This window comes from Candidatus Kerfeldbacteria bacterium (assembly GCA_016214565.1).
Lineage (GTDB): Bacteria > Patescibacteriota > Patescibacteriia > UBA10025 > JAHIVO01 > JAXDBW01.
The window spans coordinates 576,220-633,890 of the sequence record JACROE010000002.1 but is presented as its reverse complement, the minus strand read 5'-3'; the positions used below and the strand labels follow the sequence as shown (position 1 = coordinate 633,890).

60 protein-coding genes and 2 tRNA genes (2 of these 62 only partly in view) are annotated in these 57,671 nt (G+C 50.7%); 28 read left to right on the top strand and 34 right to left on the bottom strand.

All coding sequences use genetic code 11. The features are described from left to right. The 16 genes from rpoD to HZC01_03050 form a co-directional block, all read right to left on the bottom strand. Positions 1 to 394 carry the 5' portion of an RNA polymerase sigma factor RpoD gene (gene rpoD / locus HZC01_03125; protein MBI5037668.1) on the bottom strand. 854 nt of this gene lie to the left of the window's left edge, so 394 of the gene's 1,248 nt are visible here — the first part of the coding sequence; it begins with the start codon at positions 392 to 394; the stop codon falls past the left edge of the window. A 17-nt stretch (positions 395 to 411) separates the two neighbouring features. Continuing rightward, on the bottom strand, positions 412 to 2,205 hold the full coding sequence (locus HZC01_03120; GenBank protein ID MBI5037667.1) for a DNA primase: 1,794 nt from the start codon (positions 2,203 to 2,205) through the stop codon (positions 412 to 414). After that, positions 2,192 to 2,554 carry an AraC family ligand binding domain-containing protein gene (locus tag HZC01_03115; protein ID MBI5037666.1) on the bottom strand — a complete coding sequence of 121 codons (363 nt, stop codon included), beginning with the start codon at positions 2,552 to 2,554 and terminating at the stop codon, positions 2,192 to 2,194. Before HZC01_03115 ends, HZC01_03120 begins: the two co-directional genes overlap by 14 nt. Positions 2,555 to 2,585: 31 nt before the next feature. After that, positions 2,586 to 3,323 (bottom strand): trypsin-like peptidase domain-containing protein, encoded by a 738-nt coding sequence (locus tag HZC01_03110; protein MBI5037665.1) that lies wholly within the window; start codon positions 3,321 to 3,323, stop codon positions 2,586 to 2,588. A gap of 226 nt (positions 3,324 to 3,549) precedes the next feature. Beyond that, positions 3,550 to 3,636: transfer RNA gene (locus HZC01_03105), tRNA-Ser, on the bottom strand. 782 nt (positions 3,637 to 4,418) lie between these two features. Beyond that, entirely contained in the window at positions 4,419 to 6,824 is a 2,406-nt protein-coding gene (gene ppsA / locus HZC01_03100; GenBank protein ID MBI5037664.1) for a phosphoenolpyruvate synthase, read from the bottom strand. A 97-nt stretch (positions 6,825 to 6,921) separates the two neighbouring features. After that, entirely contained in the window at positions 6,922 to 7,224 is a 303-nt protein-coding gene (locus tag HZC01_03095) for a DUF4870 domain-containing protein (protein MBI5037663.1), read from the bottom strand. Then, on the bottom strand, positions 7,217 to 7,711 hold the full coding sequence (locus HZC01_03090; protein ID MBI5037662.1) for a hypothetical protein: 495 nt from the start codon (positions 7,709 to 7,711) through the stop codon (positions 7,217 to 7,219). The genes HZC01_03095 and HZC01_03090 overlap by 8 nt, the downstream gene beginning before the upstream one ends. Before the next feature lie 197 nt (positions 7,712 to 7,908). Next, positions 7,909 to 8,445 (bottom strand): hypothetical protein, encoded by a 537-nt coding sequence (locus HZC01_03085; protein MBI5037661.1) that lies wholly within the window; start codon positions 8,443 to 8,445, stop codon positions 7,909 to 7,911. A 200-nt stretch (positions 8,446 to 8,645) separates the two neighbouring features. After that, positions 8,646 to 10,280, bottom strand: a complete 1,635-nt coding sequence (groL, locus tag HZC01_03080) for a chaperonin GroEL (protein ID MBI5037660.1) — start codon at positions 10,278 to 10,280, stop codon at positions 8,646 to 8,648. A 35-nt stretch (positions 10,281 to 10,315) separates the two neighbouring features. Further along, positions 10,316 to 10,591 (bottom strand): co-chaperone GroES, encoded by a 276-nt coding sequence (locus HZC01_03075; protein ID MBI5037659.1) that lies wholly within the window; start codon positions 10,589 to 10,591, stop codon positions 10,316 to 10,318. Between the two features lie 113 nt (positions 10,592 to 10,704). Continuing rightward, positions 10,705 to 12,027, bottom strand: coding sequence for an O-antigen ligase family protein (locus HZC01_03070; protein ID MBI5037658.1), 1,323 nt, complete (start codon positions 12,025 to 12,027; stop codon positions 10,705 to 10,707). After that, positions 12,024 to 12,944 (bottom strand): hypothetical protein, encoded by a 921-nt coding sequence (locus HZC01_03065; GenBank protein MBI5037657.1) that lies wholly within the window; start codon positions 12,942 to 12,944, stop codon positions 12,024 to 12,026. The genes HZC01_03070 and HZC01_03065 overlap by 4 nt, the downstream gene beginning before the upstream one ends. Before the next feature lie 272 nt (positions 12,945 to 13,216). Further along, positions 13,217 to 13,642, bottom strand: coding sequence for a hypothetical protein (locus HZC01_03060; protein MBI5037656.1), 426 nt, complete (start codon positions 13,640 to 13,642; stop codon positions 13,217 to 13,219). A 132-nt stretch (positions 13,643 to 13,774) separates the two neighbouring features. Further along, positions 13,775 to 14,053, bottom strand: a complete 279-nt coding sequence (locus HZC01_03055; protein MBI5037655.1) for a hypothetical protein — start codon at positions 14,051 to 14,053, stop codon at positions 13,775 to 13,777. Positions 14,054 to 14,148: 95 nt separating this feature from the next. Next, the gene (locus HZC01_03050; GenBank protein ID MBI5037654.1) at positions 14,149 to 14,391 is read right to left on the bottom strand and encodes a Rieske 2Fe-2S domain-containing protein; all 243 of its coding nucleotides are present in this window, start codon (positions 14,389 to 14,391) and stop codon (positions 14,149 to 14,151) included. A 72-nt stretch (positions 14,392 to 14,463) separates the two neighbouring features. On the opposite strand from HZC01_03050, the gene HZC01_03045 reads away from it, so the two are divergent. Continuing rightward, a complete protein-coding gene (locus HZC01_03045) occupies positions 14,464 to 15,174 on the top strand; it encodes an alpha/beta fold hydrolase (GenBank protein ID MBI5037653.1) in 711 nt (236 codons plus the stop codon). 88 nt (positions 15,175 to 15,262) lie between these two features. Here HZC01_03045 and uvrA read toward each other — a convergent pair whose 3' ends face one another. Further along, positions 15,263 to 18,139, bottom strand: a complete 2,877-nt coding sequence (gene uvrA / locus HZC01_03040) for an excinuclease ABC subunit UvrA (protein ID MBI5037652.1) — start codon at positions 18,137 to 18,139, stop codon at positions 15,263 to 15,265. A 93-nt stretch (positions 18,140 to 18,232) separates the two neighbouring features. Between uvrA and uvrC the strand changes: the two genes are divergently transcribed. The 7 genes from uvrC (at position 18,233) to HZC01_03005 (ending at position 25,981) form a co-directional block, all read left to right on the top strand. Beyond that, the gene (gene uvrC / locus HZC01_03035) at positions 18,233 to 20,026 is read left to right on the top strand and encodes an excinuclease ABC subunit UvrC (protein MBI5037651.1); all 1,794 of its coding nucleotides are present in this window, start codon (positions 18,233 to 18,235) and stop codon (positions 20,024 to 20,026) included. Continuing rightward, entirely contained in the window at positions 20,023 to 20,178 is a 156-nt protein-coding gene (locus HZC01_03030; GenBank protein MBI5037650.1) for a hypothetical protein, read from the top strand. The genes uvrC and HZC01_03030 overlap by 4 nt, the downstream gene beginning before the upstream one ends. 59 nt (positions 20,179 to 20,237) lie before the next feature. After that, positions 20,238 to 20,459, top strand: a complete 222-nt coding sequence (gene secG, locus HZC01_03025) for a preprotein translocase subunit SecG (protein MBI5037649.1) — start codon at positions 20,238 to 20,240, stop codon at positions 20,457 to 20,459. A gap of 39 nt (positions 20,460 to 20,498) precedes the next feature. Then, entirely contained in the window at positions 20,499 to 22,316 is a 1,818-nt protein-coding gene (locus HZC01_03020) for a hypothetical protein (GenBank protein ID MBI5037648.1), read from the top strand. Positions 22,317 to 22,388: 72 nt separating this feature from the next. Continuing rightward, positions 22,389 to 22,475: transfer RNA gene (locus tag HZC01_03015), tRNA-Leu, on the top strand. An 86-nt stretch (positions 22,476 to 22,561) separates the two neighbouring features. Then, positions 22,562 to 24,130, top strand: a complete 1,569-nt coding sequence (locus HZC01_03010; GenBank protein MBI5037647.1) for a hypothetical protein — start codon at positions 22,562 to 22,564, stop codon at positions 24,128 to 24,130. Between the two features lie 84 nt (positions 24,131 to 24,214). After that, the gene (locus HZC01_03005) at positions 24,215 to 25,981 is read left to right on the top strand and encodes a ribonuclease J (GenBank protein MBI5037646.1); all 1,767 of its coding nucleotides are present in this window, start codon (positions 24,215 to 24,217) and stop codon (positions 25,979 to 25,981) included. Between the two features lie 80 nt (positions 25,982 to 26,061). Here the strand turns inward: HZC01_03005 and HZC01_03000 are convergent, their stop codons facing one another. After that, positions 26,062 to 26,364: a hypothetical protein gene (locus HZC01_03000; protein MBI5037645.1), complete on the bottom strand. Its 303-nt coding sequence runs from the start codon at positions 26,362 to 26,364 to the stop codon at positions 26,062 to 26,064. A gap of 139 nt (positions 26,365 to 26,503) precedes the next feature. Here HZC01_03000 and HZC01_02995 point away from each other — a divergent pair, with 139 nt between their 5' ends. The 8 genes from HZC01_02995 to HZC01_02960 all read left to right on the top strand — a co-directional run bounded on the left by HZC01_02995 (position 26,504) and on the right by HZC01_02960 (position 32,307). Then, entirely contained in the window at positions 26,504 to 27,793 is a 1,290-nt protein-coding gene (locus HZC01_02995) for a hypothetical protein (GenBank protein ID MBI5037644.1), read from the top strand. A gap of 4 nt (positions 27,794 to 27,797) precedes the next feature. Continuing rightward, positions 27,798 to 28,316 carry a hypothetical protein gene (locus HZC01_02990; protein ID MBI5037643.1) on the top strand — a complete coding sequence of 173 codons (519 nt, stop codon included), beginning with the start codon at positions 27,798 to 27,800 and terminating at the stop codon, positions 28,314 to 28,316. A gap of 10 nt (positions 28,317 to 28,326) precedes the next feature. Beyond that, positions 28,327 to 29,076, top strand: coding sequence for a peptidoglycan DD-metalloendopeptidase family protein (locus HZC01_02985; GenBank protein ID MBI5037642.1), 750 nt, complete (start codon positions 28,327 to 28,329; stop codon positions 29,074 to 29,076). A gap of 35 nt (positions 29,077 to 29,111) precedes the next feature. After that, positions 29,112 to 29,504: a hypothetical protein gene (locus HZC01_02980; protein MBI5037641.1), complete on the top strand. Its 393-nt coding sequence runs from the start codon at positions 29,112 to 29,114 to the stop codon at positions 29,502 to 29,504. A 137-nt stretch (positions 29,505 to 29,641) separates the two neighbouring features. Then, a complete protein-coding gene (locus HZC01_02975; protein ID MBI5037640.1) occupies positions 29,642 to 30,091 on the top strand; it encodes a hypothetical protein in 450 nt (149 codons plus the stop codon). Positions 30,092 to 30,112: 21 nt separating this feature from the next. Next, entirely contained in the window at positions 30,113 to 31,066 is a 954-nt protein-coding gene (locus tag HZC01_02970; GenBank protein ID MBI5037639.1) for an exo-alpha-sialidase, read from the top strand. Between the two features lie 27 nt (positions 31,067 to 31,093). Continuing rightward, the gene (locus HZC01_02965; GenBank protein ID MBI5037638.1) at positions 31,094 to 31,564 is read left to right on the top strand and encodes a hypothetical protein; all 471 of its coding nucleotides are present in this window, start codon (positions 31,094 to 31,096) and stop codon (positions 31,562 to 31,564) included. A 14-nt stretch (positions 31,565 to 31,578) separates the two neighbouring features. Next, positions 31,579 to 32,307 (top strand): hypothetical protein, encoded by a 729-nt coding sequence (locus HZC01_02960; protein ID MBI5037637.1) that lies wholly within the window; start codon positions 31,579 to 31,581, stop codon positions 32,305 to 32,307. A 195-nt stretch (positions 32,308 to 32,502) separates the two neighbouring features. Here the strand turns inward: HZC01_02960 and HZC01_02955 are convergent, their stop codons facing one another. Continuing rightward, the gene (locus HZC01_02955) at positions 32,503 to 33,453 is read right to left on the bottom strand and encodes a hypothetical protein (GenBank protein ID MBI5037636.1); all 951 of its coding nucleotides are present in this window, start codon (positions 33,451 to 33,453) and stop codon (positions 32,503 to 32,505) included. 145 nt (positions 33,454 to 33,598) lie between these two features. Between HZC01_02955 and HZC01_02950 the strand changes: the two genes are divergently transcribed. From HZC01_02950 to HZC01_02940, 3 genes are read left to right on the top strand one after another with little or no spacing between them, the layout of a single operon-like run. Further along, positions 33,599 to 33,790 carry a YwbE family protein gene (locus tag HZC01_02950; protein MBI5037635.1) on the top strand — a complete coding sequence of 64 codons (192 nt, stop codon included), beginning with the start codon at positions 33,599 to 33,601 and terminating at the stop codon, positions 33,788 to 33,790. Between the two features lie 33 nt (positions 33,791 to 33,823). Further along, positions 33,824 to 34,006, top strand: a complete 183-nt coding sequence (locus HZC01_02945) for a hypothetical protein (protein MBI5037634.1) — start codon at positions 33,824 to 33,826, stop codon at positions 34,004 to 34,006. A 1-nt stretch (position 34,007) separates the two neighbouring features. Further along, the gene (locus HZC01_02940; protein ID MBI5037633.1) at positions 34,008 to 34,499 is read left to right on the top strand and encodes a DoxX family membrane protein; all 492 of its coding nucleotides are present in this window, start codon (positions 34,008 to 34,010) and stop codon (positions 34,497 to 34,499) included. A 37-nt stretch (positions 34,500 to 34,536) separates the two neighbouring features. On the opposite strand, the gene HZC01_02935 is transcribed toward HZC01_02940, so the two are convergent. Then, positions 34,537 to 34,872, bottom strand: a complete 336-nt coding sequence (locus tag HZC01_02935; GenBank protein MBI5037632.1) for a hypothetical protein — start codon at positions 34,870 to 34,872, stop codon at positions 34,537 to 34,539. Between the two features lie 143 nt (positions 34,873 to 35,015). Here HZC01_02935 and trpS point away from each other — a divergent pair, with 143 nt between their 5' ends. Beyond that, positions 35,016 to 36,140, top strand: a complete 1,125-nt coding sequence (trpS, locus tag HZC01_02930) for a tryptophan--tRNA ligase (protein ID MBI5037631.1) — start codon at positions 35,016 to 35,018, stop codon at positions 36,138 to 36,140. A 10-nt stretch (positions 36,141 to 36,150) separates the two neighbouring features. Further along, the gene (locus HZC01_02925; GenBank protein MBI5037630.1) at positions 36,151 to 36,549 is read left to right on the top strand and encodes a hypothetical protein; all 399 of its coding nucleotides are present in this window, start codon (positions 36,151 to 36,153) and stop codon (positions 36,547 to 36,549) included. Between the two features lie 62 nt (positions 36,550 to 36,611). On the opposite strand, the gene efp is transcribed toward HZC01_02925, so the two are convergent. Genes efp through rpsF form a run of 4 tightly spaced genes read right to left on the bottom strand, consistent with a single transcriptional unit; the run spans position 36,612 to position 38,382 of the window. Continuing rightward, entirely contained in the window at positions 36,612 to 37,172 is a 561-nt protein-coding gene (gene efp / locus HZC01_02920; GenBank protein ID MBI5037629.1) for an elongation factor P, read from the bottom strand. A 1-nt stretch (position 37,173) separates the two neighbouring features. Continuing rightward, entirely contained in the window at positions 37,174 to 37,407 is a 234-nt protein-coding gene (locus HZC01_02915) for a 30S ribosomal protein S18 (GenBank protein ID MBI5037628.1), read from the bottom strand. 3 nt (positions 37,408 to 37,410) lie between these two features. Next, entirely contained in the window at positions 37,411 to 37,851 is a 441-nt protein-coding gene (locus HZC01_02910; protein MBI5037627.1) for a single-stranded DNA-binding protein, read from the bottom strand. Between the two features lie 18 nt (positions 37,852 to 37,869). Continuing rightward, positions 37,870 to 38,382: a 30S ribosomal protein S6 gene (gene rpsF / locus HZC01_02905; protein MBI5037626.1), complete on the bottom strand. Its 513-nt coding sequence runs from the start codon at positions 38,380 to 38,382 to the stop codon at positions 37,870 to 37,872. A gap of 150 nt (positions 38,383 to 38,532) precedes the next feature. On the opposite strand from rpsF, the gene HZC01_02900 reads away from it, so the two are divergent. Continuing rightward, positions 38,533 to 39,783: a hypothetical protein gene (locus HZC01_02900; protein ID MBI5037625.1), complete on the top strand. Its 1,251-nt coding sequence runs from the start codon at positions 38,533 to 38,535 to the stop codon at positions 39,781 to 39,783. A 472-nt stretch (positions 39,784 to 40,255) separates the two neighbouring features. Here the strand turns inward: HZC01_02900 and ychF are convergent, their stop codons facing one another. After that, the gene (gene ychF / locus HZC01_02895) at positions 40,256 to 41,302 is read right to left on the bottom strand and encodes a redox-regulated ATPase YchF (GenBank protein MBI5037624.1); all 1,047 of its coding nucleotides are present in this window, start codon (positions 41,300 to 41,302) and stop codon (positions 40,256 to 40,258) included. Positions 41,303 to 41,456: 154 nt separating this feature from the next. Between ychF and HZC01_02890 the strand changes: the two genes are divergently transcribed. Continuing rightward, a complete protein-coding gene (locus HZC01_02890) occupies positions 41,457 to 42,170 on the top strand; it encodes a 16S rRNA (uracil(1498)-N(3))-methyltransferase (GenBank protein MBI5037623.1) in 714 nt (237 codons plus the stop codon). A gap of 665 nt (positions 42,171 to 42,835) precedes the next feature. Beyond that, positions 42,836 to 43,006, top strand: coding sequence for a calcium-binding protein (locus tag HZC01_02885; protein MBI5037622.1), 171 nt, complete (start codon positions 42,836 to 42,838; stop codon positions 43,004 to 43,006). A 42-nt stretch (positions 43,007 to 43,048) separates the two neighbouring features. Here the strand turns inward: HZC01_02885 and HZC01_02880 are convergent, their stop codons facing one another. The 6 genes from HZC01_02880 to HZC01_02855 form a co-directional block, all read right to left on the bottom strand. Next, positions 43,049 to 43,564 carry an NUDIX hydrolase gene (locus HZC01_02880; protein MBI5037621.1) on the bottom strand — a complete coding sequence of 172 codons (516 nt, stop codon included), beginning with the start codon at positions 43,562 to 43,564 and terminating at the stop codon, positions 43,049 to 43,051. 10 nt (positions 43,565 to 43,574) lie between these two features. Further along, the gene (locus HZC01_02875) at positions 43,575 to 44,009 is read right to left on the bottom strand and encodes a hypothetical protein (protein MBI5037620.1); all 435 of its coding nucleotides are present in this window, start codon (positions 44,007 to 44,009) and stop codon (positions 43,575 to 43,577) included. 22 nt (positions 44,010 to 44,031) lie between these two features. Continuing rightward, positions 44,032 to 44,871, bottom strand: coding sequence for a bifunctional 5,10-methylenetetrahydrofolate dehydrogenase/5,10-methenyltetrahydrofolate cyclohydrolase (locus HZC01_02870; GenBank protein ID MBI5037619.1), 840 nt, complete (start codon positions 44,869 to 44,871; stop codon positions 44,032 to 44,034). An 84-nt stretch (positions 44,872 to 44,955) separates the two neighbouring features. Beyond that, complete coding sequence (locus tag HZC01_02865) at positions 44,956 to 46,239, bottom strand: serine hydroxymethyltransferase (protein MBI5037618.1); 1,284 nt, start codon at positions 46,237 to 46,239, stop codon at positions 44,956 to 44,958. A 131-nt stretch (positions 46,240 to 46,370) separates the two neighbouring features. Further along, complete coding sequence (locus tag HZC01_02860; protein ID MBI5037617.1) at positions 46,371 to 46,748, bottom strand: NUDIX hydrolase; 378 nt, start codon at positions 46,746 to 46,748, stop codon at positions 46,371 to 46,373. A 129-nt stretch (positions 46,749 to 46,877) separates the two neighbouring features. Then, positions 46,878 to 47,318: a hypothetical protein gene (locus tag HZC01_02855; GenBank protein ID MBI5037616.1), complete on the bottom strand. Its 441-nt coding sequence runs from the start codon at positions 47,316 to 47,318 to the stop codon at positions 46,878 to 46,880. A gap of 316 nt (positions 47,319 to 47,634) precedes the next feature. Between HZC01_02855 and HZC01_02850 the strand changes: the two genes are divergently transcribed. Further along, on the top strand, positions 47,635 to 48,531 hold the full coding sequence (locus HZC01_02850; protein ID MBI5037615.1) for a succinylglutamate desuccinylase/aspartoacylase family protein: 897 nt from the start codon (positions 47,635 to 47,637) through the stop codon (positions 48,529 to 48,531). A 71-nt stretch (positions 48,532 to 48,602) separates the two neighbouring features. Continuing rightward, positions 48,603 to 49,988 carry a hypothetical protein gene (locus tag HZC01_02845; GenBank protein ID MBI5037614.1) on the top strand — a complete coding sequence of 462 codons (1,386 nt, stop codon included), beginning with the start codon at positions 48,603 to 48,605 and terminating at the stop codon, positions 49,986 to 49,988. Between the two features lie 437 nt (positions 49,989 to 50,425). Here the strand turns inward: HZC01_02845 and HZC01_02840 are convergent, their stop codons facing one another. The 3 genes from HZC01_02840 to HZC01_02830 form a co-directional block, all read right to left on the bottom strand. Then, positions 50,426 to 52,195: an Ig-like domain-containing protein gene (locus HZC01_02840; GenBank protein ID MBI5037613.1), complete on the bottom strand. Its 1,770-nt coding sequence runs from the start codon at positions 52,193 to 52,195 to the stop codon at positions 50,426 to 50,428. 184 nt (positions 52,196 to 52,379) lie between these two features. Then, the gene (locus HZC01_02835) at positions 52,380 to 53,624 is read right to left on the bottom strand and encodes a hypothetical protein (GenBank protein ID MBI5037612.1); all 1,245 of its coding nucleotides are present in this window, start codon (positions 53,622 to 53,624) and stop codon (positions 52,380 to 52,382) included. A 568-nt stretch (positions 53,625 to 54,192) separates the two neighbouring features. Further along, positions 54,193 to 55,797 carry a tRNA uridine(34) 5-carboxymethylaminomethyl modification radical SAM/GNAT enzyme Elp3 gene (locus HZC01_02830; protein MBI5037611.1) on the bottom strand — a complete coding sequence of 535 codons (1,605 nt, stop codon included), beginning with the start codon at positions 55,795 to 55,797 and terminating at the stop codon, positions 54,193 to 54,195. 4 nt (positions 55,798 to 55,801) lie between these two features. On the opposite strand from HZC01_02830, the gene HZC01_02825 reads away from it, so the two are divergent. Together HZC01_02825 and HZC01_02820 are read left to right on the top strand one after the other, a co-directional pair. Beyond that, on the top strand, positions 55,802 to 56,521 hold the full coding sequence (locus HZC01_02825; GenBank protein ID MBI5037610.1) for a class I SAM-dependent methyltransferase: 720 nt from the start codon (positions 55,802 to 55,804) through the stop codon (positions 56,519 to 56,521). Between the two features lie 65 nt (positions 56,522 to 56,586). Continuing rightward, on the top strand, positions 56,587 to 57,671 hold the 5' portion of the coding sequence (locus tag HZC01_02820; protein ID MBI5037609.1) for a polymer-forming cytoskeletal protein. 67 nt of this gene lie beyond the right edge of the window; 1,085 of the gene's 1,152 nt are visible here — the first part of the coding sequence; its start codon is at positions 56,587 to 56,589; the stop codon falls past the right edge of the window.

Below are 57,671 nucleotides of genomic sequence, written 5' to 3'. Positions count from 1 at the left end.
CAACTTTGCTACCCTCCTCTTCATCATCATCGTCATCACTATCATCACCAGCTTCATTGCCAGCCGTGCCGAGAATACTGCCGGTGTCCTCAACGACCTGTATGCCCGAATCCTCCAAACGTTCCAGGAATAATTCGTAAACCGGCAAATAGTCCTCTAATTCTTTGAAGGTATACAAAAGCTCGGTTTCAGTCACGAAACCGCGAGCATGCGCTTTATCAAACAAACGATTCAAAACCGACTCCTCCAGGGTCGCCTTTACCTTCTGCGCCGGACGAGTGGCGGTTTTCTTGGCGGTGGTTTTGCGGACGGATTGTTTTTTGCGCGGATGACCGGTCTTAGCTGTTTTTTTCTTGGCAGGTGAAACCTTCTTCGTCTTCGTTTTGCTGGACATGTATCCGATAAAAAAAATTAAGAGGCCTGGTGCAACTCGGCGGCGAGATCTGCAAATTGGAGACTCAACCGTTCGAGTGATTCTCGATCGTTGCGGGATTCAGCGGCTCGCATCTGCTGTTCCAGCGATTTGAGCTGTTGCTGAATATAGTGTCGCTTCAGCGACTGGGCCCCATTCGTGACTTCGTGCTCCACTTCGGTTTCATTGAGGTCCTCGAGTGCTGCGACAGCCTGCATCGTCAAAAGATCGGCATACGTCGCGAGGGAGGAGTCCTCCTGGCGGAGCAACTGGATAAAGCCTTGATAAGTGAAATTTTGATTTTTAGTATACTGAACATTCAATAATTTGTAAAGCTGGTGGAGCTTTTCATGCGAAATGTAGGCAGACAACAAGTGTTCAAATAATGTGGGCAACAATTCCGGCCGTTCCAGACCGATGCCGACCAACCGCTCGGCGATCCGGACACTGCGATCCAGCACGGGCGCCGTTGCCACCGGACCGGCGGCGCGCTTCGGATTGGTATCGCCTGCCTCGATCTGCCGTACCTTATCTCGCAGAGTCTGCTCCTCCACCTGGAGGATGCCTGCCAATTTCTGAAGGTAATGCGTCTGTTCAATGGTGTCGGCCAACATGGCGATAATCGGTAGTACGACTTTGGCTATTTTTTTCTTTCCCTCAACCGTTGAGGCGTCATACTGCTTCACCGTGGACGTCATATAGTACTCCATGATGGACTGTGCATCAGCAATCGCCTGGTTCCAGAGTGCGGGGTCTTTCTGGATCAATTCATCGGGATCCTTGCCCTCGGGAACCGTAATAATCTTGGTGGCCATGTCCTCCTGCCAGGCCACGGTGATGCCGCGTTTGGCGGCGGTATCACCCGCTAAATCCTGGTCAAAAGCAAAGCGCACTTCAGTCGTAAATCGTTTCAATAATTTAACCTGCTCGCTGGTGAGCGCGGTGCCCGAAGCAGCCACCACGTTGGTCACGCCAGCTTGATGTGAAGCGAGGCAATCCATGTACCCCTCGACGACCACAGCAAATTTCTGTTTCTTGATTTCCGCTTTTGCTTTATCGATGCCGTAGAGCACTTGGCTTTTGTTGTAGATCAGGGTCTGGGGGGTGTTCACATATTTAGCCATGTCTTTCTCGGTGCCCAGCCACCGTCCGCCAAAACCAATCACCGTGCCATGGTTGTCCCAGATGGGAAACATCAGCCGTTTGTGGAAGCGATCATTATATCCAGCGCCGCGATCTTTCTTTACCGTCATGCCCGCCTGGAAAATATCCTCTTCTTTAAATGATTTCTTTTGCACTAAATAATTGTTCAGCGTATCCCAACCCTCAGGTGCGTAGCCCAGCTGCCAGGTCTTAATGCTTTCCTGGCTCACCCCGCGCTTGGCGAGGTAATCGCGGACGAATTGCGCTTTGGGATGGTCAACGAGAATAGCGTGATAGAATTCTGCGGCATTCCGACAAATGTCGTGGTACAGTGTTTTCTTATTTGAAATCGTCGGATCCTGATATTGCAGCTGCACGCCCGCTTTCTGCGCCAGGTGCCGCAGCGCCTCGGGGAATTCCATGCCTTCCATGCGCATGACGAAGCCGAAGATATCGCCGCCCTCGCCGCAGCCAAAGCAGTGCCAGATCTGTTTGTCTTTGGAAATCATAAAGGACGGCGTCTTCTCCCCATGAAAGGGACACAGCGCTTTGAAATTATTACTCCCGGCTGGCTTCATCTGAATATACTCGCTGAGGACCTCAACGACATCCAGTTTTGATTTGATTGCTTCGATGTTATCTTGAGGCATGTTTCTTTGGCTGCTTTATAAATCGTACATGGACTTCATTTTTAGCGTGCCATGCCGGAATCGTCGTTAATATCATCTTCATTTTCCCCATGTAATAAATTTTTGTCATCGGCGGAATAGTGATAAGATCGGTTGCTTTTACGGCGACTCTTTTGCCGTTCAAGTAAAAGCCACCCCTACCTTCGATGATGTAGTAAATAAAAGTGCTTTTTGTATCATAAAATTCCTGGAGATGACCCTGAGCGACTTCTACATATGCGACACCGGCTTCTTTGCGCTTAATGGGATAAACCCACAACTTGATGCCATGCTTCTTTTTGACCTGTGCGGTCCGGCGAGTAAGTTTCATATGTGATGACTTTTCTGACTCAAGGGAATACTTATGAATTGGCAAGTTTGGCCAACGCTTCCACATGTTGCCAAGAAATAGCCATAAAAATATTTCCTTGTGTCCCCGGGGCGCTTGGGCCACTGGCTAAAACGCCGATTAATTTGACACTCTCATCTTTTAATACAACTGGAGCGCCACTATATCCCCCAGCAACAGCTCCTGTAATTTGGATTTCTTTCCTACTGGGGTTTTCCCGGAGCTGAACCGCAACAACTCCCTCCGCGTATGTCGGCGAATGAATTGAGTTGAGTAATTGCGAACCCATTGGAAAGCCAGCATACCCCACAGCTTTCCCGACACTAGGATATTCGTTAACCATTTCCAAACCTTGAGCAGCCTCAGAATTAATAAATATTTCATTTTTATCAACAATTTTAAGAACGGCTAGATCATGTGCTAAATCTACAGAAGCAATTACCGCACGAGCATAATTTCCTAGATTCCCAACGACCAGAAGTCCTGTTTGCTCTAAAGGGCCAGCAAGCAATCCCTGAATCACATGCGCACATGTTACCAAAACTTTATAATCCTTTAGCCAGAAGGCAGTGCCTATCACTTGCAAGCTATTCCCGAAGTTTTTATTTCCTGGTAAATATGTTGGCTTGACCACCCCCACTGCCCTTACAGCCTTATAAACCCGTGGTTGATCTGCCCCTGAGATAGAAGTATTAATCGTCTCCTGAGGATCTTGTTTTGGGATTGCTGGATTAATTGATGATTGATCCATATGATTTATATATTTATTACGTGCTTATGAGCTGCACACGATACTTAATTCTCTTGGCGGAGGCGAGAGTTTCGGTCACCCGTCAATTGCCTGACGGCAATTGCGGTCGACCCCGCCTCGCGGCGCTCGCCTTCCCTTCGGGAAACTCGCGCATCGCTGCGGCTTTCTCATCCTCACGTCCTGCACGCAGGTGCAGGACTTCGCTCCTTCACTCACTTTGTTCATTCGGAGGCGAGAGGATTCGAACCTCTGAAACCCGTGAAGGTTTACGTCCTTTCCAGGGACGCCCATTCAACCGCTCTGGCACGCCTCCATTTTTCTGGTTTTCTCACCCTTGCTAGTGATAAAAAAGCGCTATGCTTAGCACTTATTCTCCAGGGTTATCCGTAAAGCTCAGTATAGCACAGCAGTTTGCGAACGCAAACGTTTTTATTGGGGATTTGACATTTTTCATCACAGGAGTAATCTGATTTCTATACATAGCCGGAGGGTTGTTATGTTTGTACATTTCATGTCAGACGCAATGACGACGGTTGCCCTCCCGGTACCACACTCAGCAGCACAGCTGCAACCACCATTCACAGTATGTGAACGACCATTTCAGCCGATCTTCAGTGATCTTTTGGTGAGATGGACCTCACGGTGGAATTGCACAAGCGGCTGCTGCTCATGCAAACTACATCTCCACAATGTGTGGCCAACCGGATTTGCTTGACGACAGTCAAGCGCGGCAATCTAACTAATGGACGACTTTGACCTCACGTGAAGTCGTCCATATTTATTTTCCGCGAAAACTTTCCTTCTACTCATATCCATTAAATCCGCCAATCAAAAAGAAATGTTACACAAAAAGAGTGAGGAGGAGCGTGCCTGAAAAGGCGCCGATGCCCACTCAAGGCGGAGCCGGTTGTGGGTCGGCAGCGACGACGAGCCTTTTTGTGTTAATTTCTTTGCCTTGGCGGCGTCTCTTTTCTGCCGCTTTTCTGGACGAGCAGAAAAGCGGCGAACAAAGAAAGGGATCAACCTAAATTAACTTAAAGAGTCGCCTGGCCGTTGGCCAGGAGACTCTTCGTTTCACTCAGAGTGACAATCGATTTACTTCCGTTTTTCTGCTTTAGCAATTGCCACCATGGTGCTCAGAATCGTGTCAGGATTCAGGGAAATGCTATTGATCCCCTGCTTGACCAGGAACTGGGCAAAGTCCGGGAAGTCAGACGGCGCTTGGCCGCAGATGCCGATATCCCGCTTGTACTGCTTTGCGGTTTTAATAACCTGGGTAACTAACCGCTTGACTGCCTCGTTCTTTTCATTGCCCACATGGGCGATGATGCCAGAGTCACGATCCAGACCGAGGGTTAATTGAGTCAAGTCATTGGACCCAATCGAGAACCCGTCAAAAATCTTTGAGAACTGGTCAGCCAAGATAACATTGGACGGAATCTCGCACATGACGTACACCTCGAGGCCGTTCACATGCTGTTTCAATCCGTTCTCCGCCATGGCTTGGATGACTTTCTTACCTTCATCAACAGTGCGGCAGAATGGCACCATTACCTTCACATTCGTCATGCCCATTTCTTCGCGCACCCGTTTCAATGCCTGGCACTCCAGGTCAAACGCTGGACGATATTTCGGATCGTAGTAGCGGGAAGCACCGCGCCAGCCAATCATCGGATTGCGCTCCTCGGGCTCAAATTGCTTGCCACCGATTAATTCAGCATATTCATTTGAACGGAAGTCGGCCAGTCGGACAATCACCTCGCGCGGATAAAATGCCGCGGCAATGGTGGCAATTCCATAGGCCAATTTATCAATGTAATATTTCTTTTTATCCGTATAGCCGATGGTTAAGGCGTCGATTTGGCGTTTGGCGGCCCGATCTTTCAGCTGGGCATAATTGACCAAAGCCATCGGATGAATCTTGATATACGAATTGATAATGAATTCCTCGCGGGCCAAACCCACACCGTCATTCGGAATCTGCGAGGTGGCGAATGCCAATTCAGGAGTGCCAAAAATCATTTTTACCTTGGTGCGTTTTGGCCGGGGTAATTTCTTAATATCAGTCCGTCGGACGGAGAAGGGCAATTTACCGGCATACACATTCCCCACATCTCCCTCGGCACAGCTCACGGTAATCGTGGAATTGTGCGGAATCTTTTTGGTCGCGCCGTCAGCACCCACGATGGCCGGAATGCCCAATTCGCGGGAAACAATGGCGGCATGGGAGGTGCGACCACCCTCGTTGGTCACGATAGCCGAAGCGATTTTCATAATCGGCTCCCAGTCGGGATCCGTCATATGAGTTACCAGCACATCACCTTTTCTGAAATCATGAATACTGCGTACGTCTTTGACCACGTTAGCTCTACCAGAACCAATTTTGGCCCCAACGGGCGATCCGCTGACAAGAAGCTTGCTCTTCTTCTTCAGCGTATAGGCCTCGAGTACATTCACGTCGCGCTGAGACACTACCGTCTCAGGGCGCGCCTGGACGATAAATAATTTACCGGTAACGCCGTCCTTGGCCCACTCCATGTCCATGGGTTTGAAATGCCCAGCTTCCTTCGAATAGTGATCTTCAATAATAGATGCCCACTTCGCCAATTTCAGAACTTCCGCATCAGTAATACAATACCGCATCCGATCAGCCGTCGGCACTGGAATATTTTTGGTGGGTGTGGCGCCGGTGGAGTAAATCATCTTGATCTTCTTGGTGCCCAGCATTTTCGAAACAATCGGTTTGAAGCCTTTTTTCAAGGTTGGCTTGTGCACATAAAACTCATCGGGACTGACCGCGCCTTGCACCACGTTTTCACCCAATCCATAGGCGGCGTTAATCAGCACCATGTCTTTGTGGCCCGACTCGGTATCAATAGAGAACATAACGCCTGAGGCGCCTTTATCCGAGCGCACCATTTTCTGCACGGCGATGGAGAGGCCGATGGAAAAATGATCAAAATGCTTGTCTTCACGATAGGAAATTGCGCGGTCGGTGAATAACGAGGCAAAACATTTTTTACATGCCTCAAGCAGCGCGTCAGCACCCCGAATATTCAAATACGTTTCTTGCTGGCCGGCAAATGACGCGTCCGGCAAATCCTCTGCCGTGGCTGACGAGCGGACGGCTACGTCTACATTTTTCCCATACTGCGCCTCGAGCTTGCGATAGTTGGCAACGATAATTTCTTTGAGATCTTTGGGAAAAGTAGTATTGAGAATCAGCTGGCGGACTTTCTTGCCATGCGCCTGGAGATTGCGGAGATTGTGAGTGTCCAAATCCTTCAGCACCCGTTTGATGTCATCCCGGATGCCCTGCTCCTCGAGTAAATAAAAATACGCCGCGGCAGTGATGGCGTATCCATTGGGGATTGAAACTTTTTGCTTCGTCAGCTTGCGGTACATTTCGCCCAAGGATGCATTCTTCCCACCGACCAAGGGGACGTCCTTGATTCCTAATTCATTAAACCAGAGTACGAGTGCCTTTGATCGTGCTGACATAAAAAATTTTTTCCGTTTAATGATAGATTGTATACACAGTATAACACAAAAAGCCCGGAAAATCAATCCCGGGCTTTCGAAATTTCAGTTTTGGCAATTACATCTTGATCTTCTCTGCTAGATCTCCTACGACCGGCACCTTATACCGCTCGCCGGACAAGGCTTTGATGAAACCAATGATGTCGAGTATCACGACCGCCAGCCAAACAAACCAGCCAATGACCGGAATAACGCCGACGAAGGAGAGAATAAATAAAATCAATCCTTGTTTCGCGTGGTATTTCACAAACTCGTCATCTTTCTTGATGATCAGCATGACAATGCTCAAAATCCACACGTAGGACAGCGCGGCCATCAGATTGCTGTCTGAATTGCCGGAAACCGGTTTCTGTTCATTCATATTTTTTTGTTCGTCCATAGATGCCACCCCCTTTCGTTTGGGATTGTTCCCTTCTGACCAAAAGACTGCGGAAGAGAAAGTACCCGATGAAACTGACGCCGATTCCCAATGCTCCGATGAGTATGGGTAATCGTACGAGATTCAATGCATACCACCACTGATGATACCAAATTATGTCAATTATGGCGAATGTAATGCCGGTCAATATGCCAAAGAGACCGCCGGCAACCAGCATGCTATTCATCGAAACAGTGCCGCGGTGAGAACTCCACCAAGCAAGCAATAACACCACCACACCGAGAATAACCCATCGTCCATACGAAAGAATGCCTAGCCAGGCGTTGATGATATCGAGGAGTACCGCCAGAACAACAAAAAGACGAGTCATACGCCAGTAATACCCGAGCGGTTTGCCCGCGATGAGCGCATTGTCTGATGGGGTAGCCGGAACAGCCGGCGCTGTTGCTTGGACAGGATTTTCATTCATAGAAATCGATGTCACATCTGTCTATAGTATAGCGCGAATTGGATAAAACCAAAACCCATCTCAATTCCCTCATCCTGAATTAATTTCAGGATCTCTTGAGATGCCGAAACCAGTTCGGCATGAGGGCAGTTAATAACCAAAAACCCCCGTCTGTTTCCATCCGGCGGGTCTTATACTATAAACTTGTCACCCCGTGATCATCCCTCCGCGGCCTCCAATGGCGACTTGGGCAGTCGAGAAGCAATGGTCTCGATTACATCACTTTCGATGGTTGTATTTGTCTGCAGCACAAAAGCGTGACTTGTTCCGATAACATCCAATGACTTTTCAGACCGCACGACTATGAGCTTGCCAAGTTTCTCTGACTTATCCACCACTCCGATCATTAACAATTCATTATCTTCCGGAGCATCCCTCAGATGGTAATCTTTACAGTCTTGCCATGCGAATATTTTTTCACGAGCCCCCTCACGAACCATTATACCCTTTTCGTCAATCCGATATCGACGCATCGGTAGCCAAGTAGGATGACGCCACATTCGGCCAAGTAATAAAAAAATAAAGACGATTAGTATTGTCCCAAAACCCCACGTATCTGGTAAAAAAATGATGAGCGCAAAAAAAACTACTGCAACTAACAATGCAATTACCGATGGCCTACTTCTCGCCCAGCCAATCCAGCTCGCAAGAGTTCCGGCGGGTATCTCCCATTCAATAGGATAGATGACAGTCATACCATCAGATTATACCAAAGGAATAATAAACCAAAAACCCCCGTCTGTTTCCATCCGGGGGTTTTCCTATTATCTCTGGAGCATGCCGAGCTTAGCATAGAATGAAGTTTCGCGAGGTCACGGGTCTTGTGGGTCCCAGACCGAGCGAATCAACCTTTTGCGAAAGGTGTCGGAAAACACTTTTCGAAAGGGTTGTCCGATTACATTCCCATCCCCATACCGCCCATACCACTCATGTCAGGCGCGCCGCCTTTGCCTTCTTTTTCCGGCAAATCGGTCACGACTGCTTCGGTGGTCAGGAGCATAGCTGCGGCTGAAGCGGCATTTTGCAATGCGCTGCGAGTCACTTTGGTGGGGTCAACGATTCCGGCAGCCACCAAATCTTCATAGACATCAGTTGCAGCATTATAGCCTTCGTTGCCTTTGCGCTGTTTCACCTGGTCAGCCACGACTGAGCCTTCTTTGCCGGCGTTGATGGCGATCTGGCGCACCGGTTCCTCGAGCGAGCGGCGCAGAATGGAGATACCGACTTTCTCATCACCATCGACGGCGACGGTGTCCAGCACCTGCATGGCGCGAATCAAAGCCACACCACCGCCCGGGACAATACCCTCTTCCACAGCGGCGCGAGTCGCGTGCAAAGCATCTTCAATCCGGTGCTTCTTTTCTTTGAGTTCGGTTTCAGTTGCTGCGCCAACTTTGATCACGGCCACGCCACCAGTTAATTTACCCAAGCGTTCGTGGAGTTTTTCTTTGTCAAAATCAGAGGTGGATTCTTTCACTTCGCTCTTGAGGCGCGCCACGCGATCTTTGATTTCCTTTTCATCGCCTTTGCCATCCACGATGGTGGTGGTGTCTTTGGTGGCGATGACACGGCGAGCCTGGCCAAGTGATTCCAATCCAGCGTTCTCAAGCTTGAGCCCAACATCTTCGCTGATCACTTTACCGCCGGTTAAGACGGCGATGTCCTCAAGCATCTCTTTGCGGCGATCGCCAAACCCTGGCGCTTTCACGCCCAGAACATTAAAGGTGCCACGAATTTTGTTCACGATAAAGGTGGTCAATGCTTCGCCTTCGATTTCATCAGCAATCACGACCAATTCTTTCTTGCCTGACTGAGCGACTTTCTCTAAGAGCGGCAAGATTTCCTGGAGTGAGGCAACTTTCTTGTCCGTGATGAGGATATGGGCGTCTTTGTATTCTGCTTCCATCCGTTCAGCATTGGTAATCATGTAGGGCGAGACATAGCCTTTGTCGAACTGCATGCCTTCCACCACTTCTTTGGACAAGCCAAACGTCTGACCTTCTTCGACGGTCACCACACCTTCGTTGCCCACTTTCTGCATGACTTCGGCGATCAAAGCGCCGACTTCCGGATCCTGGGCGGAAATGGTTCCGACCTGGGCGATTTCTTCATTGGACTTAACTTCTTTGGATAATTTCTTGAGTTCGGCCACGATGGCTTTGACACCTTTTTCAATGCCTTTCTTAATCATCATCGGGTTCGCACCAGCGGCCACGTTCTTAAATCCTTCGGCCACCATGCTCTGTGCCATGAGGGTCGCAGTAGTGGTGCCATCTCCAGCCACGTCATTGGTCTTCTTGGCTACCTCTTTGACGGCTTGGGCGCCAACATTTTCAAACTTGTCTTCGAGATCAATTTCTTCAGCAATGGTCACGCCATCATTGGTGATGGTTGGTCCGCCAAAACCTTTATCCAGGGCGACGTTGCGTCCTTTTGGCCCGAGGGTTACTTTCACCGCGTTGGCCAGTTTGTCCACGCCGGCTTTCAATAAGCTGCGCGCTTCTTCATCAAATAATATTTGCTTTGCCATAAATTCGTTGAATGGTTAATAATTCAATACTGACGTTACTCGACAACGGCGAGCACGTCTTCATCTTTTAATACTTTATACTCGACATTCTCCAGCGTCACTTCTTCGCCGGCGTATTTGCCGAAGAGCACGCGGTCGCCGACTTTCAGCCCGAGCTTGGTGATCTTTTCACCGTCGCCGATGGCCACGACCTCACCCTCTTCTTTTTTTTCTTTTTCAGCGGTCTCAGGTAACACGATGCCTGACTTGGTTACCTCTTCTTCGGTTACCGGTTTGACGGCAATCCGATCACCCAATGGTTTGAGTTTCATATGCTTTTTTGCCTTTATTTATTAATAATTGTTAATTAATTTAGCACTCTAGACTATTGAGTGCTAATACATTATAGCAATGGTTTTTACCCTGTCAAACGCCCCCTACTCCGCTATTTATCCACAACGCCAAAAGTCTCTATTTTCAGCCACATGCCGAAGAGTAGCCAGAAAAGTAACCCACCAAAAGCGAGCGACCAGATGAAGTGCTCGAAGAGCCCAATGACGAGCACACATGCCACGGCCACGGCAAAAGCGATATACCCATCAGATACAGGCGGTCGCCGAGTAAGCTGATGCATGAAGGAAGTGATAAATAATCCAAGAAGCCACAAAAACAGCATGCCGCCTAAGATGCCGAGTTCAACAAAAACTAAGAGATATATATCGTGCACCGGTTCAGCAAATCCGTCCTGGGTGGTTGGCCGCTCCTGAAAATTCGCGTAGGTGCTGGCGCCGATACCGGTGCCCGCCACCCACGTCTGACCCAGCTGTTCGAAACTATCTCGGATACCCATCATCCGCTCATCTGAGGATCGCTGCTCCAGTCGGCCGCCATCAATTAAATGCGTTTGAAACGGCTCAGGTATCAATATCCAACAGACGGCAATAACCGCAATCCCCCAGACTGCCGCGCGACACAATAGCCTCATGCGCAGTCGATCGCGCTGCCAAAGCGAGGCCACGAACATGCCGACGAATGCGACACCGGCGCCCAACCAGGCCGAGCGGGAAAAAGTGAATAAAAGTCCAGTAAGGATAATGACAAATGATGCGGGCACGCCAATGGCGCCATACCAGCCATATTTCCAATCGCGATAGACTGAGGCTAACAGTGGAATCAATAACACCAAACAGACTGCCAGGAACCCGCCGAGAATATTCGGATGGGGCAGCGTGCCATAGGCGCGCAAAAATCTGCCGGCGGTGGTCTCGATCACTGAGTCACCCAGGATGGCCGGTGCGTGGGAGGCCATGCCCAACCAGGTACTGGCCATCACTTCCTGAAAGAAAAACTGCCAGATGCCAAAACCCGCCTGCACGACGCCAGCGCCGATCAAAGCGATGGATATGCCGCGCCAAGAAAACCGCAATCGATAGATTATCCAAATCAATGAAATACCCTGAAGCAAACGCAGCCAGGCATACCATGACGTATCAGCATGAACGCTCGCCAGGACAGAACCAAATGCGATAATGACGAGCGCGCCGAGAGCCAGCCACCACTGCCGCATCCGTACTGATGTATGGGGAAAACACCAGGCGCACAGAAGTAATGCCACCCACAAAAAATCAGTAAGATAGAGACTGCCTCGGCCATACTCCCACACCCAGCCACCTAAACTCGCCTCGCGCCAAATCCACCGCGCCTGCCCGGGCAGTAAAAAAACATAGCCGTAGAGTAACCAGGTGGACATGCGATAAAACCATTTCATACGAGTGTGGCGACGCGCTCACGCCAGGCGTCATGATACTGCTGCCGGCGATCGGTATCGTGGAATTTCAGCATGGTGTCATCGACGACCACCCGCGTATCCTGGTTTGCTAATGACCGCAAGCGCTCCGGCATAACTTTGAGCTGATAATTCTTAAAAACGCGTTCAGGAATACACCAAGCAATTGCTTCAATCAATCGGTGGAGCACCCAAAAAGCCCGTACCCGACGCCGGGGCGTCAGAACTTTCGATTGAAGATTGGGCAGGTAGAGGCGCACCCAGCGATTCTGCTCCATAAAATGCGTATAGACGCCCTCGTCATATATCGGCGTTACCTGCGCAATCCAATACGCCAAATAAATATCCTCAGGCAAGGCCAACGATTCGAGATTAAGATGTTGGCGGTCTGTATAGAATGATGCGCACAACGTGTCAGTCGTATGCACCTGCGACGGGCGCAAACGGAAAAATTTTAGAAATCCAGCCAGCCAAAACCGAGCCTGCCAGATGCGACCAGGACTGGTAATCACAAAGAGGTCAATGTCTGCTTCACGACGGCTATTACTATACGCAAGCGTATTGCAAACCCCTATCATGCGCACGAACGGAACAAACCGCAACAAGCGTACCAATCGCTGCACTCGAAAATACTTTCGCTCAGCCAACCGATAGCGATCCATGCGCGTCTCAACAATCTCGGCGCGGCCAGGCAGCGCATAGAAACCCCACTGCTCAGCGATCCGCCCATTGGTTTTCAATGCCTCCAACTGCTTGACTATCTCACCAAGTGATACGGTGCCGGGTGCAGCGGTATCTGACCGATACAGCCACTGCCACACTTCAAACGGCGCCAACGGGTAATCAAACACATCAAAATACGCAATGGTCTCCAGAATAGATTTTTCCAGTGGCTGCATAGTATAGATAGTATACCCTGCTATCAGCTTCTGTTCAAAAAGTACAATGCAACTCAAAAAGTTTTAGGAACTCCAAAATTTCAGAAACAGGGTCCGGGATTTCTCTTGAGCCCTTCCAATATTGAATAGGCAAATCAGCACCCCGCGAATAGAAATCCCGGCGCTTCTTTTCTGCCACTTTTCTTGGCGCCAAGAAAAGTGGCAAATAATAAAAAGACCGGCAACACATGTAAATATGTTCCCGGTCATGATTGGCGTCGAAACGTCAATCATCAAATGGTGCCGAGCGGCATTGTCACTGCTTCCAGTGAATCATGCGCCCGTATCCACGATTCGCCTCGTTCGGGATCCATTTGGAACACCGAGAAAGCGAGATATGCCCGCGCATCTGAGTCTGCTTCGCGCAAGTCGAAATTGATATTGATGATACACGGATCATCCAGCAATTGAGCTAAGGTGTAGCTCGAGTCGACCACGGGATACCCGAGGTAGGCATTGTAGCTGATGACAGCCACGATACCGTGCGGATACTGCGCCGTGATCGTCTGCTCCCTGGGAGCAAAGTAGTTGATCGCGAAGACAAACGCGACAATGGCCAGAAGAATCAGGCCAATAACCAGAGCGGTTCGGCCAATGGAGCTCTTCTGTTGGAAGACGGGCGTACGCGCCTGATTGAATAATTGACTCTGCTTTGACATGAAAAGAACCTCCTGTTCAATACTACTGTTTGTTTCTGTTTCACAATAACCAACCATACTACAGCAAAACCCCCATTTTGTCAAGCCCCTCCGCGTGATCTTAAAAATAATCAGGCCGTAGAAGTGGTGCTTCTACGGCCGGGCGGACTGCTGGCGACGCTGTTTTTGCTCAGTGTACGCGATCATGTACGGACTGGTATCTTCGAAGAAATGCTTCACGGCTGCATTTTGGTTGCCAATATGCGACCAGCCTTTCCGGGGATACTCTCCCTTGAAATACCATCGCCGCAAATCCTCGGCGGGAATTGATCGGACCATCGCCGCGGTCACCTGCCCATACCCTGGCAGACGATGCGCCCACTCGAGATACTTGGCCACCAACTGCCGTTTGGTAGGAAATGCACGAGACATGCCTCACCTCCACGCAGAATTGTGATGATAGTTACGAACGAACAATATATCAAAACAGCCCGAACCTACCACGGCGAGGCTCGGGTGTCAAGATACTATTCGTGATCGCGTAGGGTACGCAATGGCTCGGTGGCCGGGCCTTTTATGACGGCGCCGGTCGGGGCATACCGCGCGCCATGGCAGGGGCAGTGCCAATTGTTTTCATTGCCATCCCATTCCACATCACAGAACTCATGGGTGCAATAACTACTCAATCGGTGGACAGTGCCATCGGCAGCGGTGTAGATGGCGATGTGCTTGTCTGAATCGACGTGGCCGGATAATTTTGTATCGGTCATACCAACCCACATTACCATAAAATAATATTAATTAATACATGATTAATAATAAAATTATGCTACACTACCACTATGCCCAAACCCGCCGTACTGCTTATCCACGGTTTCACCTCGCACCGCTCCAGCCTGGAAGCGGTGATTCCTGAATTGGACAAGCGCGGCATCGAATGGCACTACCCCATCCTGGCCGGCCACGGCACCACGCCGGGTGATTTGGTAAATGCTCGCTGGGAAGACTGGCAGTACGATGTGGAGCAAGCCCTGCAGTATCTCCAGCCCAAAACTCGGCCAATACTCATCATTGCCCTCTCCATGGGAGCGCTCCTGGCACTGGAACTAGCTGCAAAATACCCGAAACAAATTTTAGGGCTGGTACTCTTGTCCTCCTGCCTCCACTTCTACTCTCGTCTGGCGCGCTACACCCGCGTGGTCAGCCGCGTCATTCCGCGCGTGCCCAATCCCAGCATCGCTAAATTCAGCTCCTTCGCCTATGCCAAAAATGACCAGGGCTATGCCTGGTTCCCTTCGACTGCATTTCGACACTTCTGGCTCCGCACTCAACACTTCGACAGTGTCCTGGAAAAAGTCACCCAGCCCGTGCGCATCATCCATTCACATAACGATAAAGTCGCCGCACCATCAGGGGCTCGGCATATCTATGACACTATTCCGAGTGCCGACAAAGAACTCGTTTGGCTGGAGCGCTCTGGACATGAGATTCTCCTTGATTGCGAAACGGATCGGGTGCTGGAGGAGATATTTAAGTTTCCACTGCTACAATAGTCCTCATCCTGAATTCATTTCAGGATCTCCGAGATTCCGAAACAAGTTCGGAATGAGGAACGGATGTTTCACTATCGGAAAAGAGGTCCTATTTCAGTAGTGGTTTGAGAAATTTGCCGGTGTAACTGCGCACCACTTTCACGACTTCACGCGGCGTACCTTGAGCCACAATTTCTCCACCCTTGCTGCCACCCTCAGGACCGAGGTCGATCAACCAATCGGCTGATTTGATAATGTCCAAATTGTGTTCAATGACGAGCACGGTGTTTCCCTTATCAACCAACTGATTCAAAACACTCAAGAGCCGCTTCACGTCATCGAAGTGCAAACCGGTGGTTGGCTCATCCAGGATGTAGAGTGTCTTGCCCGTGGCTCGACGTGATAATTCGGTAGCCAGCTTCACCCGCTGGGCTTCACCGCCCGAGAGCGTGGTGGCTGATTGCCCCAGGTGCACATAGCCCAGACCCACTTCATACAATGTCTTCATTTTGCTATGGATGGCTGGCTGATTCTGGAAGAAATACATCGCCTCTTCCACCGTCATATTAAGCACGTCGGAAATATTCTTGCTGCGGTAATGAATCTCCAAGGCTTGGGCATTGTACCGATGGCCTTTGCACTCCTCACATTCCACGTAGACGTCGGGTAAAAATTGCATTTCAATCTTCACCAGGCCATCGCCCTGGCAGGCTTCACAGCGACCACCCACGACATTGAAACTAAACCGCCCGGGTGAGTATCCACGGATGCGCGCTTCCGGCACTTGGGAAAAGAGATCACGGATGTAGGTAAAGACGCCCGTATAGGTGGCGGGGTTGGAGCGCGGAGTACGGCCAATCGGCGACTGGTCAATCACGATGACCTTATCGAGATGCTCGGTGCCTTCCAGACCAACATGTTTACCAGGCACTTCTTTGGCACGGTAGAATTTTTGTGCTAATGCCTTGGCCAATATGTCGGTCATCAGCGTTGATTTGCCCGAACCAGACACGCCAGTGATACAGATGAATTTCCCGAGAGGGAATTTCGCATCAACATTTTTGAGGTTGAATTCAGACGCACCTTTGATCGTGAGATATTTACCATTGCCCTTGCGGTATTCTTTGGGTGCCGGGATGGATAATCGGCCAGAGATATATTGACCGGTCAATGAATTCTTATCCTTCATGATTTCCTGCGGCGTACCAGCGGCTACTACATGCCCGCCATGTTCTCCCGCACCGGGACCAATATCTACCACATAATCTGAAGCAAGAATGGTGCCTTCATCATGCTCAACGACAATCACGGTGTTACCAAGCTCTTTCAGGGTAATCAGCGTTTCTATCAATTTTTCATTATCGCGCTGATGGAGGCCAATCGATGGCTCATCTAATATGTAGACGACTCCCACCAGTGAAGAACCGATCTGAGTAGCGAGTCTGATCCGCTGCGCTTCACCACCAGCCAGGGTGGAGGCACCGCGATCCAGCGTCAAATAGTCGAGACCCACATTATTCAGGAATTGCAATCGCGCGGAAATCTCTTTGAGGATCTGCCGGGCAATCGTCTTGTGCTGTTCACTGGCAAAGGCCAATGTGGCGAAGAAATCGCGGGCATGCTCGACGGTCATAGCGCTGATGTCGGCAATTGATTTCTTATCAATTAATACCGCGAGCGCTTCTGGCTTCAGTCGTTTACCCAGACAAGTGGGACAGGGCAACACACGCATGAATTTTTCAATCTCCAAGCGGATATAATCAGATTGAGTTTCTTTGTACCGGCGCATCAGATTGGGAATCACCCCTTCGAAATTCTTAGTAAACTCACCTTCAAACCGATCACTGGAATAATCCATGGTGTACTCCTGCGTTCCCGTTCCGTAGAGAATCATGTCCAGCTGTTTTTTCGTCAATGTATTCACGGGTACATCCAGAGAAAAACCATTCGCCAGCGCCACCTTCTCCAGGAACCGGAGATACCAGGCCTGATTGGCTGTGGTGCGTGCCCAGGGGCGGATAGCACCTTCGGCGATGGTCAGGCGGTCATTGGGGATGACCATTTCCGGATCAATCTCAAGTCGAGTACCCAAGCCCGTACAGTCAGGGCAGGCGCCGTGTGGATTATTAAAAGAAAAATTACGCGGTTCAATGGGCGGGAGATTAATATGACAATGCGGACAAGCAAAATGCTGTGAATACAAGTGATCAACTTTTTTGTCCGCGTCATGAATGATAACCAAGCCGTCACCCAAATCGAGCGCGGCTTCGAGTGACTCACGCAAGCGCTGCTGCTCAAGAGATTTGTCATTGGTGAGCCGGTCTACCACCACTTCCAGATCGTGCTTCTTCTGCTTGTCTAATGTCATGTCTTCCGCTTCCTCAATCGGATACAGATCCCCGTCAATCCGAATACGAACATAACCGGCTTTGCGTACTTCGCTCACCACTTTCTTGTGTTCCCCTTTTTGACTGCGAATAACCGGCGCCATAATCATGAATTGGGTGCCCTGCGACAGGGACAACACCTGATCAGTGATCTGCTCAATGGTTTGTTTGGAAACAATCCGGCCACACTGCGGACAGTGTGGAGTACCGACGCGGGCAAAAAGCAAACGAAGGTAATCATAAATCTCAGTCACCGTGCCAACGGTCGAGCGAGGATTATGCGAAGTCGATTTCTGATCAATAGAAATGGCGGGTGATAAACCGTCGATCTGATCCACATCAGGTTTGTCCATCAGACCGAGGAATTGGCGCGCGTAGGCGGACAATGATTCGACGTAGCGGCGCTGTCCTTCGGCGTAAATGGTATCAAAAGCCAGCGATGATTTTCCTGAACCGGAAATACCGGTAATCACCACTAATTTGTCCCGGGGAATGTCCAGAGAGATGTTCTTGAGATTGTGTACCCGCGCGCCGCGAATCGAGATAACCGGTTGAGTCGAGGGGGTCTTGGCAATGGCTTTCTTGGTACGAGCAGGCATACGCTGGTAACACAAAAATTGATAAACAATTCGGAAGCCAGTATACACCCGCTGTCAAGACTGGTCAAGAGCTAGCCATGCTATACTGGCTCTATGCCTGCCCCGAAACACATTAATCTCTCAAAAATCCCTCTCAAACCCGGCGTCTACCAGTTCAAAGATGCGACCGGCGCCCTGCTGTATATCGGCAAAGCCAAGCAGCTCCGGCACCGCGTCTCCTCCTATTTCCATTCCGCGGCAAAGCACTCGCCCACCAAGCAGATCATGGTGGGGAAGATTGCCAAGCTGGAGTACATCATCACCTCGTCGGAAACCGAAGCACTGCTCCTGGAGTCCAGCCTGATCAAGCGCCACCAGCCACCGTACAACATTGACCTGAAGGACGACAAAAATTTTCTCTATATCAAAATCAGTCTGGCCGAGGAATACCCGCGGGTCTTCACCGTCCGCCGCATCCTCCAGGATAAGGCAAAATATTTCGGCCCCTATACTTCTGCCTTTGCGGTTCGGGAAACCCTTCACACCCTACGTAAATTATTCCCCCACCGTAACTTCCCCACCCAGCCATCGAAGCACCAATTGGAGTACTACGTCCGACGCTATCCAGAACTGATGGGTCCGGCTGACCCTACCGACTACCGCCGCACCATTAACCGGATTATCCGCTTCTTGAATGGCGACTACCAGGACATCGTGACCGAGTTGCAACAAGAAATGAAGAAGCGCGCGGCTGATCATCAGTTTGAACGAGCGGCGTTGCTTCGCGATAAAATCCAGGCCATCGAGCGCATGATGGAAAAGCAGAAAGTTGTTTCGCCGCGCCAAGAGCACTACGACATTATCAGCGTGGCGCGCGAAGGCGCCCGCGCCGCGGTCAATCTCTTCGCCGTCCGGCAGGGAAAACTGATTGCTAAGCAGGACTTCCTACTGACCAATACCGCTGAGCAATCGGATGCTGAGGTGCTGCAAGCGTTCATCGAACGGTTCTACGCCCAGCATACCAATACCCCGCCCGCCATCCTTGTTCCAACAACACTACCCAATGCAGCCCTCATCAATAAAACGTTTAAGACTACCGTAATCATACCGCGGCGCGGAGCGAAGCGCCAATACCTGACCCTCGGTCGAGAAAATGCGCTCAACTATCTTGAACAACAAAAGGCGTCATGGGAAAAAGACACGCGCAAGATCCAGCAAGCCCTCGGAGCGTTCAAAGAATTACTAAAATTACCCAAACCACCTCGCCGAATCGAAACCTATGACATCTCAAACATTCAAGGAACGAACGCCGTCGGCTCCATGGTGGTCTTTACCGATGGCCAGCCAGATAAGCAATGGTATCGCAAATTCAAAATCAAAACCGTGGTCGGCGCAAACGACTTTGCCATGCTGACTGAGATGCTCCAACGCCGTTTCCAGCACCAAAAACCCACCCCCTCTCCCACTTCGGGGGAGAGGGCTGGGGAGAGGGGGGGCTGGCCGCAACCGGACCTGGTCATCCTGGACGGCGGCAAAGGTCAACTGAATACCGTGCGTGAGGGCGTAACGATCCCATGCCCAGTCATTGCTTTAGCAAAAAAAGAAGAGGCCATCTTTGTGCCGGGTCGAAAAACACCGCTGCATTTCCCAGCTGACTCCGAGGCGCTCTATCTCATCCAACGAATGCGCGACGAAGCGCACCGCTTCGCCATCACCTTCTACCGTTCTCGCCATGGCCGGGCGACTACCCATTCCCGCCTTGATGATGTGCCAGGCGTTGGCGCTCACACCAAGAAGAAACTACTTAAGGAGTTTGGATCGGTGCGACACGTTCGCAACCAATCAATGGAGGCACTGACCCGTCTGGTTGGCGCCACGCTTGCCAAACGAATAAAAGAATCATTATGACCGAATCCACCCCCGAAGCCATCGAGGCCGCGCTGGAACGCCGCGCCACCCGCCGCCAGCGCCGCAAACATCCGGCCATGGCCGTATCTGGCCGCCGGGTTAAAGAGCTGCAACGCCTGATCATCCGGCGCAAACGCCCGCTTGACAGGTAGGCCTTGCTTTGGTATGGTTCCTGATACTCATGAACACTTGAGTTACGTATTTTCATTATATGGGAAACATATTCAATATTGCACAAATCGTCCTTGCCGGATTCTTAATTACTGCAATTCTGCTTCAAAATAAAGGTACCGGCCTGGGATCTGCCTTTGGTGGTGGCGAAAACGTCTTCCGCACCAAGCGGGGATTTGAAAAAACCTTATTTTTTGCAACCATTGTCTTAAGTCTCCTTTTCTTCGGCGTATCGCTGACAAACGTCCTAGTCCAACGCTAGCCAGGCACCGTCTGCCAGTCATCGCCCGCATAAGCTCCTGTGAAACAATTTTTCTCGAAACTTCGATTTCGTACCAAACAGAATAGCACTCCTCAAGCGGAACCCATCCGGCCACCGCTTCCTGATGAGCGCGCCCAATGGGATCGGCAGCTTGTTTTTTCATTAGCCAAGAAGCGGTTCCCCACCTGGGAACAATTGCAGTACGTGCCGGAGTACCTCTCGAAACGAGAACGTCTCATCATCCGCCTGTGTACTGGAATCATTATCCTGGGGGTTGCCTTTCTCTTTTTCAGTTTTTACCAGCGCCACGTCGTCTATCTGCCTGAATCAGGCGGTGAATACAGCGAGGCCCTGATCGGCCAGCCCACGTATGTGAATCCGATACTGGCTCAGAGCGACGTTGATCGCGACTTATCGAAACTGCTCTACTCGGGGCTCTTCCGTTTTGATGAACAATTAGAACTCCAGCCCGACCTCGCAGAATCCTACACGCTCTCAGAAGATAAGAAAGTATACACGGTGGTGCTGCGCGAAGGATTGACCTGGCACAATGGCAATGCGCTCCTGGCTGATGATGTAGTTTTTACTTTCCAACTGATCACTGACCCTGACTTCTCGAGCCCGCTCTACTCTACCTTCCGTGGGGTTACCGTCGATCGCATAGATGACCGCACGGTTACCTTTACCCTACCCGAACCGTTTGCCCCTTTCCTCTCAAATCTTACCGTCGGCATTCTGCCCATGCATGTCTGGGGCGATGTCCAGCCTGCCAATTTCCGTTTAGCTGAATTTAATACTCGACCGATTGGTTCTGGGCCGTATAAATTCTCCGAATTGACCAAAGAACAATCCGGCACCATCCGTACCTATTTACTCATCCGTAACGACAGCTACTACACGGCCGCTCCTTTTATTGATCAATTACTGTTCAAATTCTACCCGGATTTCGAAACCGCGCTGACGGCTCTAAAAAACGGCAATACCGATGGCATCAGCTACATTCCCAAGGATTACCGTGACAGTTTTGCGGAGAGTAAACATGTTGAAATCCACCATTTGCAGCTGCCGCAGTACACCGCCGTTTTTTTCAACCAAAAAAATGATATCTTCAAAAATGAAAACGTAACCAAGGCGCTCTCCCTGGCTACGGACAAAAACCGTATTCTGACAGAAGCTTTAAATAACCAGGGCACTATTGTTTCCGCCCCTATCCTCGAGGGATTCCTCGGCTATAATCCCACTATTGAACGATTTGATTACAATGCGGAGCGAGCCGCGGCTGTGCTCGAGGAACAAGGATGGAAAGTACCAGAAGGAGGCGGGCTGCGACAGAAGAATGGCGCGGAGCTCAAATTCTCCCTAACGACCGTCGACCAACCTGAGTATTTAAAAACTGCCGACATCCTTCGTGAAAATTGGGAGGCAGTCGGTGTGGGTGTCGAACTCAAAATAATGAATCCGAATCGCGTGGATAAAGAAGTCATCAAACCGCGCAACTACGAGGCATTTCTCTACGGTGAAATCCTTGGCACCGATCCCGATCCCTATCCTTTCTGGCACTCCAGTCAGAGCCTGAATGGCGGCCTCAATCTGGCAAATTATTTCAATAAAGAGGCTGATAAATTGCTGGAAGAAGCGCGCAAAACCGACAACCCTGATGAGCGCGCGCAAAAATATATTGAATTCCAAAATATCTTGATTGCAGACATGCCGGCGGTATTTCTCTTCAGCCCATCCTATGACTATCCGGTGAACCGATCTATTCACGGTATCGGCGCCGCCCGCATCACGGTCCCCTCGGATCGATTGAATGGCATCACGAACTGGTATATCAAGACCCGACTCGGTTGGGAATAATCCTGGGGGCGAATGGTCCCGCCAAACGGCGGGATAAACTCCACGGATTTGATTGTCCATAATTACATATTTGCCGCGGTGGTGAAATTGGCAGACACGCATGGTTCAGGGCCATGTGCCCGCAAGGGCATGGGAGTTCAAGTCTCCCCCGCGGCACCACACCTTGACTCATGTCCTCCCTGCCCCGTACATTCCGAGCATCGAGGAATCGTCGGGGTTTCGCCCACCAAAAACATTTAGACTGTATGCAATTTTCTTTTCGTACTGACCCGACGATTGTCCTGCACGGATATTCACCTGAAGCGCCAGCTGATATTCTGAAGCGTGTTTCCACCGGAACCAAACCATCATCACTCAAAGGAGACTTCATCCTGGTAGCAGACGGCATCGACCGCGATTCTGGCAAACCGCTGACGATTTTTATCTCTACCGTCGTTTCCGCCATCCCGTACTTCTATTATCAAACGCCAACGGCATGCGTTCATGCCGCAAACGTATTTGACTGCTGCCGAGCTGCCCAGCTGCCATGGGAATGGGATTACCAAGCCCTGGCGCAGGTAGCACTCTTTGACCACGTCCTCGCTAACCGGTCGCTCCACGCCAAGATACAACGTGTCCCGGCTGCCAGCATCATGATCAGCACCGGCGGCAAACTGCAGATTGAAACAGAACCCTTTTGGCAGGAGGCCTACCAATCCAATCGATACGACTCGCGCATTCAGGACGCCGGCAGTCTACTCGTCGAACTGCTCTCAGAATTGCCTGAACACAATAATTTCTCACTCTCCTTAAGCGCTGGCTATGACAGCCGAGCGCTCCTGGCCGGCCTCTCCCATCTGAAGCGCAATGTGCAAACCGGCTGCATGGGCAATGCCGAGGCAACCGACCCCTGCATCGCAGCACAACTGGCACAGGCAACTGGCTACCCTTTCTCCCGCGTGGACCTCACTGCCGAAGACTACCCTGCCGCCGCCGAAAACATATTGAAAGTAACCAGCGGAGAAAAAGTTTTCCTGCACTGGCACACCGGCATTTACGCCCAGAAAGTTCCGTTTAACCCAGCGGCCATCCATCTCGCCGGATCCAACGGCGAATTTGCCCGCAGCAGCCTCTTTGATAAAGGATTCATCGCCAGCGCACTGGACATGCTGCATGTCTCTGGCTGGGATAAATGGATTGAGCGACAACACCAGGTAAACCGCTGCATTGCCGCGGAAATAAGTACCACGCTCTCACCCAACTCCGCTTTTGTCCAAGCCCTTAATCCCCGCCGCATGGCGCAGTCAGTCTATCAACCCGGCTATCGGTTCGGTGATGGACTGGATCTTTTCTACGCCACGCAGCGGGTACGCAATTTCATCGGCCTAGGGATCGCCCTATACCGCACGCGCTTCACTACTACCTCGCCATTCTTAGACGCCCGTTTCATCCGCTATGCCATCGGCCTCCGCCGCGCTGACAAACTTGCCAACCGGTTCCCCCGCACCGTCATCAGTCAACTCCAGCCGAAACTGCTCGACTTTCCTACCGATGAATCGGGCATTCCTATGAAAACGAAACCCTCCCTGCTGTACTTCCGTAGCGCCAAAGGCGGCATCAAGCCGTACCAACGGACCACAGAAGCACAATCATTGCCCGCGGTAGCCGCCTGGGCCCAGGCTGGCTATCAGGCACTGGGGGGCGACCTGGCACAATTATCAACTAATGAATTACTTCGGCACCGCGTCGGTCAATGGAATTTCGCCATTACTGTCGGCGCCACCCTCGAGCTGATTACCAAGCTCGAAATCACTCACTCATCATCTACTCACTAACTACTAATTACTATTAAAACTAATACTGTTCCTGTACCTCTCCGGCACTCGTTGGACAGATACCCGGGCAGAACTAATAATCACATGAAAAAAAATTTCAGACCTCGTCATCAATCTCATCAACCCCCGCGCTCACCCCAGTCATCAACGCACTCATCGGGTAAGCCGTCCGGCCAAGCCCTTCGCATCATCCCCCTCGGGGGCCAGGAGGAAGTCGGTCGCAACATGACCATCTTCGAATACGGCAATGACATCGTCATTGTTGATATGGGCGTCCAATTCCCTGAAGAGGACATGCCGGGCATCGACTACATCGTGCCCAATGTCGCCTATCTCCAGGGAAAAGAAAAAAACATCCGCGCCGTCATCTTCTCCCACGGCCACCTCGACCACATCGGTGCGGCACCTATTTTGCTGGAAAAACTAAAAAACCCCACGATCATTGGCCGGCCACTCACCTTGGCCTTGGTAAAAAACCGCGTGGAGGACTTTCGCAAAGGCGGCGCCAAGCATCTGCGCACCATCACGATCAGTCGCGTCACTGACCAGCATCGCCTGGGCGCTTTTACTGCCACCTATTTCCCCGTCGACCACTCGATCATGGATGCGGTCGGCGTCATTCTGAAAACCCCGGCGGGTACGGTCATCCATCCGGGCGACTGGACCTATGAAAAAAATCCCATTGGTCGCGCCATGGTGCACTATGATCAGCTCGCCAAGCTTCCCAAACCGACCGTGCTGATGCTGGAAAGTCTCGGGTCAACCAATACCAAGGAGCGAGTGCCCGAGCGCGTCATGCACGACAATCTGAATCGCCTCATCCAGGACGCCCCTGGCCGTGTCATCATCGCCACCTTCTCCTCCCAGATCGAACGCATCAAACATGTCCTCGAATTCGCTGGCAGTTTGGGCAAGAAAGTCGCCCTGGATGGCTACAGCATGAAACTGAACATTGATGTAGCGCAAAAACTTGGCTATATCAAACCGGGTCGAAATACTCTCGTTCCGATTGACCAAATTAGTAAATTCCCCGAGCGGCGTATCGTCGTCCTCTGCACCGGCGCCCAGGGCGAACCCAATGCCGTCCTCTCTCGCATCGTCAATGGCAGCCACCGCTTCGTCAAAGTGAAAAAAACGGACACGATTATATTCTCCTCCTCGGTCATTCCGGGCAACGAGCGGACAATCCAGCGGTTGAAGGACAATATGTATCGCATGAGCGACAATGTGGTGCACAGCGACATCATGGATATTCACTCGAGCGGACACAGCACTGCCGCCGACCTGATCGAAGTGGTGAAGCAAATCAAACCGACCTATTTCCTGCCGGTCTACGCCAATCATTACTTCCTCAAGGAAGCTGAAAAGCTGGTTACCCGCCGCGGCTATCCCAAGGATCACGTCTTTATTCTCGATAACGGCCAAGTGCTGGAAGTCACCCCCCAGGGAGCCAAGTCATTGGAGAAAAAAGTCCCTTCAGACTATGTCTTCGTTGACGGCCTCGGCGTCGGAGATATCTCCCACGTCGTGCTCAGGGATCGCCAGATGCTGGCTGAGGATGGCATGTTTGTCATCATCGTCACCATCGATAAGAAAACCGGCGCGCTCGTCAAAAACGGCGGCATGGAAAATCCCTACATCATCTCTCGCGGCTTCATCTACATGAAGCATAGCCAGCAATTGCTTGGTGCGGTGCGGACAAAGGTAATCAAGATCCTCAAGGATCAAGAATCTCGCGCCCAGGCAGATGAGGCGTTCATCAAGAATAAAATCCGTGATCAGATTGGTCAGTTCCTCTTTACCAAGACGGAACGCCGACCAATGGTTTTGCCGGTAGTAATTGAAGTGTAATGGCTCATCATTGCCAAAAAGAAAACGGCTGCTGGTAAGGCGGCCGTTTTGATTTGTGGAGAGATGATTGATGGTTAATCCTACTTGGTGTAGAACTGACCAATCGTGTGTCCAGTCGGACACGTATCATCTGCTTCAGGAAACATCTGATGGCATATGGAGCAATTATTACCATCAGCGTAGCACTCGACAGACGCAGTGGATCTGTCTGCAGGCTGCTGAACTGGCAACTCAGTGGTAGGGCTGGGAAAATCGATAGGATATTCCTGACCGATTTCGTGTCCGCCACCACAGACCGTGTCACCATCACCAAACTGCTGATGACAGTTAGGGATACTACAAATGTTAGTCCCCTCAACTCGACAGACGACCATTGTGGTCATTTGATACCTCCATGGTTATATACGAATGAACATCCTCAATTAACACAGCAGGATACCACCTCCGCCGCACTTTGTCAAGACCGCCTGACGCAAACCAACTATTTGCCAGTTCATACAAAAAGAGGGATGATACTATGGTATGGACATGCCTCCTGCCAAGCAAAAAAAGTCATTCCTCAAACGCTTCTGGTGGATACTACTGATCCCCGTGGTAGTGCTTATTATTGTCATGAACATCCCACAAAAAAATGCGGATAATACCAATACTTCAGTAAACACCTTTGTTGATTCGCCGACAGATCAAACGGCGCAAACAAATACCAATACAACAAATGAATTAACCCAACCGCAAGACTCGCTCCCTTCGTGCAATACTACCAAGGAGCTCTTCACTGTGTTTCCCCTCAAAGACGGAGATTTCTACCAAATTACGGCACTGGGTAATCTGAATCCGACCGGCCACACCCTGCCCACGGATCACCTGTATGTGGCAACCACCGACGCGCAATATTTCACCCCAGGATTGAAATCAAATGCGAAACCACTGATCGCACCAGCGGATATGTGGATCGTCGGCGTCCAGTCGAGTGAGGAAAGTGGCGGAATCACTGATTACTCCATCGAATTCTCACCGTGCAAAGAGGTGAAAGGAAAATTCGGACACATCGGATCAATTGCGCAGAACATTCAGGCGGAAATGGACGCGCTGGAAAAGAATTGTAATGAATATGAAACAGGCGGCAAGACCTATCGCAGCTGTAGCTATATGGGGATGAACATCGAAGTTAATGCCGGTGAGGAAATCGGCACCGTCGGCGATGGACGTTCAGCCATGCTCGACATCTGGTTAAGTGACTACCGCGAACCACAAGTAAATCGCGCCAACCCAGATCGATGGTCCACAGATCGAAATTTCGTTTCGTGCTTTTTGGACTACTACCCGACTGAACAAAAAGATCAGTACTACGACTTAATAATCGGGCCGGATAATGGCAAGCGGACGAAAGAGCCGCGCTGTGGCACGGTGGATGTGGACATAGTCGGAACCGCCCAGGGCGTGTGGTTCTATGATCTACAGGGTCAGCTCCAGGGTGAAGACCCGCATCTCGCACTCGCCTATGATAATATCCAAACCGACAAACAAGTTTTCTCAGTCGGAACATCGGCAAGCAGCGCAGGCATCGAAAGCGGTTTTTATAGCTTTGTCCCGGCCTCCAGTGGGACAATCAATCGGGATTTCAGCCAGGTCACCGCTGACGGCACGATCTACTGCTATGACACGACAAGCTATCGTGGAGGTGGCGCCCGCATGAGTATTCTGGCAACCATGCCTACCGCGGAAACATTGCGCATCAAGAAAAATTCAAGCAGCCGTTGCGGTACCGGCCCCTGGGACCTAGGCGAAAATTTTGTTGAGTACGAAAGATAAATATATGGACGTTCAGCCACATACTTCTTTTTTCAAACGCTACTGGTTGGTCCTTATCATCATCTTCGCCATAGCTGGTACTTCCCTCTTCATCAGCCCATTTGGCATCGCCTGGCGCGAACGTATGCAATGCGAAACTGAGCCTGGCCGTTCATACGACCAGCCGTCCCGCCAGTGCCTCCAGAAAACCACTGATGGGGGCTCAATCTGCCGCGAGAATAGCGTCTGTGAATCAGATGATTGCTACCTACCCGACTTTGCCTTCCCCATAGGTCGTGCTTGGGATAATCTGCACCACGATAGCGAAGGATATGTTACGGGCCTCTGCAGCCACTATATTACAATTTTCGATAAGAAACCACGTGACACAGCCAGTCATTTAGTCCCACCGACTACATGTAATATAACTAAAGCTGGAAAGCAAATTGACGGTAAAGATTACGCAAAAGTTACTTGTATCGATGGCCAAGGTAAGGAAATAAACTATAATGAAGACGATCCCTTTATTAATTTTGTCCCATAATAAATAAAATTTGGACACCCCACTAAAAAAACCATTCCTCAAACGCTTCTGGTGGATAGCCATCGTCATTTTCCTCATCGGCGTGGGCGGTGTGTTTGTCTGGAAAATGGATAAAGGCACATCCGGTCCGCCCGAGCTCACCGCTAATTTCATCGATACCAGTAAAGTGGAAAAAATTTCAAAATTCCGCAGTTGCCAGGGACACGTGGTGGTGCCGCAGGACGAGAGCGAGCGGCTACGCAACATGAAGCATTATCTCATGCTGAAACCTGAATACAAGGGCAAGCAGGTGGAAGTGTACGCACCCTTTGACGGTGAAATAATGAGCATCTTCAGCAATCCATCCCAGGGCCTGGAGGGCGAAATGTGGCTCGGGCAAAAAGGGAGCGACTGGAATGCTAGCTTCGAACACCTCGTGCCGCTTGATACGCTCTCAGAGGGCGACAAAGTAAAAGCAGGTGAACTGATCGGCCACGTCGCCACTAATGGCATCGATCTCGTCTATGCTACCGCTGGTGCTGGCACAAAAATTATCGACGGCTACGAATCACCCTTCGGCGCGCTAGACTCAATCTTCAACCACATGTCTGATGAAGCATTTAATCAGTACATTTCCGACAATATTAAAACGCGAAGCGACCTAAGCTATACCAAAGAGTACCGCGACGCGAACCCCTGTAAGCTAGAAACTGCCAACGGCGCGCAAGCTGCCCAGCTCAATGACCATGACCATCCCGAGGATTGGATAATTATCAATTAGTCCTATCAATCATTTTCATTAATAAACAAACGCGTATGGATTCGCCAACCACCCCCCAGCCAAAACAAAACAAACGATGGATCATCGTGCTGCTCTTTGGCCTGGTGCTCTTTGTCGTTACTAATATCCTCTTTTTCATTCTCTCAATCGTGGCTGGCACGGAGCAACCCTTTGACTACTGGTGGGTCGGCATCATCGTCGCCCTGGTTATGGCTGCCTGCACCTGGTGGCTGACGCAGTGGCTGAAGCCCGCCTCAATGCAGCAAGCATTCACCAACGGCATTGTCTGGGCTATTGAAATTGCCGTGCTCCTGCTGATGATTACCATCCCCAATCAAACGACCAGCGCCGTCTTCGGCCAGTGGAGCACCTACCTGATATTCGTCGGCCTGGCAGTAGGGCCCCTGATATATAATAAAAAGCCATAACTCAAAATCATCTACCAGCCTCAATGGCTCGGACTCTCGCGAAATGACGGATAGATATGCAAAATATGCACGATAAGCGTTGACTTGTATTAGAGTTTGGGTTGGAATAGAATTGATGTGTCACTAACACTCAAAACATGCGAACAATAAATTACCGGCGGGTTATTGGAGCCGGTCTTGCCATTAATTTCTTGAGTTTCATTATCGGCGGCGGCAGCTATCTGCTGTTCGGCGACATCTTCAGGCTGGCGCCGACTGACGTCTGGAAATGGACGCCAGCGATGGGCCTGGATATCCCCGTCAGCTGGCCCATCCTCCTCCTCATGAATATCACCCTGGCGCTGGTCTTCGCCTGGGTTTTTGCCATACTGTATTCGGGCATCCCCGGCCAGGGCGTACGCAAAGGCTTGGTCTTCGGATTATTCGCTTGGCTCATTGGCGTTATCCCACCCATGACCACGCTCTACCTCATGACAAACATTGCCACCGGCGCCCTGCTTTACTTCACCGTGCAGGGCCTGGTAGAATGGCTGGCCTACGGCGCGACCATCGCAGCGATTTATAGGGAACAACAGAAAATTGATTAAAAAATCACCAACCCTCCACCTATGACTAAAAAAATCCTCCTCTTGGGAATCATCGTGTGCCTCGCCTTTATCGTGTCTGCCTGCACTAAAACTACAAACAACAACAATAACACCGCGACCACCAATACCAAAACCAGCAACCAGCAAGCGGCTGACCCAAACCAATACAACTGGTCAGGCATGAATCAAGGGCCGTACCGCGACAAAATATCCTTTGCCACCGGCTCCACTCTGACCAGCTGGACCCCCTCGGGGAAAATACTGGCCGAGCACGCCTCGGTGCCGGGCGCGGTCATCAAGGATGGCACGATCTATGTCTACTTCGTGGACGTGACCACTGACGGCGTCAAAGAGCAGCTGGGCATGGTGAAATCAACCGACAATGGCCAGACCTGGAGCGAACGGCAGCTGCTGACCATCACCGGCCTAGGTGATAAAGCTACCGCCGATCCAGCTCCCGTACTCCTGGCTGATGGGCGGATTCGCCTGTTCTATTTTGATATCAATGAATCCCGCATCAATCGGCCAGCCAACGGCATCGAGCCAACCAACAAGATTTACTCAGCCATTTCTTATGATGGCGTGAATTTCACCCAAGAGGATGGCATCCGGTTTGAGCGACGAGGCATATTCGACCCTGACGTGGAAAAAGTCGGCGACACCTGGTATCTCTACGGCGGCGATGTCGAGGGAAATAAAGTCATCGTGGCAACGTCAACCGACGGACTAACCTTCACCGAGCGCGGTGTCGCCTTCACCGGCGGCGCAGTACCTGACGTCTGGCACGAAAATGACCAATGGTATCTCTACACCGCCGGTATCAGCATCGCCACTTCCACCGACGGACTGACCTTCACCCCAGCCGGTATCCGCTTCGAGGATCGCGACCTCGGCAATATCACCGCCGACCCGTCCGTCATCAAACTATCCGAAGGCTCCTATCTCATGCTGTTCAAATCATCGCCGGGGAGGTAAGGATTAAAAAAACAATTAAATAAACCCATGAATATACTCATTTGGCTTTGGCAAAATTTACTCTGGGAAGTAATCGTTCTGGTAGTCATAGTACTACTGCCAAGTATCTTTAAAGCGCTAATAATTTCCAAATGGCTATTAAAAGATAATCGTAATACTAGAGATAATGGCTGGGGCACTTATTACGCTGATAGATTTGTTAATATTTGGAATGCATCAAAAGAATTACCATTACGCTATGGCAAGGAAGGTGAGCATTATGCCCTAACTTTTGGAGGCCAAGCAAGGCATTGGCTTAATGTCATGGATAATAAATTAAAAGAATTAAGTTTGATTTCACCTGAACAAACTGATAAAGGGTGGATCGCCGCTCGACCAATCAGGACTTTTCGCAACAAATTAATTTATTTGATTATTAAAGATCATTTGATACGAGTTATTGGTGACAATCCCCAATATTACAGGGATCAAGAGACTCAAAGAGGAAGAAAATCGTAATAATTAGTACGCAAATGAACTATACATTACAACAACATGGCGACTGGTATGAACAAAAATATTATGCATTATTTATTGCTCAAGAATTTCTCGAGTACGAAAAATTTTGGCAAACATTTGTTACCCCAGTTACCAATAGATCCTCTAATCCTACTGATATACACTTTCAATCCAATGAAGAATTATCTTCAATACAAAAGACGCCAAATGATTTGTGTATTTCACAGCTTCATTATACAATTCTTCTTCATCTAATAAGGGTTTATGACATAAGACAAATTAAACCATTTTTACCTGAAAATGGGCGTGATTTATTTACGGAAGCATTTGCTCGATTTGTTGGGGCGATTGATTGTGCAGATGAGCTACTTGAAAGATTCATTGATCCAACTAAATATCCACCCTGGACTGAAACTGAAGGTTTACGTGCGAGAACGAAATGGAGAAAAAATCATGGCGACCCTTTAAAAACTATTCGAAATTATCGAAATAAATTGTTACATGGCCGAGTGCCGCCTACTATAATAATTTCAGGAAGTTATGATCGAATGCGATTTCCTAAAGTAGGCAAACAGAATCAGTATATTGATTGGCGTATTGTTACCTCCGGATCAATCGGATCGAATGGGACTATCAGAAAAGATTTTGATTCACCAAATAACATTATTGATCAGACGTGGTTGTTGATTTTAAAATATTTAAGAAAAAATTGGAGTTGTCATTTGCTAAAATCAAATCAATAATTATACAATCATATGAAAAAAATAATTACCCCCTATCATCCCCTGTCTTATTTCTACCTACAAAACAACCCGGCTAAACGCCGGGCTTTAAAATTGACTTAATCAAACACCCCGAAAAATCATGAATAATAAATCCCCGCTCGCCGAAACGATTGGGGATTTGTTGGACATTGAACGGTCATTGAACCGTAGATACTACGGCGCCATCTTCTGCATCATCTGGCCGTAGAACTGCTCGAGGAACATCATCATGCCGTTCAGACGATTCTGGTCGTTGTCGCCGGCGACGATGGTGACATTGAGCAGATTGGCATCAACGATCATCCAGGTGGCCAGAACATTGAAATCCTGCATGGACCAAGGCAGCTTGATCGCCTTCATGAAGCGAGCGACACGAACCGAATCTCCAGGCATGAAGCCAATCGTGAACGACTGGTTTGAATGCCCGCCAGCCAGCGCGGATTGCAGACGCTCTTCGCGGCTTTCCCGGACGGCTTTTTGCCAGGCCTGCTGACTGAACTCATTCAGAATCGTATACGTGGCATGGTGTGCGCGCAGCTCACCCATCAGCCAGTCAGGTGACAGCGGCGGTGAATCCGGCTCATGGTTCATCAGGCAGTCAACCGCGTGACTCAGCTCATGGGACAGCATCATGCCCTGGATGAATTTCGAGAATCCACACATCTCCACACCGAGCGAACGCGCCGGAATCGAGAAGGTAGCAGCTATCTTCGCCTCTTGAGCGCCGATAGTGGAGTCACCGGACTGATTCACGAAAACGAAGAAGAACAGCGAGTCCGCACTCATGCTCAGTATCTTGATCTGGCCGTCGCCCAAGAATCGGGCCGGGATACCGTGGCTACGATAGAACTCCAGGAGAGAATCAGCCTTAAGGCTTTTCCGGGCAACGAGGGCGAGGCTGGAATCGCAGAAATCAAATACTTTCTGCTCTTCCGCGGTCAGCTTGAGATCTTCCGGATTGTCCGGCATGATCGGCTTGAGAATAGTGACGCTCGGCTGAGTCGGGGGCTCAAACTGCGCCGACTGCGGTACGGGCTGCTGTTTAGTGCTGTCGTTTTTTGACGAACAACCAAGCAGAGCGATCATCGCTACCAGCGCGATCAGGAGAGAGTAATAGTGTTTCAAAGAACACCTCCATTAATGGTTACAACAGATTATTGAGTTTCAGTAATTTTCCAGACACCGTACCAGAAAGGATGCGGACTGTCAAGACTCTCAGCCTAAACCCCATGCCTTGTTTTTGCCAGCCATAAAGCATAAAATGCACGATATGAACCCCCACAACCGCGGTAACATTTTCCCGGGATTACGAGTCGCCATCGTGCAAAAAGCAGACCAGCGCACGGGGAGATTAACCGAGGGCGTAGTGCGGGATATCCTGACCAGCTCCCCCACCCATCCGCACGGGATTAAGGTACGGCTCGAAGCCGGCGAAGTGGGTCGGGTACAAATTATTTACTAATTACTCATTACTAACTACTAATCACTCTGTCCTATGATGGACGTCAACGTGCATAAACATGGCGGCGAGGCAGTCTATGGCTTGGGCTTAATCGGCGCGGCGATCTACTACATCTCCATAGCTCCGAATTTCTGGATGGGGGTGCTGGGAGTACTGAAAGCAATCGTCTGGCCGGTTTTCTTCGTCTACGAGGCGTTGAAATTTTTTGGTAGCTAATATGAAATACACAAAAGAAAAATACATCTGGGGCATGCTGCGCATTGGGATGGGCTGGATCTTCATCTGGGCATTTCTAGATAAACTGTTCGGCCTTGGGTTCGCCACAGCCGCAGGCAAATCATGGCTCGATGGCGTCTCGCCCACCCTCGGTTTTTTGAAGTTTGGCGCGTCAGGACCGTTTGAATCGCTCTATCATAGCCTGGCGGGCAACGCGATCGTCGATTGGCTGTATATGCTCGGCCTTATCTTGATCGGTGTGGCGCTCTTTTTCGGCGTAGGTATACGAATCGCCGGATACGCCGGCAGCGTCATGATGCTGCTCTTTTGGTCAGTGGCACTGCCACCGGAGCATAACCCGTTCATGGACGAGCATATCGTATATATACTCGTACTACTCGGCCTGGCGTATGCAAATGCTGGCGCGCCCCTTGGTCTCGGCCAGTGGTGGACCGGCACCAAACTGGTGCAACGCTACCCCGTACTCCAATAATAAAACGCCGCACGGGTGGTGTGCCGTAGGGCGTTTGTTACGATTGAGCGTCGTGCTCGTCGATTTCTTTGACGGTCCATTTCATGCCGCATTCCTGGCACTGGAAATCCGTGATGGACAGCTTCACGAATCGAGCGGGAAACATAAATCCAAATCGGGATCCGCGAGGATACACCAGATAATGGCGCGACTGACACGCCAGGCATCGCCGCTGAGCAGGATCCATACTCTGGGTAATCTTCCCAAAAATTGTAGCAATGTACACCCCGTACAGAACGAGGCACGCAAGTCCCAGCAGAATGCCGAGTATCATGAACCAACCGCCCATCGTTACGCACCAATAAGCACCTAGGCCGCATACAATCGACAACATATACAGCTTCATCTGATTTGACATGCTCCCTCCTTGGGATACGAAAGAACGTTGTTTGATAATAATAGAACGACACCCGAGTGTCAACGCCGCCACCGCCCAAATAAGTAGAATTTTGCGCTGATTTGTGCTACGATAGCTCAATGAAAACCATTGTTTTTTCCGGCATCCAGCCCTCGGGCCAGCTACATATCGGCAATTATTACGGTGCCATCCGCTCCTGGCTTGAATTGCAGGATAATAAGCAAAATGAATGCGTCTTCGCCATCGTGGATTACCACGCGCTGACGGAGGGGCCGAAAGCGCTCGAACTCGAGCAGCGGATTTTTGATACTACCGTGGACTTCCTCGCCGCCGGCCTGGATCCCAAGCGTAGCACCATCATGCTGCAGTCCCTGGTGCCTGAGCATACTGAGCTTGGCTGGATTCTCAATTGCGTCACGCCGGTCTCGTGGCTGGAGCGCGTGCCGACGTTCAAAGACAAAGCCAGCCAATTCAAAGACAATATCAACATGGGTTTGCTCGACTACCCGGTGCTCATGGCCGCCGACATTCTGCTGTATCACGCCACGCTGGTGCCGGTCGGACAAGATCAATTAGCACACCTCGAGCTGGCACGCGAAATCGCCCGGGCATTCAACAAGCGATACGGTAATCTCCTACCCGAACCATTGCCAAAAGTGACGCCCACGCCGAAAATCATGAGCCTGACCGACCCTGCCCATAAAATGAGTAAAAGCCTGGGGCCCAAAGCCTACCTGGCGCTCTCGGACGAACCTGATACCATCCGCAAGAAAATAAAATCGGCCGTAACCGCCACCGGTACGGAGAAAGACATGATGCGGCTCTTCCTCAAACGCAATAAGGAAGTGCATACTGAATTCAACGACATCAAATCCGATGACATGATTATTCGCAGCGAACAGGATCTGATGGACCTGCAGAACGAACTAGGCGAGACAAAATTCATGGCCTACATGGCGTATTTCAATATCTACATGCTGCTCTACCTCTTTGGGGAGAAAAAAGACCGCAAGCAGTTCATTGACGCCATGCAGGCAGGCGAAGTCCGATTCTCCGTGTTCAAAGACATCCTGATTGACCGCATCATCGCCAATCAAGACCTGGCTGACTTCCGGAAGAAGCGCGCCGAACTGATCAAGTCTCCGAAAAAAGTGGAAGAAATTCTCAAACATGGCAGCCTTCAGGCTCGTCGCCGCGCCCAGAAGAACCTGCTGGCCATCAAGGATGCCATTGGGATTGCTTAAACGAAAGTTGATGGAACCCCTGACCACCCATTCAAAATCGATCCGGCTGTTTTTTTTCTGGATTGGGATTATAGCCACTTTCGCCTATCGGGTAATCGTGGTATTGAACTACTACAGCCCTATCTGGGTACAGATCGCCTGGTACGTCGGTACCATCGGGTTTGTCGCCTATTTTATCCATCGGTTCCAGGTATCAGAAAAACGAGCTAAGGTCATTGCCGAGCACGATTTGGCCAATAAAGTCGACACTCTGCCTATCGCCGATGCAGATCGCCAAGCCATGCAATATATTTTCAGTACGCTCCGCTCGTCGAAAGAACGGTGGAATTATATTTTTATTTTTGTCTTGTCGGGCATGGCGCTACTCGTCGGGATTGTCATGGATTTTATCCTGCCATACACCAAATAGCTAATTTCTCAATTGGAGCGTAATTAGAAATTAGTAATTAATGAATTAGTAATTTTCTCTCCCTACGCCTTACCCACGTAGTCGCCTGATTCGGTATTGAGAATGATGGTGTCGCCCTGCGAAATAAAGAGTGGCACGTTTACTTCCAGGCCATTCTCCAGGGTGGCTTTTTTCATGACTGCGCCCTGGGCAGTGTCCCCGCGCACGCCAGGATCAGCCTGGGTCACTTTGTAAGAAATCTTGGTGGGGATTTCCACGCCGATTGGATTGCTATTAAAATTCAATACATCAACCTCCAGATTTTCCTTCAAATAATCCTTCTTATCCCCAAGCTGCAGCGCGGTAATAAAAAACTGGTCATAGGACGACTGATCCATGAAAAAATATTGATCGCCCTCGGCGTACAAGAAATTCGCCTTGCTGCGGCTGATGTCCGCCGGGTCAACTTTCTCTTGTCCTTTAAATGACCGCTCCAGGGTTTGTCCGGTTTTCAGATTGCGCAGCGTGGTGCGCATGACGCCCTGCCCGCGGCCCATCTTCGAGAATTCATGTTTAATGATCGCGAAGGGTTCCCCGTCGAGCACGATGTAGCGGCCGGATTTAAGGTCGTTGATGGCAAACATGTTAGCGCGTGGTGAACTGGACCAGCGCCATGAAGCGAGCGCGCTTCACTGCTTGGGACAGTTTGCGCTGATGCTTAGCACAGATACCGGTCTTTTTCCGAGGTAAAATCTTAGCGTATGAAGATAGAAATTTCTTCATCACATCCGTATCGCGGTACTCGACGTCAGTTAAGCCGTTGATACAGAAGTAGCAATCTTTTTGAGTGACAACTTTGGGTGTTTGAGGTGTATGCATATATTAAAATGGGATATCTTCTACATTGATCTCGGGTTCTGGCGCAGGTGCCGGAGCGGCAGACTGTTCTGGGGCGGGGGAATCGGACGGCGCAGATGAGGCACCAGCGCTGGCGCCAGCACGATCAAGCATAATTAGGTTCTCGGCGATAATTTCTGTGCGATAGCGCTTCGTACCGCTCTGGTCATCCCAGGAACGAGTCTGCAGGCGACCTTCGACGTACACTTTGGTACCCTTCTTCACATATTGGCCAACGATGTCAGCCAGTTTCCGCCAAGCAACAATATTATGATATTCGACTTGCTCTTTGGTTTGGCCGCTCTGGTCTTTCCAGCGGCGATTGGTAGCGACGCTAAATGACGCTACGGATTGGCCGGTCGGCGTTGCCCGCACTTCAGGGTCGCGGGTGATATTGCCGATGAGCATGACTTTATTGAGATTCATTGCCATAATCGTAATTCCTTATGTATCAATGTTATCATCGCTCAAGAGCTCGTCGAGCTTTTTGTCGAGTTCTTCGAGGCTGACTTTGGGCGTTTCTTTGGTCGGCTGAGCGGCGGCAGTTTCCTCAATCTTCTTCTTTTCTTTCTCTTGAGCGGCGGCCGCAGCCACGTGGGCCTTGTGCACTTTGCGCTCATTAATCTTCTCGCGGAAGCGCTTCTCTTCCTCGAGCTGTTCAGCCGTTTTCTTCACCTTGCGCACTATCATGAATCGAATCACGTCAGGCATCAGGCGAATCTCACGTTCAAATGTTTTCAGATTTTCCGTCTCCAGATCAAATTCCGCCACAATATACACTCCCTGGCGGGCTTTCTTGATCGGATAGGCAAAAGTTCGGCTCTGCCATACCTGATGGGTAACCATCTGGCCGCCCGCCTTAGTCAGCGTGTCTGCCACGCGCTGCATAAAAGCAGCCTGAGCGTCATCGCCCAAACCTGCGGGAATAATATATAACATGTCGTAAAATTGGCTCATATATATGGTCTTTAATGTGCACCCGTGGCTCATGCCCGCGTGCAATATATTAAGCAGAGTCAAGCTTACCAGGATTGCCCAGCCCCGTCAAGGCATCCCCCGCCCAGTTAGGCAGAGGGTGGAATTACCTGGTATACTACAGAAACAACTATGGCAACTCATTGCTTTATCTTCGGTAATAATCCCATCCTCTCCTTGGCAGAATACTGCCAATTTGAGCTGCGCCAAGGGGCGCCGGGGACCATCCGCGACATCACGAGCCAAGCCATCATCACCACAGGCAAGCCCATCGACTACGCCGACTGGCAGCGCCAATGCGGCGGCTTAATCAAGTCCGGACGGGTCATTGAGGAGCGGTCAAATATGGACGAAATCATGTTCCTGTTGACCCCGACGTTCCTCCGTCAGCACGTCTTCGCCCAGGACAAACGCAAAGTCAATTTCGGCATTTCGCTCTATGGCCAACAATCCCACCAATACCGAGACGCCCTGAATAAACTGGGCTTAAGCCTGAAAAAATCTTTGCAAAAAGAGAACGTGTCAGCACGGTTGGTCATGAATACCGACGGCCCGCTCTCAAGCGTCCAGGTAACTAAAAATTATTTGATTGAGCGCGGCGCGGAAATACTGATCATCATGGGCGTCCATGCCTGCTATATTGGCGTGACGGCCGCAGTGCAGGATTTCGAGGATTATTCCCAGCGCGACTATGACCGCCCACAGCGCGACGCTCGATCGGGCATGCTGCCGCCGAAACTGGCGAAGATAATGCTGAATGTGAGCGGAGCTCATCCTGACCAAAAATTGCTCGACCCCTTCTGCGGCTCAGGCACCATCATCCAGGAAAGTCTCCTGCTCGGCTGGCAAGATGTGATCGGGTCGGACATCAGCGAAAAAGCCATCGCGGACTCGACCGAAAATGTTCGCTGGCTGCACAAGCGCTACCCCCAACTCAAAGGCGCGGCGTCATTCAGCGTCGTGGATGTAGCGACGCTCGCCCAGCACATGCCGATTGACTCAATTGATGCCATCGTCACCGAGCCGTATCTCGGCCCGCCCATTCGCCAGGAACCAGAAGTCATCGAGATGCTGACCATTATCCAGGAACTAGAATCGCTCTACCTGTCCGCCTTCCGCGCTTTCGCCCAAATCCTGAAATACCACGGCCGCATCGTCATCGTGTTCCCGCTCTTCAAGACGCGACACGGAATTTATTCGCTCAAAATACTCGAAACACTCCAAGCCATGGGTTTCGAACGGCTGTCGCCAATCCCGGATCGTGTCAGTCTCTTCACCAAAGTTGGGCCAACCGCCCGCGGCTCCCTCATTTACCATCGTGAGGGCCAGCGCGTGGAGCGCGAACTATTTCTCTTTGAATATAAAAAGCCGAGGTCTGTATAAGACTCCGGCTTCTCTGTCGCTACTCAAATACATCCGAGAAAATAATCACCTCCATTCATTCCAAGGAGCATATTGGATTCGGCACTACTGGCCGATACTCCAGGGCGGGGAATCCGTTACGGCCCCCGCAGGCGGAAGTGCACCGATGACGGCGGACTCCCTGATTTGGGTCAAACGCCCATCACCTCCTTTCACGTACGATTATTGGTGTGCATGATGCCAAAAGATGAAGTTCCCTTCACCTGCTCCTCCTTTCGTTCGTGGTTATGGGGTGACGTGAAGCTGCTGCCAATTTGGCCTTCAGCAGCTGTAATAAACGAGTTTGAAATCTCGCGTAATTCGTGCGATTATCACCGATTGCTCGTTTACACAAAATAATAAACTCCTTCCTTGTCTCTAGGGGACAGGCTGGTTTGTTAATGACCGTGCCTTATTCAATTCTGTCTTTAGTATAGACCCTCTGAGCGGAAAATCAAATGCGGAAGTAGATCGTATCCCCGTCTTGCACCACATATTCCTTGCCTTCGGTGCGAACTTTCCCCAATTCTTTGGCTTTGACTTCCCCACCGCACTCCACGATATCCTGCCAAGGGGTGACTTCGGCACGAATAAATTTCTCCTCAAAATCAGTGTGAATGGCGCTGCCTGCCTGGGGAGCGGTGGCTCCACGCGGAATTGTCCATGCGCGCGTCTCTGTCGGTCCTGCCGTAAAAAACGTAATCAAACCAAGCAAATCATAGGCGGCGCGAATGAGGCGATCAAGGCCGGTTTCCTTCATGCCCACGCTATTCAAATATTCTCGCGCTTCTACCTCAGGCATGCCGACCAGCTCGGATTCTAGTTTAGCGGAAATAACCAGCTGCCCGGGTGATGATTTAGTTACTTCGTTTTCCGCCACGTTCAAGACGTACAGCATGGGTTTCAGGGTCAATAAATGGAGATCGCGAAGCACCATGCGCTCATCATCAGTCAGGCCTGCCTGTGATAATACCGTGCCGCCATCTAACAGCTGCTGCACTTTTTGTAATGTCGCGAGTTGCGCCACGGCTTCCTTGTCGCCACTGCGGGCTTTTGGCTGGACATCATGCAGGCGCTGCTCCACCGTGGCCAGGTCAGCAAAAATCAATTCGGTATTAATAATCTGCTTGTCAGACTCAGGATCGACTCGACCACCCACGTGGATCACATTCGCATCTGAAAATTCCCGTACTACCTGACAGATAGCGTCCACTTCACGTATATGAGAGAGAAACTTATTGCCTAATCCCTCGCCCTTGTGCGCGCCAGCCACCAGTCCAGCGATATCCACAAATTCAATCACGGTCGGAATCACTTTAGCGGAATTATACACCGCAGCTAATTTGCCCAATCGTTCATCCGGCACGGGCACGGTTCCGACATTGGGATCAATCGTACAGAATGGATAATTCGCCGCATCAACTTGTTTTTTCGTTAATGCGGTAAAGAGGGTTGATTTGCCGACGTTGGGCAGCCCAACTATGCCAATAGAAAAACTCATATGATGTCAGTATAGCATAGTATGTTGTCATCGCGAGGGAGTCTCCGCCGAAGGCGGGGCGACCGTGGCGATCTGATTAGATTGCTTCGCGGAGCCTGCCCTGAGCGAAGTCGAATGGGCTCGCAATGACAAGGCTAAGTGCTATAATACACCTATGCTCCACCGATTTTACCAGCCACAGCTCACTCCACATGACGACCAACTGACTCTCACGGATCCGGCGGTCATCAAACAGGTGATCCATGTCCTGCGACTAACCGTCGGTGAAACGTTTGTGGTATTTACCCCTCAGACTGAGTACACTGTCACGATCGACCAGGCCACCGATGATGCGCTCCAGCTGCGCATAACCAAAACCGAACCAGCCAGCCGACCGGCGCTGCGCCCGCTGGTGCTGTATCAAGCCCTGCTGAAAAAAGACAATTTTGAACTCATTCTACAGAAATGCACTGAGCTCGGGGTACAGGAATTTGTGCCCCTGATTACCGAGCGAACCATTGTCCGGGAAATCTCTGGGCACAAACGGGAGCGGTACGAAAAAATATTGACCGAGGCCACTGAGCAGTGCGGCGGCACAGTAACGCCAACCCTGGAAAAGCCGATGATGCTTGCCGAACTCATGAGCGCTCTCCCAACCCTCCGTGGGACGGCACTGGTAGCCTACGAAGCTGAAAACCAGCACCCACTCGGCCAAGTCATCGATGGAGCGGTTGAACCGATACGATTAATCATTGGCCCTGAGGGCGGTTTTGCGCCTGCGGAAATTACGCAGCTGGTGCAGGCTGGTGCCAAGCCAGTCCATTTAGGATCGCGCATCCTGCGGGCAGAAACGGCAGCTATCGCCGCGGTCAGCCGTATTCTACTTTAAAGCAAATTGTCATTCATCCGCATAAATGATACAATAATCACCATCAATTGGTAATTAACTACGTCTATATGTTCGAAAACGTGAACCGTCCAGCGCCAGGCGCACAACCAGCCGCTCCCGCTCCACAAAAGGATTGGGGACCCTGGCGACCAGTCAATGCTAATGCTGCACCGCAGCGCACCCGGCCCGCTGGCCCTCCTCCGCCTCCCCCGCTCGGTCAGCCAGTCACGGCGGCCACACCAGGACCAACCGTGCCCCCGCCCCCACCGGGAATGCCGACGATGAACGTTCCGGGCATGCCCATGGGTGCCGCGCCCCAAGCGCCGCGCCGACGCATGGCCATGATTGGTATTATTATCCTGGTTATCCTGATTGTCCTGATCGGAGGCGTCGTGCTCGCCTTGAACTATTTCAGCAGTACCGCAGACAATACGAACAACACGAATACGACGACCAATACCAATGCCGTGACAAATACGAATTCAAATACGAATGCGGTAACCAACCTCAATCGTAACCTCAATAGCAATACCAACACGGTTACTAATCGGAATTCAAATACGAATGCGGTAACCAATGGTAATAGCAATGCAAATGCTAACCGCAATACGAATGCAACCACAAACGGCAATAGCAACGCGAATGCGAATGGCAATACGAATCAAATCATCAATGCGTCAACTTTGGACACGGATAATGACGGCCTCACGGACGTGCAGGAAGGCGTCTGGGGAACTGACATCCTGAACCCCGACACCGATGGTGATGGATTCCTCGATGGCACTGAAGTGCAGAACGGCTACAATCCAAACGGCACGGGCGCATTGAACCGCTAAATCAGTAAATTAAAAACCGCCGAGCAGAAGCCTGGCGGTTTTTTAGTTCCTGAGATAATCCTTGAGCGCCTGCCGAATCCAGGGAAATGCCAATCGTTTCCACGGGAGCTGCACTGGCCTAAACCACCGATACCCTGCCACATCATCCTGCGGCTTGATCCGGCCACTGGCAATTTCAGCCACATAAACAATATTCATGGTGGCTGCCCGATAGTGCTCAACATAGGCATCCAGATATACACCAAGCAGTTTTACATTTTTGAGCGTGACGCCGAGCTCCTCTTTGAGCTCCCGCCGCGCGCCGACCTCTGGTGTTTCCCATTCTTCGAGAAACCCGCCCGGAGTATCCCAATACCCTTTACGCGGATTGATCCCCCGCTTAACTAACATTATTTCGCCCCGAGCATTAATGGGAATAATAGATGCGGTTGGTTTCGAATTTTGATAAAAAGTAAAGTCACACCGAGTGCATTTCGGATGCCGATGGACGCCGGTGCTTAATTTCGTCGGCGCGCCACAGACCGGGCAGTACTTAAAAAAAGCAGTACTTTTTTTCATGCAATCGTTTCTAAAAAATCATGGCAATGGCCAGCGCTCCCCACCAACCCAGAACTGAAACGACGCCACTCCGCATAAATGTTTTACGAACTGCATCAGGTAATTTCGCCATCAATTGGTCATCCGGCAACCCAGCCAAAAGCGGTCGGCCGATGCGATGGATAATCCAACCGTCAATGATGACCATAGCCACGAGGGCTAGTTTACCGTAGAAAACAGGCGGACGACTCGTATCGGCGACAATCCAAAGGGTAATCCCTGTGACGCCAGCAAGCATCAATCCAATCCAGATGATTCGGTTACCAAAATGAAAAAAATGCTTGAGCTGACCCCAGGTTAATTCCTTTCTGACAAATTGCAGATGCATAAAAACCGCCGCGCCCATACCCATGACGATACTGCCGACGTGAACGAATTTGAGAATATTGTACCAGGGAATTTCCATATGTTGTGGTCAGACTAGCACATTACTGCGCCTGCTGTAAACGAAATGCGTGCAGCACGTTTTCGAGGAGCATGGCGACGGTCATGGGCCCCACGCCGCCTGGCACTGGCGTGGCCCAGCGTGCCTTGGCAACGGCTGACGGAGCGATGTCGCCGGATACTTGGCCATTCTGCTTAGTAAAACCAACGTCAATCAGGATAGCGCCGTCCTTCACCATTTCACCGGTGACAAAATTTGGCTTGCCGATGACAGCTACAATAATATCCGCCTGCCGTGAAACGACGATTGCGTCATCCACGCCCGGCGCGCAACTGACCGTCTGTATGCCATGCTGATTCAAAATATATTCAAGGGGATTGGAAAAAACTGGCGAATTGGCAAAAATCATAGCTTTCTTCCCCGGCAAAGATTCATTCGTGCTAGCGATCAACCGAAAAATCCCCTCGGCCAAGCCAGGAGTGATTCGCGGATTGCCTGCCAATAATGCCTGAATATTCGTCGGATGAAATCCGTCCACGTCCTTGTCCGGCGCTATCGTCTGTATAATAGCATCGGTATCAAATGATTTTCCGGGTAATGGTAATTGCACCACGATGCCATGAATATCGCTGCGCTGATTTAATTCGTTGATGCGTTTAACCAAGGCGGCCTGCGTCGTGTCTGCCGGAAACATGTGCCGCTCAAAATGCATACCAATGTCCTCCGCCGCTTTTTCTTTGAGCCCGACATAGGTATGAGAGGCAGGGTCATCACCGACCAATATAATCGCCAGACCCGGCACAGCCGAAAGCGCGGCGATCTCTGTTTTCAGTCGCGCACGTATTTCTCCGGCTAGTTTTTTTCCGTCAATGATATGTGGCATGGTGGTGTCTGTCATTGCGAGTGGAACGTAGCAATCCAATCAGATCGCCACGGTCGCATAATGCTCCCTCGCGATGACATAATATTACATCCACTGATACAGCGGGTACTTGGCAGTCAATTCTTTGACCCGCGCTTTCGCCTCGTCCAACTTCGATTCCTTCTGCGCATTATGAATAACGTCGGCAATAATATCTGCGATAGTCACCATATCTTCCTCGCGCATACCGCGGGTAGTGAGTGCCGGTGTGCCCAAGCGAATGCCAGAGGGATCCATGGGTTTGCGCAGATCATACGGAATCGTATTCTTATTGACTGTGATGCCAATGCTATCCAACAATGTTTCTGCTTCACCTCCGGAAATTTCTTTATTGGTCAGGTCAATTAGAATTAAATGGTTGTCCGTACCGCCGCTGATTAAGGAAAAATTGTGCTCAAGCAATCGAGCGGCCAATGCCTTCGCGTTCTTCACCACCTGATGGCCGTATTTCTTGAATCCTTCGGTACCGGCTTCCTTCAGCGCCACGGCAATAGCCGCCGTCTGGTGGTTATGCGGGCCGCCCTGCAGGCCAGGAAACACCGCTCGATCAATGCGTTCCGCGAGGTTCCACTTATCACCCGCATGGTATTTCTCGTGCAATCGATCTGCGACGCGGGGAAACATAATCATAGCGCCACGGGGGCCGCGCAGGGTCTTATGGGTGGTGGTGGTCATTACGTCTACGTGATCCACCGGCGATTGATGCGCTCCTGCCACGATCAGACCAGCGATGTGGGCAATATCCGCCAAAACATACGCGCCTACTTCTTTTCCAATTTCTCCAAAAATTTTAAAATCAATTTCCCGCGGATAGGCGCTAGCGCCGACGATAATGAGTTTGGGTTGTTCTTTCCGTGCCATTTCGCGCACCTGGTCATAATCAATGCGATGGGTTTCCTTATCCACGCCATAGGCCACCGCATGATAATAGTGCCCGGAAAAACTGATTTTCCACCCGTGCGTCAGATGCCCGCCGTGCGTCAGGCTCATGCCCAGTACTTTATCACCCGGATTGAGGAGGCCCATGTACACGGCGTGATTGGCAGGAGAACCGGAGTACGGCTGGACATTGGCATACTCTACACCGAACAAATTTTTTGCACGGAACCGAGCGGCCTTTTCCACCACATCAATAAATTCATTGCCGCCGTAGTAGCGTTTGCCCGGATACCCTTCGGAATATTTATTGGTCAATACTGAACCCAAGGCCTCCAGCACTGCCGGGGAGGTAAAGTTTTCCGACGGAATCATTTCCAGTCCATTCCGCTGGCGCTCTAATTCGTCGTGAATTGAATCGAATATTTTTTTATCCGTGTCTTTCAGGTTCATACCATTATTGTACGGGATTATTGAGGAATTGTCACCACGCCCGCCTTGTCATCCTGAGCAAAGCGAAGGATCTCCTGGCCTTCGGCCAGGGGATGCATTCTGACAACCTACTACTTACTCATCACTACCTACTACATACCCAAATACTCCTCCACAATCTGCTGTACATTGGGTGCCACGTCAGCCGGCAGATGATGGATATCCAGCCACGTCCACTCCCGGATGTCTGAGCCTGGCCTCACTTCGCCAATCCGTTTGGCTAGATAATGCACCAACACAATCACATCATCACCTTTCTTCGTCATCAAGGTGCTCATCGGCCGGATAATTTCAATCTCAACTCCCATTTCCTCTTTCACTTCCCGTGCCGCACACTTTGCTAAATCCAATTCATCAAACGTCTCCAGCCGTCCACCCGGGAATTTCCAAAACGGAGTGTCTCCGTGCTTATTCACGAGCACCTTGTCATTCTCGATAATAACCGGCCCTGCGGCGATGATGGGGTTCATAAGAACAAGCTACACCCAAACACATAGTCTCGCAAGTTTTTCCAACAATAATAAAACCCGCCATCCTATAAGTCATGGGGAGATGGCGGGTCGGAGGCACCGGGGAGGTGCCGGATGATAGGGGCAAACTTAGGCCATGGCGGGCGCTAGCTGGAGGTCTTCCTGTCGGGAAGTAGATTTCGGGGGTGGCGCCAGTGTTTCGCGCAGTGCTGCAGCAAGCTGCCTTTTGTCGAATGCTTCGACGAGCTCGCCATTCACCAGCGCTGGCCAAACCTTGTCACTGGGCTGCTCGCCGCGATACTGAATCGTAACGGTCAGTACCCTCGTTTCGAGCTGAGATCCGCCGAGCCGATCGATCAGTTTATCGCAAGACCAGACATGGCCCTGAGCGATAACAACCGCCGGCCTTTTCGCAAGGGCGAATTCGAACGCTTTGACAGCGTGATCGCCGTACTCTGATTCAAGTACCCGATACGGCTTGCCGGTAATGCTGTCAACCATTTGGCTCAGAATGCGACGAGCCTCTGGGTGATCGTCAACGACTAAAACTAAAGGTTTCTGCTTTAGCATAAACCCTCCATGAATTGTGGTGAACGGTTATTGGTTGTTGTTTGTGTCTTTCTTCAAGCCTACTGCAAGCTGAATAATCTGGCAAGGTCTGAGAATAATTTGACACCAACCATTTCCTGCGCTACAATACCCGTTGCTATGAATACTTTTATCACACAAACCTGGTATCGCCGTCATTTTCACTTCTTCTCTGGCGAAGAGGTATCTTTACGTGTGCACAAAAGTATTGCCTAGCACGCAATCAAACTAACTAAGCTACACGCGATGCCTCTTCTGCCAGAAGAGGTGTTTTTGTATATGTCATAACGACACATCTATGAAAAAAATGTTACAGCCCATCGGCACGATCGGAACAATTCCGGTCGACCTGCCCATTCTTCAGTTCGGCTCCGGTACTCCACGAGTACTCATCACTGCGGTACAGCACGGCGGAGAGCTCTCCCCCCTGTGGATAATTAAGCAGCTGATTGCCCAACAGGAAAAAATTCAGGGAACAATCACCATCATTCCGGTAGCCAACCCATTTGGCATTATCCAGGGTACACGAAATGAACCCATCGAAGGCGCTAATCTCAATCGAGCTTTTCCAGGAAAACCAACTGGGGATTTCACCAGCCGGCTGGCCACTGTCATCATGAACATCGCGCTCAAGCAAGATTTCGTAATAGACCTGCACACGTTCTCTCGACAGTCCCCCTTCCTCGTCGGATTTGCCGCGGATGCATCAGGCGTCCCCACTCCTGCGGTACAAAAAATAATTGCCCTGCTCCAGCCGGACCTGGTCTGGAAGGTCAATGAAAAGAAAGGCGAAGACCGACGATTCGCCGGTAGTTTCGATGGCAGCCTGACTGCCGCCGGCATCCCCTCGGTGTTCATCGAAATGCCCAATTACCAAATGATTTCTCCCGCACTAATTGATCGGATCACGCAGAGCATTATCACCACCGGCAATGGATTTCTGAATACAACCGTAACACTATCAACCATGCCGATGCTCACCGCCCAATACCTCTACGCTGATACTGCCGGGCTCTTCGCTCCCACCATCAATCTGCTGGATACCGTCACTGCGGGGCAAACCATTGCCACCGTCACCTCAGTCACTGATTTCACCGAAACACAAATCAAAACGCCAGTCGCGGGCGTGGTCATGACCATCAAAGGCAATGACCTCGTGCGCACCGGCAGCAAGATTGCCAGCATTGGCATCTGATAAAAAAATAAAAACCGTATGTTCACAACTTAATATTTCTTCCAACCCACAACCCATAAGGAGGTTGCATTATGCAACGCATCGACACCTGCTTGAGCGTCCAGATGGATGAACTCATGGCAGAACTCTTGAATGGTGGCGTCAGCTACCGTTACACACCAAACCGGTTCGAAGCCTTAACCGGCGGCGGGCATCCCTATCCCTCTCCCACGCGCCAGATCGAAACCCCGACCGGGCCCATGATCGAAGAGGCAATCCAGCCAGTACTCTCGCCAATCATTCTCGAGCACACCGAATACTACCAACTCAAGCGGCTGGCCGCTGCCTGGCCGCGGTGGCTCAATGCCCAGATGGCGATTGTCCGACGAGCCCGCCAGGGAGAACTGGCCCCGGAACACACTGAGCAGATCCACTCGCTCTGCACCAAGAACGAATGGGAATGCGCCCTGATTGACCCGGGATACCAGATCATCCACCCCTTTGTCCGTCTGGACGCCATCCGCACGCCGGATGGATTCAAAGTGATGGATATCAATACCACCCGCCCCGCTGGTGTCGGCGACCTCATCACAGCCACCGATTTCCTCAACCAGTACAACACATCATACCTGCTTTCGTTCCCGACCCGGCGCAGCTTCACGGACATTGTCCAGCGCTGCATCAACCAGTGGTCGTCATATCAGCGCCTGCCGGGCGAATCAATCCGCCTGCAGGTGGTCATCCGTAGCGATGACGGCGACTGGCGCAATTTCAAAACCATCGCCGACTGCCTGACCGCAGCGGGCATCCCCTCGACCATCGTCGCCCCTGACGAGATTCAATCTGGCGCGCCTACGGCCATCATCCGCGGCAGGATCAAGGAAGGCGATCCCGCCTACCACCTGCTACTGCCCGGCTATCCTGACGAACGGTGCATCCTCTCCCCCCTCCATCGCCGTTTCCTCGGCAATAAGGTCTGGATGTACCTCTTCCGCATCGAACCGTATCGCACGCTCTTTCTCCAAGAGCTCGGCACGGCAGACTATCAACTCCTCGATTCTCACTTCGCGGAAATCGGATTTGTCCAGGGCGACCAGATCGTCCTTCCCGATCAATCAGTCCCGCTCCAGTACGCGGACAAACACGACTGGGTACTCAAAGACCCGACCAGCTCCTCGGGTCGTCGGATGATCCTTGGCTACACCATGTCTGACCAGAAATGGAAGCAGTCGCTCTGGAATGACGTGCAGAATGGCTGGATAGCCCAGCGCTTCTACACCAATGTCGAGGAGCGGCTGGTGGCTGATCCCAGCGGACAGCCGATGCCGCAAAAACTTTTTACCAAATATGGCATTTACATCTTTGGTGACCAGCTCGGGGGGTTGGAATTCCACGCCCGCACCCACCCGGTGGTGCATGGCGCCCGCAACGCGTATTTCAATCCCGTGTTTCGGGTAAACCACCCGCCGCATGGTTGAAATACAAAAGCAGCGCGGCAACGGAACCTGATCAATGAATTGCAGTCCACGATCAATAGGTTCCGCTGCCAGCGCTGCTCTCTCACGCTAGTATTTCCCTATCAATCTGTCAATTCCCTGAAAGGAGGTGATATACATGGGAGAGTACCTCGAAGAGGGTTGTTCCGACTGCGCTGACCATCTGCCTGGTTGTGACGTTGGCAATGGTAAGTGTTCTAATTGCAGCGGTACGGGTGTCGAGCCCCTGACCCCTGAAATTGATTGTTCTCATTGTGGTGGGTCGGGCGAATGTCCGACGTGCCACGGCTCCGGCACCGTTTAGTCTTTGTTCTCTTTTATACATTAACCAAGCGCAGTCTCATCCCGAGATTGCGCTTTTTCTTTATAAAAAATAAGAGCGACTTTCGCCGCTCTTAAAGGTAAAAAACAAAATAGATCTACAGGGTTCCCTGACTATTTAGCTTCGTAATGAACCCGCGCGGCCCACTAATAGAGCTAAAGGCTGAATTTCCAACCAGAACGAACCCATCGGCCGTCGGGATCATATCCTCAAGATACTTAAAGCCCCCAGACATGAATCTGACCGTTTGAGATGAGACATGCCCACCCGATCCATTCACGCGCAAGAGCTGATTATCAGATGCACCATCGCTGGTCATGAGATAATCCCCGTTGGCCGCCTGGCACAAGGTAAAATAGTACCCCGCCGAACCATGCAACACTTGCTGATAACGGCGCTCCCAGAGTAGCGATCCGGTATTATCGAGTTTGGCAATGTAGTAATCCTCAAACCCATCCGGCCGATAATAGTTGCCACAGATCACCGCGCCGTCCTCTGACGTTTTGGCGACCCGATGCACATCATCGCTTGTATTCCCGAATGTCTTCTTGGAAACGAAGTTGCCATAATAATCAACCACAACAGCGATTTTACCGCTCGACCCCATGCCAACAACAAGAATACTCTCATTGTTTAATTCGACACATCCAGCAGCATTGAGGATGCCAGTTCCCGCTGTCAGATTATACTGCCAGGCGATATCACCAATCCCGTTGGTCTTCACCAAAAAGGATTGCGTGCCCGCATTACCGACGAGCGTCATTGCATACCCATTATCTGAACAAGTCATGGTCGAAGTAGCCCGATACTCCGGAAAACCGGCATACGATTTCAGCCAGGTCATGACGCCGGATTGATCATATCGCGCCAAGAACGGACGCTCAGTGGCAGTGCCAAGCTCGCTGCTTCCCTGAAATATCAGATACTCGTCGACAGATGCCACGAGGGCAGTGTTATCAAAAATCGGATAGGGGAATTCTGCAAACAATGTAGCATTACCATTCGGCGATACCCGATAAATATGAGCTGCCTCACAGCAGAATATATCAGCGCTCGAAGCGACCAGAACATAATAGGATCCATGCAGCGCAACTACGTCATAGGCGCGAGAATATTCGCTCGCATGGAGCAGTGTCGCCCAATACGGCGATGATTGCGTCGTGGTAAACTGAATGGATACCGGGGTACCCAACTCATTCTTCCACGTATCAGCCACGTACCCAGAAATCGTCAGCGTATGTGACTTACCTTTTTCAAGTAAGCCATACAGTGAAACAACGAGGCATCCGGCTGAATCCTTGATATAATGTCCACCCTGATAACTGTCGAAGGTGTAGTAATCGGGGTGATGCGAGCTCCACACATCCATCGGGCGATCGAATTTCAGCACTATACTGGTGTACTGTGCTATGTTGATGGCGCCGGGAGCAGGTATGGACCACAGCAACTTCGGCGGTGTTGTTGGCACGGCGGTAGAAAAAAACAAAACACGTGCTTCAGCCATGACATTGCCGGCTTTGTCAGTAATATTTTTGAGGTATACCTCATAATAAGTGCCGAACGTCAAAGCACTACTCGGAATGAACGTGGCAATCTTATTTGCATAGCTCACCGTTCCGGCAATAGTATCAGTACCAGTCACGACAATAAAATTCTCTTTTGTCACCGTTGCGGATGACAATTCCTCAGAGAAGGTCAGGGATAGTACCTGATTATTCGGAACAATTGCTCCTTCGCTGGGTACGGTCGACACTACACTCGGCGGTGTCGTGTCAGGACTGGGACCAGTCGGGCCACTGCTCTTTTTGCTGCAAGCGCTGACGAACAGGCACAGCATAAGGACAATCCAGAGTTGGACATAACGCATGAGAAACTCCTTGTGTTAGGGTTGTATAAGGGCTTTTTTGGTTTATTTTTCTTTCGCACCACCTTAACACGACGATACCAGAACGTCAATAAAAAACCGCCTGTGGAATGAAAAATCATTCGACAGGCGGCGCGGTTATTTGAATACCACTTCCACTAAATTTTAATTAGTGGCACAAAGGTGCTTAGGAGGCAGTGCCCTCATCCGACTTGGACGCCGGAGTCTCGGGCGTGGCGGGTTTGCCGTCGCCGATGATCTGCGCGTGCCGCGTCAAGGTATTGAGCACCTTGTCGAGCTGCGCCGGTGTCCCCTCGAACGATTCGAGCGTAAGCCGACTCTTTGAGACCTGGCAACCGCCAAGTTTCATCAGCTGGTGCTCAGGATCAGGCGCCGAAGTCATAACCGGCGCTGCAGCTGCCACCGTTTCAGTCTTGTCTGAATTATCAGGTTCAACTTCACCGGGTATTTCGTCGGCATAGAGGGGTTCCTCATTGCCCTGAATGCTCATCTTGAGACAGTTGATCGCCGTATCATAGGCCACGGGGATTTCCGTCGCGACCGACGATTCAGCAGGTCGGAAGAAGCCGCGAAAATCAGCATCGTCGTAGCTATACACGGGATTAAAACATGACCACCGACTGACGACCTCACGGATTTTGCCATCCTCGAATTGGATGAGCGTGCGGAACCCAGGCTCATTGTTGAATGATTGGGTATTCGTTGATCCGTCTTTGTTGAACATGATCATGTCACCCGTGATATACCCACGCTCGATCGGCCCGACGATCTTGATAGTGCGACCATAGGCCCGCTGCAGTGCTGACTGCGCAACCGGCGTCACTACCGCATCACCATCATTTTCGAAATGTGGCGGATCAGGAACGAACTTTTGCGCCCGTTCACGTTCCCGCTCACGTCGCGACGAATACTGATACAGTAGGACGATTGCAACAATAAATGCCACAACTAACAACAGAAACGAAAGCGGCATCTCGCGGGTGCGAGTTGCCGGAACGACAGGTGCTGGCGCTTCCACCCTCACCGTTTCCGGTTTGGAGATAGTTTCCGGTGCAGGAGCCGGTCGGCCATAGTACGGCATGACTACGTTATTCACATAGTACTCAGCCGCTCTCCACATGCAATCGCGCCCACCAGCCTGGGCGACAAAGATATCGTACCCAAGCGGCAACAAAATTGTGTCGCCGGGTTTGACCTTGTCGAGATCAGGATAGATGGCCTGATTACGACCACAGATATCTACCCAGGCCTTCCGAACTGACTGCTGCATATTCAGGGGTGCGTATGTATCCAAATACGCCCGATCCTGAGTATTGTACTTCGGCAAGTCCCACCGAGGCCTGGACTGCGTCGTTGCGCTGATGGAAAAAACCATCAACACAATACTGATGATGAACAGCTTGCGTTTCACGCAAACCTCCTTTGAAAAAAAGTGTTTCACTGTTGCTGTTGTGGACTACCAGATCGGCGGTTTATTGACCGTCCCAGCCTACAGTGTTTTGTTAATGTATTGGTGCCAATCTGGCTTCTATGGATACCACAATGTATCCGACAGGAGCCAAGCAAGCACACCGCTCCAAAAAATTTACAACCAGCTACTATACACCCTCTACCCCAATTTGTCAAGACCCTAAGAAAGATACCCCCTAACGGCCTCAAGGAGTAGCGAGATATAAAATTAATAAAACCGCCATTTGAACAGAAATGTTACACAAACGGCGAGAAGAGGAACGGTCCGCCGATGGCGGATCGCGATGTCATGTTCGAGCGTATGAGTCCGCCAAAGGCGGACGAAAAGCGAGTTACATCGCAAAGTGACGATGAACCCGTTTGTGTTAATTTCTGTGACATGGCGGCGTCTCTTTTCTGCCACTTTTCTGGACGGACAGAAAAGTGGCGAATACTCATGTCAAGAAAAGTGACTAAACAATAAAAGATCCTGAAACAAGTTCAGGATGACAAGTAATTTGCGTGAATTTCTAAAGCTCCTTCACCATGTATGTATCCTGGAGCGTGAAACCTAATTTTTCATAATACCCCCGCACGCCAATGCCCGAAATGACAGCTAGCTTTTTATACCCCTCACGCCGAGCTATCTCCTCGGCGCGTGCCATCAAGCGTTTGCCAAATCCAATATGCTGGGTGGCGGACCGTGCTGACCCGACGGGAATCAGTTCGCCATACGTATGTAATTCACGAATCAAGGCTGTGTCAGTGGGAAACGCTAATTCGTTGCCGGTCATGGTGATTTTCTTCTTATCAAAGAAACGAACCACTTCGAGCTTTTCGGTAATTCGATGCTCACGATCCGGCAACCGCAGGCGGGTAAAGGCGTACAGTTTGGATTGATCACTATTTTCAAAGCTAAGGAAATGCTCAGCTCCCTGGCCAGCACGATAGGTACGCTCCATCAATTGCACTTCTGTCTCCGGCACCGCATCGCGCACTTCCCGACACCGGATGCATTGACAGACCACTCCTTGATCATGCATCAACTGACGCAGGTTGGTTACCAAATTACCTGCCACGATATCATCGCCGGGGATATCACGAATCAAACGATTGATACGGACGTAGGGTGGTATTAAATCTTTCTTAATGCGGACGAGCAAATCAAGCAGCTGTTTCCCCTCGTATGGTTTATATTTTCCATCTTTATACCACTGGTAAATCTGTGCGCTCTTCACCACCACACACGGATAAATCTTCAGCATATCCGGCTGGAACCGCGGGTCGGTAAATACTTGTTTGAACACTTGATAATCGCCTTCGGGCGTAGCGCCTGGCAAACCCGGCATCAAATGATATGTCACTTTGAAACCAAAATCCCGGAGCATAGCCGTAGCCCGCGCAATATTTTGCACATTGTCGTCGCGCTTGATGAGGTCAAGCACTTGTTGGTCAAGCGTCTGCACGCCAATCTGCACATGGGTACAACCAAACTGCCGCATCCGCCACAACTCTTCTTTGGTGACATAGTCCGGCCGGGTCTCGAGGGTCAAGCCAATGATACGGTGCTGAGCTGTCTCATTATGCTTCTGCGCAATAGCTAACGAGTCAGCAATAAATCCATTGGCGCCATCAAACAATCCTTTGATAAACTCCTGCTGGTACTGCTCATCATAGTATGACCAGGTGCCACCAAGCACGATCAATTCAATTTTATCGGCGTTGTGGCCGTTTGCCTCAAATGCCTCGATGCGAAGCTTCATCTGCTGGTACGGATCAAAATGCAATTGCAGGGCGCGCTGGGCAGCCGGCTCCGAGGCGATGTAGCTCTTCGGCATGCGCGCTTCGGTCGGACAGTAAGCGCAGCGCCCCGGGCAGGGATAGGGCTTGGTCAATACGGTCACCGGCGCAATACCCGATAGCGTCCGTACATTCCGCTTGCGGAGAACGCGTAATAATGTTTGATCTTGATCATCGGTCGCCACATGCGTCCGATACTCTTTTAGAATCTTTGCATTGGAAACAATAGTACTTCCATGTTTGGTAGCTAAATCGCGTTTTGCCTGGCGCAAAGCCTCCTCGTCAGTAGGACGAATTTTCTGCAGGTCAGTTATGTAGGATTGTGATACACTCATATATATGAAACAGGCACGTGCACAAAGGATTGTAAAGGAAAACAAGCAGGTATACAACCGGATTGCCCAGCAATTTTCTGGCACGAGGTCGCATCCGTGGGGGGAGTTTACCCTATTTGAGCCATATGTCAAAACAGGCAATCGCGTATTAGACATAGGCTGTGGCAATGGCCGGCTGGCTACTTTTCTCGAAAAAAAGGAAATCCATTATACCGGCGTAGATAATAGCATGGCGCTCATTGATATTGCCAAACAAGCACACCCAGCGGCTACCTTCCTGGTCAGTGAGGCAACTGAATTGCCATTTCCCGACCAGCAATTCGACGTGGTTTGCTGCGTCGCCACACTGCATCATATTCCGTCACGGGAGCTCCGCCGCGCTGCCATCCAAGAAGCAGCCCGCGTCCTCAAACCCGGCGGTTACCTCTGCCTCACCGAATGGAATCTCTGGCACGCCCAGTGGTGGGGACTCCTCGTACGCTATTCATTGAAAAAAATGCTCGGCATGAATTCATTAGATTGGGGAGATGTAGAAAAGCCATGGAAAAACCAATCAGGCGTAGTGCAGGGAAAACGATATCTCCATTTATTTTCAAAAGGCAGTCTCGGAAAACTGCTCAAACAAAACAACCTTTCACTAATCTATCACCAGTACACGGCAAATGGAATTGCCGCGCCAGCAACCAAAGGATTCAATCTGACTACCGTCGCCCAAAAGCATTGAAAAAAGACATATTTCGTGGTACCGTAACGGCAAGAAATATTAATGTATTGCACACATACTTACCTATGAAACTACGCCACGCCGCCATTCTGTTCGGATTTTTAGTCATGGGGATCGCGCTACTCCCTCAGACTAGCCAGGCATTATCCATCAGTACCGAAGAGCAGATTACCATTGCCAAGGATGAAACCATTGACGATAACCTGTTCGCGGCAGGCGATCAAATCACCATCAATGGCACGGTCAATGGTGATGTCTATGCCTTTGGCAGCACGATCACCATCAATGGCACGGTCAATGGTGATGTCATCAGCGGCGCAGGCACGCTGGAGATCAATGGTCCCGTAGCGGGTAATGTCCGCGCCGGTGGCCAGCGCATCAGCATCAATGCTCCCGTAGGAAAAAATGTGACCGTAGCCGGTGAAACCATTACGCTTGATGATGAAGCCACGATTGGATGGAGCATTATTGCGGGCGGGCGGACGCTGCAACTGAATGGACCGATCGGTGGGAATGTCTCCTTAGCAGGCGAGGCTGTATCTATTTCCAATACTATTGGGAGTAATGTCGACGTTACGCTGGGAGAAAAGGGACGTATTACCCTGGGTGATAGCGCCGTCATCAATGGGGATTTCACCTATCGCGGTACACAGGCGGCAAACGTCTCAACGGCGGCGGTGATTACTGGCAATACGGTGCATCGCCAATTCAATGCCAACCTTGAATTCGACAAGGACTTCTTCACGCGAGCATGGATCCTCAGTGAATTAATTGGCCTCTTTGGCCTGCTCTTAGTGGGCACTATAGTGGTCAGCATTGCCAGTGAACGCATTGAGTCGACCATGAAACGGATGCAAGTCGAACCTGTCATCATTATGCTCTGGGGGCTTTTACTGTTTATCGCCGTGCCAATCCTTTCAGTGATTGCCATGATGACGCTCATTGGTTTGCCGCTCGGGCTCATCAGCCTGGGCTGCTATCTGCTGGCAATATATTTGTCAAAAATATTTGTGGGAACCCTGCTGGGCACCTGGCTCCTCAATCGGAATGGCAAAACGACTCCATTCATCTGGCGCATGATGCTGGGCACGCTGATTGTTGTAGCGCTTGCCAATATTCCGACGATTGGCTGGACCGTCTCGCTCGTTAG

Bases quoted from the DNA above. Each gene is read 5' to 3' on its own strand.
- HZC01_03005 (MBI5037646.1), top strand. From the start codon at position 24,215: ATGAAAAAAAATTTCAGACCTCGTCATCAATCTCATCAACCCCCGCGC.
- HZC01_03115 (MBI5037666.1), bottom strand. From the start codon at position 2,554: ATGAAACTTACTCGCCGGACCGCACAGGTCAAAAAGAAGCATGGCATC.
- HZC01_03010 (MBI5037647.1), top strand. From the start codon at position 22,562: ATGCAATTTTCTTTTCGTACTGACCCGACGATTGTCCTGCACGGATAT.
- HZC01_02965 (MBI5037638.1), top strand. From the start codon at position 31,094: ATGAATATACTCATTTGGCTTTGGCAAAATTTACTCTGGGAAGTAATC.
- HZC01_02840 (MBI5037613.1), bottom strand. From the start codon at position 52,195: ATGCGTTATGTCCAACTCTGGATTGTCCTTATGCTGTGCCTGTTCGTC.
- HZC01_02970 (MBI5037639.1), top strand. From the start codon at position 30,113: ATGACTAAAAAAATCCTCCTCTTGGGAATCATCGTGTGCCTCGCCTTT.
- HZC01_02950 (MBI5037635.1), top strand. From the start codon at position 33,599: ATGAACCCCCACAACCGCGGTAACATTTTCCCGGGATTACGAGTCGCC.
- ychF (MBI5037624.1), bottom strand. From the start codon at position 41,302: ATGAGTTTTTCTATTGGCATAGTTGGGCTGCCCAACGTCGGCAAATCA.
- HZC01_02845 (MBI5037614.1), top strand. From the start codon at position 48,603: ATGCAACGCATCGACACCTGCTTGAGCGTCCAGATGGATGAACTCATG.
- HZC01_03075 (MBI5037659.1), bottom strand. From the start codon at position 10,591: ATGAAACTCAAACCATTGGGTGATCGGATTGCCGTCAAACCGGTAACC.
- HZC01_02855 (MBI5037616.1), bottom strand. From the start codon at position 47,318: ATGCTAAAGCAGAAACCTTTAGTTTTAGTCGTTGACGATCACCCAGAG.
- HZC01_02865 (MBI5037618.1), bottom strand. From the start codon at position 46,239: ATGAACCTGAAAGACACGGATAAAAAAATATTCGATTCAATTCACGAC.
- HZC01_03070 (MBI5037658.1), bottom strand. From the start codon at position 12,027: ATGAAATGGTTTTATCGCATGTCCACCTGGTTACTCTACGGCTATGTT.
- HZC01_02925 (MBI5037630.1), top strand. From the start codon at position 36,151: ATGGAACCCCTGACCACCCATTCAAAATCGATCCGGCTGTTTTTTTTC.
- HZC01_02825 (MBI5037610.1), top strand. From the start codon at position 55,802: ATGAAACAGGCACGTGCACAAAGGATTGTAAAGGAAAACAAGCAGGTA.
- efp (MBI5037629.1), bottom strand. From the start codon at position 37,172: ATGTTTGCCATCAACGACCTTAAATCCGGCCGCTACATCGTGCTCGAC.
- HZC01_03065 (MBI5037657.1), bottom strand. From the start codon at position 12,944: ATGCAGCCACTGGAAAAATCTATTCTGGAGACCATTGCGTATTTTGAT.
- HZC01_03045 (MBI5037653.1), top strand. From the start codon at position 14,464: ATGCCCAAACCCGCCGTACTGCTTATCCACGGTTTCACCTCGCACCGC.
- HZC01_02990 (MBI5037643.1), top strand. From the start codon at position 27,798: ATGGACGTTCAGCCACATACTTCTTTTTTCAAACGCTACTGGTTGGTC.
- HZC01_02960 (MBI5037637.1), top strand. From the start codon at position 31,579: ATGAACTATACATTACAACAACATGGCGACTGGTATGAACAAAAATAT.
- HZC01_03050 (MBI5037654.1), bottom strand. From the start codon at position 14,391: ATGACCGATACAAAATTATCCGGCCACGTCGATTCAGACAAGCACATC.
- HZC01_02850 (MBI5037615.1), top strand. From the start codon at position 47,635: ATGAAAAAAATGTTACAGCCCATCGGCACGATCGGAACAATTCCGGTC.
- HZC01_02870 (MBI5037619.1), bottom strand. From the start codon at position 44,871: ATGCCACATATCATTGACGGAAAAAAACTAGCCGGAGAAATACGTGCG.
- groL (MBI5037660.1), bottom strand. From the start codon at position 10,280: ATGGCAAAGCAAATATTATTTGATGAAGAAGCGCGCAGCTTATTGAAA.
- uvrA (MBI5037652.1), bottom strand. From the start codon at position 18,139: ATGCCTGCTCGTACCAAGAAAGCCATTGCCAAGACCCCCTCGACTCAA.
- HZC01_02875 (MBI5037620.1), bottom strand. From the start codon at position 44,009: ATGGAAATTCCCTGGTACAATATTCTCAAATTCGTTCACGTCGGCAGT.
- HZC01_03000 (MBI5037645.1), bottom strand. From the start codon at position 26,364: ATGACCACAATGGTCGTCTGTCGAGTTGAGGGGACTAACATTTGTAGT.
- trpS (MBI5037631.1), top strand. From the start codon at position 35,016: ATGAAAACCATTGTTTTTTCCGGCATCCAGCCCTCGGGCCAGCTACAT.
- HZC01_02830 (MBI5037611.1), bottom strand. From the start codon at position 55,797: ATGAGTGTATCACAATCCTACATAACTGACCTGCAGAAAATTCGTCCT.
- HZC01_02945 (MBI5037634.1), top strand. From the start codon at position 33,824: ATGATGGACGTCAACGTGCATAAACATGGCGGCGAGGCAGTCTATGGC.
- ppsA (MBI5037664.1), bottom strand. From the start codon at position 6,824: ATGTCAGCACGATCAAAGGCACTCGTACTCTGGTTTAATGAATTAGGA.
- HZC01_02880 (MBI5037621.1), bottom strand. From the start codon at position 43,564: ATGAAAAAAAGTACTGCTTTTTTTAAGTACTGCCCGGTCTGTGGCGCG.
- HZC01_02890 (MBI5037623.1), top strand. From the start codon at position 41,457: ATGCTCCACCGATTTTACCAGCCACAGCTCACTCCACATGACGACCAA.
- HZC01_03120 (MBI5037667.1), bottom strand. From the start codon at position 2,205: ATGCCTCAAGATAACATCGAAGCAATCAAATCAAAACTGGATGTCGTT.
- HZC01_02995 (MBI5037644.1), top strand. From the start codon at position 26,504: ATGGACATGCCTCCTGCCAAGCAAAAAAAGTCATTCCTCAAACGCTTC.
- secG (MBI5037649.1), top strand. From the start codon at position 20,238: ATGGGAAACATATTCAATATTGCACAAATCGTCCTTGCCGGATTCTTA.
- HZC01_02910 (MBI5037627.1), bottom strand. From the start codon at position 37,851: ATGAATCTCAATAAAGTCATGCTCATCGGCAATATCACCCGCGACCCT.
- rpsF (MBI5037626.1), bottom strand. From the start codon at position 38,382: ATGAGCCAATTTTACGACATGTTATATATTATTCCCGCAGGTTTGGGC.
- HZC01_02915 (MBI5037628.1), bottom strand. From the start codon at position 37,407: ATGCATACACCTCAAACACCCAAAGTTGTCACTCAAAAAGATTGCTAC.
- HZC01_03055 (MBI5037655.1), bottom strand. From the start codon at position 14,053: ATGTCTCGTGCATTTCCTACCAAACGGCAGTTGGTGGCCAAGTATCTC.
- HZC01_03060 (MBI5037656.1), bottom strand. From the start codon at position 13,642: ATGTCAAAGCAGAGTCAATTATTCAATCAGGCGCGTACGCCCGTCTTC.
- HZC01_03030 (MBI5037650.1), top strand. From the start codon at position 20,023: ATGACCGAATCCACCCCCGAAGCCATCGAGGCCGCGCTGGAACGCCGC.
- HZC01_02935 (MBI5037632.1), bottom strand. From the start codon at position 34,872: ATGTTGTCGATTGTATGCGGCCTAGGTGCTTATTGGTGCGTAACGATG.
- HZC01_03085 (MBI5037661.1), bottom strand. From the start codon at position 8,445: ATGACTGTCATCTATCCTATTGAATGGGAGATACCCGCCGGAACTCTT.
- HZC01_03095 (MBI5037663.1), bottom strand. From the start codon at position 7,224: ATGAATGAACAGAAACCGGTTTCCGGCAATTCAGACAGCAATCTGATG.
- HZC01_02980 (MBI5037641.1), top strand. From the start codon at position 29,112: ATGGATTCGCCAACCACCCCCCAGCCAAAACAAAACAAACGATGGATC.
- HZC01_03110 (MBI5037665.1), bottom strand. From the start codon at position 3,323: ATGGATCAATCATCAATTAATCCAGCAATCCCAAAACAAGATCCTCAG.
- uvrC (MBI5037651.1), top strand. From the start codon at position 18,233: ATGCCTGCCCCGAAACACATTAATCTCTCAAAAATCCCTCTCAAACCC.
- HZC01_03090 (MBI5037662.1), bottom strand. From the start codon at position 7,711: ATGAATGAAAATCCTGTCCAAGCAACAGCGCCGGCTGTTCCGGCTACC.
- HZC01_02975 (MBI5037640.1), top strand. From the start codon at position 29,642: ATGCGAACAATAAATTACCGGCGGGTTATTGGAGCCGGTCTTGCCATT.
- HZC01_02940 (MBI5037633.1), top strand. From the start codon at position 34,008: ATGAAATACACAAAAGAAAAATACATCTGGGGCATGCTGCGCATTGGG.
- HZC01_02860 (MBI5037617.1), bottom strand. From the start codon at position 46,748: ATGAACCCCATCATCGCCGCAGGGCCGGTTATTATCGAGAATGACAAG.
- HZC01_02900 (MBI5037625.1), top strand. From the start codon at position 38,533: ATGGCAACTCATTGCTTTATCTTCGGTAATAATCCCATCCTCTCCTTG.